Genomic DNA, 48,875 nt, shown 5'->3' on the forward strand with positions numbered 1-48,875 from the left:
ATAAGAAGAAGTAAAACCAGTATATTTTTTTAATTGATTCGATAAATGTGCTGGGTTGTTATACCCTAAAGAACTAGTAATTTCTGTCATCGATTGATCGGTATAAACTAAAAGCTCTTTTACTTTTTCTATCTTTTTTGAAATGATAAATTTTTCTAAGGTGTATCCTTCAGAAGTTGAAAAGAGAAAACTCAATGAATCGTAGTCTTTGTGTAATTCGTTGCTAATAAGCGTTGAAAACTTAACTGGCTCCGCTGTATCTAATTGTTCTTGAATCCCTTTTTCGACAATGTTTTTAATTAGATTGATGATTTTTTGATTCTTGCTATATAATAGTTCGAATCCGTTTTTTTTCAACATTGCTCTGATAACTTGTTCTTCAATTTTTTTACCAGTTTCTTTTAGAATTACTTCACCTAGGCTAATTTCGGAAACTTCAAGACCAAGTTTTGCAAATTCTTCTGACAGAACATAAATGCACCTGTTGCATACCATTCCTTTGATTAGTAGTTTTAAGGTTTTTTCCATCGCATCCAACTGTTTAGTTCTAAAGTCGTATTGCTTGCTTTTAATTGAAAATGAGTATGCTGTATATTGAGGTTATTGGTTGTTAGATTTTTCATTTTGTTAGATTTTTGATGATACAAATAAGAGTTTTAAACAGCTTTGGATTGTTGTGTTATTTTTTCCACTTCAAACGCAAACTATTACTAACCACACTTACGCTACTCAAAGCCATTGCAGCACCAGCTATCATTGGGTTCAATAAAAATCCATTAATTGGATATAATATACCAGCTGCAAGAGGAATACCGATAAGATTATAGATAAAAGCCCAGAACAGATTTTGCTTGATTGTTGCTACAGTTTGTTTAGATAGGCGTATAGCTTGCGGTATTTTTGTCAGGTCAGATGAAATAATGGTCATTTTAGCTACGTCCATAGCAATATCACTTCCTTTGCCCATTGCAATACTTACGTCTGCTGTTGCTAGTGCGGTACTATCATTAATACCATCGCCTACCATCGCCACTGTTTTACCCTGCTTTTGCAATTCTTTTACAAAATCGGCTTTATGCTGCGGCAATACTTCCGCCTTATAATGCTTAATTCCAGTTTGCCCCGCGATAGCTTTTGCAGTCGCTTCGTTGTCTCCAGTAAGCATATAGAGTTCAATACCCATATCTTGCATTTGTTTGATAGCTTCAACAGATGTTTCTTTGATCTTATCAGAAATTGCAATAACAGATAGCGCCTGTTTACTATCGGTAAACCATATTACGGTTTTTGATTCTTTGCCCCATTCATCTGCTTGATTCAATAATTGATTGGCAATAGTAATATTATTCTCTTCTAACAATTTTTTATTACCTACAAAATAAGTTTGCCCCATGTAAACCGCTTTGGCTCCTTTACCAGTGATACTATCAAAATCAGATAAAACCACAGTATTTATACCATCAAATTTTTTGACTACAGCTTCGGCCAAAGGGTGTTCGGATTGTTTTTCAATGCTAATTAAAATTTCTTTTGTTGCATCTTTATCATCAAGCCATTTAACTCCAGTAACTTGAGGTCTGCCTTCGGTAATGGTTCCAGTTTTATCCAAGACAATAGCGGTCACTTTTCTTGCCAGTTCTAAACTTTCAGCGTCTTTAATCAAGATACCGTTTTCAGCACCTTTACCCACACCAACCATTATTGCTGTAGGTGTAGCAAGGCCCAATGCGCAAGGACACGCAATAACCAATACGGTCACGGCAGCCATTAATGCTTGTGCTACAGCATTTTCTCCTCCTAGTAATAACCAAGTAATAAAGGTTAAAATGGCGATACTAATCACAATCGGGACAAAAATTCCTGCAATCTTATCTACTAATTTTTGAACAGGTGCTTTACTTCCCTGAGCATCTTGTACCATCTTTATAATCTGAGCAAGCATGGTTTCTTTACCTACTTTAACTGCTTTAAATTGAAAGCTTCCTTTTTGATTTATAGTTCCGGCAAACACTTTTTCATGCTCTTTTTTCAATACGGGAACAGGTTCACCGCTCAACATACTTTCATCAACATATGAATTGCCAGAAGTAACCATTCCATCTACGGCAATTTTTTCACCTGGTTTTACCAAAATAATAGCTCCAACACTCACATCTTCAATAGCTATTTGTTTTTCAGTTCCGTCGGCTTGTATAACTATTACAGTTTTTGGCTGTAAGCCCATAAGCTTTTTAATAGCTGATGAGGTATTACCTTTAGCTTTTTCTTCTAACAATTTTCCTAATAGAATGAATGTGATAACTACGGCTGCTGCTTCAAAATAAACGTGGGCGTGTAATCCGCGCTGATGCCAGAAATCCATAAACAGCATATTAAATACGCTAAATAGATAAGCAATTCCTGTACTCAAAGCTACTAACGTATCCATATTGGCAGAGCGGTGTTTTGTTTGCTTCCATGCGTTTATGAAAAAGTCTTTACCCAGCCAAAGAACGACAGGAGTTGAAAAGAACCACATGATTTCGTTGCCATAAGGCATATCCATAAAGAACATACCAATTACCACAACAGGTAGCGACAGTATTACTGCCCAAATGGTTTTGTTTTTTAGCTTTTTGAATTTTTCTGCATGGATGACTTCTAAAGATTCCTGTTGCTTGGTTTCGTCTACAATGAGTAAATCGTAACCAACAGCCTGAACTGCTTTTTGTAGCTTAGAAGAATCGGTTATATTAGGAAGGTACTCTACAGTTAGATTTCCTGTTGCAAAATTTACAGAAGCATCAACAACTCCAGATTCAAATTTCACGATATTTTCTGCGCTGCCTGCGCAAGACGCACAGGTCATTCCAAGAACGGGAAAAGTATTTTTAACTGTTGGTACACCATAACCGAGGTCTTTAATAGCTTTAACTGCATTACCAACAGTTTCATTGTTAGTAACAGTAATGGCTGCTCTACGGTTATTTATTTCTATTTCATAGGTTTCGACACCTTTAACCTGTGCCAAACCCTTTTTTATGATTAATGCACAGTGCTCACTTTCTACATCTGCTAAAGGAATATAAATTGTTTCCTTATTTTTATTTGTCGTCATATTTTGCTTGTTGTATTTTAATTGCAAAGTTGGCGACAATAGCTAAGGATTCTATTGCGGAATTATGGGTTTGATTTGTAATATTTACTTATACCTTATCCAATGGTTTTCTTCTGTCTTCACGAATCTGTTTAAAATGGCTAGGAGTTAATCCAGTAACTTTTTTAAATTGATTACTAAGATAAGCAACGCTCGAATAGTTCAAACGATCTGCGATTTCACTTAAGGATAATTCATCATAAACTAAAAGCTCTTTTATTTTCTCAATCTTTTGAGCAATAAAATATTTTTCTATTGTAGTGCCTTCTACTTCAGAAAATAGGTTAGAAAGATAATTGTAATCATGGTTGAGTTCTTTACTCAATATATCAGATAAATTGTTTTTTGAATCATTGTCCTGATGGTGTACCAAATCGATGATAGTATTTTTTATTTTTTCGATGATTCTACTTTTTTTATCATCAATTACTTCAAAGCCCAAAGGAACCAGCACACTTTCCAGTGAATTTCTTTCGTCGGAGGTTAGTTCCTTTGTAAGAGTAACTTCTCCCAACTTAATATTGGTAAACTCCAAACCAAGCTTTTCAAGTTCATCTTGAACTACCATTATACAGCGGTTACAAACCATGTTTTTGACGAATAATGTATTCATATTCCTTATTTGATAAAATTTTATATTGTAAATATATAGGCAAACTTACTATTAAAATTCAATTTACTATTCATTATAAATGACTAACTGGGTAAAATGTTTAAGACTGTAAATATATATTGACTTATAAATAATAATCTAAATTAGAGAGTTGATAAATGATGAATTAGTTTTTTTCGCACTATTTACAGCCACAATCAATCAGTAAATGTTATAAATCAAACAAGGAATAACACTATAGTGCAGCCCGATGCTATACTTAAGTTTGTACAAAAAAAAACAGGAAAATGGATTTGATATATTATTTGACAAACCCATCAAACTACATGAAAAGATAAAGGAGTTAGTGGGAATTAAATATCTAAATAAAATTAGATTACTGAAACCTAACCAAATTTTATCTATTAATCAGGAATAAATATGATACAAGAACATGCTGCTCAATATGAAAAAGGAATTGTCATAATCCCTGATATATCTGGTTTTACAAACTTTGTTATAAATACCAATATGTTTATCGGAAAATATATAACTGAAAATCTTCTGAAGTCAATAATAAATAGTAATAATCTTAACCTAGAAGTTTCTGAAATTGAAGGAGATGCTATATTGTTTTATAAATACCGCAAAATACCTTCCTTTGATGATACAATAACTCAGATAGAAGTAATGTACGATAACTTTAAAAAAGAAGTAGCCAAGCTTTCCTTACAGCTTGATATAAAAATTCCTTTATCATTGAAAATTATTGTGCACTATGGAGCTTTTACCAAATATAAAATTGGAAGGTTTGAAAAACTATATGGAGCGCCAGTTGTAGAAGCTCACAAAATGCTCAAAAATCATATTGCCAAATTTCCGCCGTATGCTTTATTCTCAGATGCATTTTTAAAAGCCAATTTTGAACAACCAGCTCAATCAACTTTAGAATATGATAATTGTGAGAACTGTATGTACCTGCCAGAAATCGGTTATATTCATTATTTGTGATTGGCTAGATTGCCTAATTTCGTATTTATGATATAATGAATAATTGTAGCATTCTGAATTCAAAATAGAATACAAAAACTTTTACTTCTGTTTTATAAAAATGTTTAAGACATTGATAATAGTGATTTTTTGTGTTTGTTTTTTTCTAAGTTTGTTATAGAAGTGTAAGTAAAGTATAAAAGATGAAAGACTTAGAAAAAAAGTTATTGAACAGGAATATAAAACCAACATCAGTACGGTTATTAATATTCAAGACGATGACTGAATTTAAAAAAGCGTTTAGCCTAACTGATCTTGAAACGGAATTAGAAACCGTTAATAAATCAACCATTTTCAGAACTTTGAGTTTGTTTCATGAAAATTTGCTTATCCATACTATTGATGATGGCTCTGGTTCTATGAAATATTCAATTTGCATGGAATCCTGTATGTGTACGCTTGGAGAGTTGCATGTTCATTTTAATTGCAACCATTGTCATAATACTTATTGTCTTGAAAGCATTTCTATACCACCAATTCAACTTCCTGAAAAATTCTTATTAGAGAGTGTCAATTTTGTAATGAAAGGAATTTGTGAAAATTGTTCCAAAAAAAGCCATCCTGCATTTGCAACCAGGTTCCCAAAATAGAGTGATAATTTTGACATAGAATTAAAAAATAATTAGATATGTCAAAGCAATGTTGTAGTACTGATGTTTATTTAAAACCTCAAAAAAAAGAGGAACATCAGCATAAGTATGATAGTCAGGGGAGCCAATTGTGTTGTTTAAGAACTGAGGGGATTTATGATGGAGCAGAAGGAGAACTACTCTTGAAGGACAAAAAAAAGCAGGAAGAGAAACACAAGCATAATCATAAGCACGATCATAATCATAGTCACGACCATAGTCACGGACATGATCATGACCACAGTCACGATCTCGAAGGTAAAACGGCATTTCAGTTATTCTTACCATCTGCCATTTCATTAGTTTTATTGCTCACTGGTATAGGATTAGATAATTATTTTCCACAAGATTGGTTTACTAACTGGGTAAGAGTAGTGTGGTATGTAGTGGCTTATATTCCGGTTGGATTACCAGTAATAAAAGAAGCTATAGAAAGTATTCGTTATAAAGATTTCTTTTCAGAGTTTTTTCTTATGGTTATCGCTACGATGGGGGCTTTTGCTATAGGCGAATATCCCGAAGCTGTTGCTGTTATGTTATTTTATGCAGTAGGAGAGGTATTTCAAACACTTGCAGTATCACGTGCTAAAGGAAATATCAAAGCTTTACTGGATCAACGTCCAGATGAGGTTACCATACTAGAAAGAGGTAAGCTCGTGGTTATAAAAGCAGAAGATGCAAAAATAGGAGATATTATTCAGTTAAAACCTGGAGAAAAATTAGGACTCGACGGAGAACTCATTTCAGAAACTGCGTCATACAACACCGCAGCACTTACTGGAGAAAGTAAACCTGATACGAAAGCAAAAGGAGAAATGGTATTGGCAGGTATGATTAATCTCAATACGGTAAGTCAGGTAAAGGTAACCGTTGCTTATTCGGATAGTAAGTTAAGTAAAATATTAGAGTTGGTACAGGATGCAACTACTCAAAAAGCACCTACAGAATTATTCATTCGTAAGTTTGCCAAGGTATATACGCCAATTATAGTGTTACTTTCAATAGCCATTACGTTGTTACCTGCTCTTTTTGTTGACAATTATGTGTTTAGTGAGTGGTTGTATAGAGCATTGGTATTTTTAGTTATTTCTTGTCCGTGTGCGTTAGTAATCTCTATTCCTTTGGGATATTTTGGAGGAATTGGGGCAGCAAGTTATAATGGTATCTTGTTTAAAGGTTCTAATTTCTTGGATATTCTTGCCAATGTTCAAAATGTGGTAATTGATAAAACAGGAACAATGACAGAGGGTGTTTTTAAAGTTCAGGAAGTGATAATAAAACCTGAATTTGACAAAGATCAAATCCTTAAAATGGTTAATGCACTAGAAAGTCAGAGTACGCATCCAGTAGCTTCTGCTATTCATAATTATGTGGGAGAAGTTGACAGTACCATTAGTTTATCAGAAACTGAGGAAATAGCTGGATATGGACTAAAATCATCAGTAAATGGAAAGGAATTACTAGTTGGTAATTTTAAATTGCTTGATAAATTTAATATTAGCTATGATGTTGATACAGCCAATATTGTATATACAGTAATTGCTATTTCTTACGATAAAAAATTTGCTGGTTATCTTACAATCTCAGATAGTATTAAAGCAGATGCGAAAATTGCTATAGATAAATTACACAGTATGAATATAAAAGTCACAATGCTGAGTGGCGATAAAAGTGCCGTTGTAAATTATGTCGCAAAACAATTAGGAATAGATAATGCTTACGGAGATTTGCTTCCTGAAGACAAAGTTAATAAGGTAAAAGAAATAAAGACGCGTAACGGTAGTGTAGCATTTGTAGGTGATGGAGTAAATGATGCTCCAGTTATTGCTTTAAGTGATGCCGGTATTGCAATGGGAGGTCTGGGAAGTGATGCCGCTATTGAAACTGCCGATGTAGTAATACAAGACGATATGCCGTCAAAAATACCGATGGCAATAAATATAGGTAAGCAAACCAAAAAAATAGTTTGGCAAAATATCATATTAGCATTTTCTATAAAAGCAGTTGTACTAGTACTTGGAGCAGGCGGACTTGCTACTATGTGGGAAGCTGTATTTGCCGATGTAGGTGTTGCATTATTGGCTATTTTGAATGCTGTTCGAATACAAAGAATGAAGTTTTAAAGGAAGCTTAATCAGTAAATATCACAAATCAAACAAGGAATATTGTAAACGAATTGAAAGGAGATCAACATAAATTTGCGATATCAAATAATAATAAAAACAGCAATAAATATGGAAAAGAAAAATATTCAATTCAAAACGACCCTAAATTGTGGTGGATGTGTAGCGAAAGTAAAATCTGATTTGGATAATACTCAAGGTATCGGCCAATGGAATGTGGACACTAATAGCAACGAAAAAATACTTACAGTTGAGTCAGAAGGCATTACAGAAGACGAAATAGTTGCTATCATCAAAAGTAAAGGCTTTAATGCAGAACCTATAAGATAATAGAAGATTATATGAATAAGTTTAAAAAAACACTGCTCACAGGAATTGCATCAATTACAATGTTATCAGCTTGTAATAATTCTGGGAACAAACAAAAATCAACAGATATGAGTACACATCAGAACGAAAAAGGAGAAAGTAATTATACTTGTCCGATGCATCCTGAGGTAACGGGAAAAAAAGGCGAAAAATGCTCAAAATGTGGAATGGAATTGGAACCGATAGCAACAGAGAAAGCAAAGGATTTTGAAGTTAAGTTATCTAGTAATCCTGAGGTAATTGAGGCAGGGAAACCTGCAAAACTTTCTATTTCAATTACAGAGGGAGGTAAAAATGTAGCAATGGATGTGGTGCACGAAATGAAACTACACCTGTTAATTATGAATGAAGAATTAACATGGTTTAATCATATTCATCCAGAAGAACAAACAGATGGAACATTTACTATTTCGGAAACATTTCCAGCAGGAGGAAAATATCTTCTATTTGTAGATTATAAACCAAATGGTACTTCGGGTAAAGTAAAAATGCTAGAAGCTGATGTAAAAGGAACTCCTTTAAAAGTATCAAAAACGGCAGCCGAAAAGCTTGTTTCTAAAGTTGATAATTATACTGTTACGCTTACAAATGGAAACGATTTGAAGACTGAGATAGGGCAACTATTAAAGTTTACAGTTGAAAGAGATGGTAAGAAACTAGAAGAGAAAGATATTCAGCCGTATCTAGGAGCAAGTGCACATATTGTAATGATTGCCAAAGAGACAAAAGACTTTCTTCATATCCATCCAATATCAGATAAAAATTTCCCTATTTATGCTGAGACACAAGTTAAAAAAGCAGGTTTGTATAGAATGTGGGTACAGTTTAAAATAGATGGTATAGTTCATACAGCTGATTTTACTGTGAATGTGTTAGAAGGAACGAAGTCAGCAAGTGATAACCATCATAATCATGACAACCATTAGTAATGATATGATTAATTACTATCTTGATATTTAGTGAGTTATGTTTAATGTCGTTTGTAAACGGAGATTTAATTATTAGAATTCGGATTACAAAGAAGTTTTATTTAACTACAAAAGGTCTGAATAAAACATACAAAGAGGTTATTTCACGTTGTGATTTAGCCTCTTTTTATGTTTTATGGAGTGATTTGCTATCTTTTTACAATAAAAACAGTACGATTGTTTTTTTTATTTACAATCTAAAAGGGTAGTATTATCTAGAGTTTATGGACTTATTTTAAGCTAAAATTCACTTTCAGTTATATAAATGGTATTAGATTATTAAAATGTAATATTAGTTTTAAAAAGCTTAATTATTAGCTATTTATGATCTAATTTAAGAGTAGTAAGAGCATCAAAAAATGATAGATAATATTCTGGTTTTTGATTCTTTGGAGGTAAAATCAGAAATGAAAATGGAATTAAAATTCTATCTAAATAATGAGTTGTAAGAATTCTTTATGAAAAAATTAAAAAGAGTATAGTTTTTAGATGGTATCTTGCATTACGATAACGAACTATTTTTTTGTATTAGATGCAAAAGAATTCGTAATAATTAAATTTGATTAGAATGAAAATGAGATTGAGAAGAAAGCCAAAAATGACCTTAAAGAGCTATTTTGAAGAAAACTTTAAAGATCAAACGTTATGGGAATATAACAAAGGAAGTGTAGAGTTACTGGTAGGATTAGTGAATCTGGTTCGTCCAAAAAAAATAAAAAAAACAACCGTTGTAGATTTATCGGAACTTATTGATTTACTTAAAGAAAATCAAAATTATCGTGATGGGCTGATGGACTGTGTTAGTGCCCATTTAGAAAAGAAAAAATTTAATAAAATCCTTTCTGATGCAGGTATTTTACAGAATGCCAATTTCTTTTATGAAGTGCGTAGAAGACTATTTGCTAAATTAATTCCTGAACAACCTGAAAAAGATACACTGCAATTTATACTAAATCAGGTATTCTTTGTCAAGACTGATCCGTTATGGATAAAAAAAATACCTGAGGAGCAAATATGGGAGTTGTACTCTTTATTAGAATTTCGTTCTATCTATGAATCGAGTGATGACAAGTCATCGCTTACCGAATTAGTTTTTGCGATGGAGGTTATTACCTATCGCATATGTGGATGTGCTATGGAAACCGATGTAATCCAGATGGTACCTGAATATGAAAACTACGAAAGCCCATTTCTTGGCTTTCAGCGAGAGTTGTTGCTAATAAGTGAGAAGCTGATTGAATCTAGCGAGAACTTTATGCATCCGGATGATCTTGGTTATAAACAATTGATTATCCTACACAAACAATGTACAGATTATATAGAAACTGCCTTTAAAAATAGTAGCAAATTTGGGATTTCATTACGAGTAAATCAAAGTTTGTTGCGAATCCGTCAGCAGCTTTATCGTCTGAAATCATTATTACCACTTTTAATACAGGGAGAAGAGAAAGATGCTGATAAGAATACAATTTACCTTTCTTATATACTGATTAAATACAATTGTGATAAAAACAATATCGATAAACTAATCAGTGAGAGTACTCAGCTTTTATCCTATGAAATAACACAACATACAGCCAATACTGGGGAACATTATATTACAAACAGCCGTAAGGAATATTATAATATGTTTTATTCTGCGGCTGGCGGTGGTTTTATCGTAGGTTTACTGTGTATTATTAAGCTGTTATTAGGAAAAGTAGAAGCTAGTGGGTTTGGGCATATTTTGTTATACAGTATGAATTATTCGATAGGATTTATTATAATTTATATCCTTGGATTTACGTTGGCAACGAAGCAACCTGCAATGACGGCTTCAGCTTTGGTAAGAGCTTTACAAGAAGGCTTTAAACATAAAGAGCAAGAAAAGAATGAATATAAATATAAAGAGTTTGCCATCTTTTTTGCACGAGTATTCCGCTCACAGTTTATTGCATTTGTAGGGAACGTTGCTATAGCTTTTCCAGTTTCATTACTTGGAGTGTGGCTTATTGACAAAGTATTTCATTATAATATTGCTAAAGAAAAATGGCCAGTTTTAATCCAAGATTTGAATCCAATTTATTCTGCAGCGATTTTTCATGCAGCTATAGCTGGAGTTTTTCTATTTTTATCTGGAATTATTGCCGGAAGTATTGCTAATCGGGACAAGCATAACCATATTTATTACCGTATTCAGGAGCATCCATTGCTTAAATTAAGTTTAGGAAAAAGAATGACTAAAAAATTGGCTTCACTCTATGAAAAAAAATGGGCAGGAATTATTTCTAATTTTTGGTTTGGTGTTTTTATGGGAAGTACAGTTTTTATTGGAATATTCTTTGGATTGAATATTGATATCAGACACATTACTTTTGCTAGCGGGAACTTTGCCATGGGGTTATATGGAGCAGATTTTTATATTACTCAAGGGATGTTTTTCTGGTCAGTTTTAGGTATCGGGATTATCGGTTTGGTCAATTTTCTTGTTAGTTTCAGTTTGTCACTAGGGCTTGCGTTTCGTTCCAGAGACATTCCGATTTCTGAATTAAAACAAGTAACAGGGGCAATCTTCAGGTATTTTCTAAGTAAGCCTTCACATTTCTTTTTCCCGCCAAAGAACCATACGATACAATAGGATTTATAATTATTAAGCAAACGGTATGTATATGAAGTTTTATCTCTGTATAATTCTATTAATAACACTTTCACTAAAAGCACAAAATAAGATAGATTGTTCGAAATGTTTAGTAGAGCTTATTGATGAAAGTAAACTACAAAATGAAGATCTCAATTCTTTGAAATTATTGAAGAATGAAATTTATGCCCGAAAAGGTTATATTTTTTCAAATCAGGAATATGCCAATTTTTTTAAGAAGTATAGTTGGTATAAGCCAGTAAATGATAACAGTAGTATAGTTTATTCGGATATAGAAATTAAAAATATTGGAATCCTAACACAGCGAATTAGTGAGATCTCGGAGTTTCTTGTGAATGAAAATAATAGTAAGTACAAAATAATTTCAAAAGAAAAGACAGATGAAATTTTCACAGACGAGAAAAGAAAGGAATTAGAGATAAAATTTGATATCTGGAAAGTTTACAATTATAAGGATAAGACAGGTGAGTATTATTTAGTCTTGACAGAAAATAAATTTAAAGAGTCAGTAGATGGAAATTTTTTAAATAATTCTATTAAGGCATTCAACTTTAAAAAAGAAAACAACCGCTTGGTAAAAACTTTTGAAATTAATGATGCTAAAGGTAAGGATGAAGAAAGTATTTGGTTTTGGACACGATATATTTATGTAGAAGATTTTGATAACGATGGTATTATAGAGCCAATAGTGATTTATGGAACCAGTGGTAATAATGGGTATGATGATGGAAGAATAAAAATTCTGCTGTATTACAAAGGCAAAAAGATTGGAATTCGAATTCAGAATGGAGTTTTGGATAACGAAAGAAATTTTAATGTAGATGCTGATTTTTATACTGTACCAAAGATAATACAAGATAAAATTTTAGAACAAATGAATTCAATGGTTAAAAACAATCATTCTATTCTGCCTCACGGATGGCAAAAGAAAGTGGCAAAAAAAATGACCTTCATTCAGGAATAAAAAAAAGAAATTCAACCGATTTTGCAAAACTAAGAATTACTATATTTAAATATCAAGTTTTGAAACTAGTTGATTTTATTTTATGAATGTGGTGAATCAAAAATGACAAATAGAATATTCTTTAAAAAATATAAAAGATTAAAAAATAAAAATGGAACTTAATACTTTAGAAACAGTTGGAATTGATAGTATAGTTGATGTGTTAAACCTATCATTTTCAGATTATATTGTACCACTACAACTTAATTCAGAACAGTTAGAGGCTAAGATTGTTGCTGAAAATATAAAATTAGATTTATCAATTGGTGTTTTTTCATCTGGTAAACTAGTCGGTTTTATGCTTCATGCCGTAAATAAATTAGATGGGCAGTTGGTTGCTTATAATGCTGCAACAGGAGTTATTCCTGATTATCGAGGACAGGGTTTGGTTGCTAAAATGTATGATTATTTATTACCTAAATTAAAAGCATTAGGCGTAACCGAAATGGTATTAGAAGTAATTGTAGGTAATAATGCAGCGATTAGAGCTTATGAGAAAATGAATTATAAAATTCATAGAACAGTTAATTGCTATAGCGGGCCTATTGAAATAACCAATAAAAAGAATGTTGTTGAAATTAAAGAATTGGAAGATTTTAAATGGGATGCTTTTACCTCTTTGTGGTCTATAGAGCCTACTTGGCAAAATACAATTCAAAGTTTAGATAACAGTAAGGAACGTTGCCGAATTTTGGAAGCTTATATTAAGAATGAACCTGTTGGTTATATGGTTTATAATCCTACATCACGACGAATTTTACAAATTGCTGTTGCTGGTAGCCATAGGCGTAAAGGAGTGGGGTCAGAATTAGTAAATAAGATGCTAGAAGCTTTAGATCCTAAAGAACTATCGATGAATAATGTTGATGATAATTCATTAGAAACAAATGCTTTTTTAAAGAATTTGGGGCTTTTAAATAAAGTGTCACAGTTTGAAATGAAAAGAAAAATTTAATTTCTTTTAGTGCAACTTGTATTCAATCTTAAATTAATAGTAGAATGAGAATGATTAATATATAGTTATCGTTTTTAGTAATATCTGTTGAGATTTAAATAGAGGATGTTTGCATGTAAATCATAAACTGAATTGAAATTACTTTTGTTAATTAGAATACAATACATTTTGGTATATTATATCCAATCAAGTTTATCTAAACGGAATTGGATATTTTTTTATAATTATTTTGCATAATATTGCAAATTTGCATAATATTGCAAAATGAAAATAGTGAATTTTAAAGAGATAATCTCCAAATCGATTGGAGGTATTAGAAGTGTTTATTTTGTATGTGGGTTTGGTCTTTCCAGTTGGGCTCCTTTAGTACCTTTTGCAAAAGAGCGTCTTGCACTCGATGAAGCAGGCTTAGGCCTTTTATTATTGCTATTAGGTGCTGGTGCCATCATAATGATGCCTATTTCTGGTATTTTGGGACAACGATATGGCAATAGAATAGTTATAGCACTTTCATCTTTATTACTTGCTATTGCCCTGCCTTTTTTAGCATTTTTAGATTCCCGAATTCTTATGGGGCTAAGTCTTTTTTTGTTTGGTGCGGGAGTAGGTACTGTAGATGTAGCGATGAATTCTGTGGGAGTGCATATACAAAATTTGCATAGTAAACCAATCATGTCGTCGTTCCACGGGCTCTTTAGTTTAGGAGGATTGTTTGGTTCTATTGGAGTAGGGATTCTCTTGAAAATGGGATTAGAGCCGTTGGTTGCTGCAATATGCATTTCTATATTAGTAATCGCTACGGTAGGATTTCAGTATAATAAGCTTTTTGATAAGGCAACTGAAAAAGCAACAGCAATCAAAAACGATGATTCAGAAATACCCAAACAAGCTATTCGTTTTTCATGGCTGCACCCTGGGGTATTATTTTTCGGGATATTATGTTTTATTGTATTTATGGTTGAGGGTGCCGTGCTAGACTGGAGTGCATTATACTTGCGTGAAAACCGTGGTATGAATGAAGTTTGGGCTGGATTAGGATTTGCTACATTTTCTGTTGCAATGGCGATTATGAGACTTTTAGGAGACCGAATAGTCGAAAAGCTAAGCAGTGTAGCTGTGGTGACAGGTGGTTCATTAATAGCAGCTTTGGGACTAATTCTTGTTATTATGGCACCTACTTTGCCTGTTTCGATAGCTGGATTTTTTATTTTGGGTTGTGGAGCTGCTAACATTGTTCCTGTATTTTTTAACGAAGCAGGTAGGTTAAAAGGTATTTCAACATCTATGGCTGTTAGTGCAATTAGTACTTTGGGATATTCGGGTATGTTGCTTGGGCCAGTTGGAGTAGGTTTAGTAGCGCAAATTTCGTCACTAGCAACAGCATTTGCATTTGCTGCCACATTGCTTGCTGGCGTAGGAGTTCTATATTTATTTTATATTTCGGCAAAGAAGAATAAAAAAACAAATAACTTGTGATTTTAGATACTAAAATAGTAAGTATTGATTTCGCTATGAAGTTAATACTTACTAACCCGTTGGGTGTAATTATTTTTAACACATAGAAACATAGTTTTTTTAGCTAAAAATAAGGCGTTTGACTTATTTAAAGCACCATAGCTAGTTGTATTCTTTTTTACACATAAAATCTATGTTTCTATGTGTTTAATTAAGTTTTTATTACCCAAGCAAAACGAATAGATTGAAAGAGTATATGAGTGTACTAAAGAAGATTGGGTTACACCAGTTTTGTAGTTGTATTTCTGTAGGCATCTAACTTAGGATCATTGCTTGCTAGCTCAGTAATAAGTATTCCAACTTCATCCATAGGACATACTTTATAAGATTCAGCTAAATCTAGTTTTTCAAGGAGGGCAAGTGCAATAACATTTTTTGAAGATCTATACATTGCATTTTTCACGTCTCCATCATTTTTGTAAGTTGCAGTTACCCCAAATTTACTATCAACCGCACAGGTTCCAAGAAAATAGTTGTCTACAATATAATTTTTAATTTCTTCACATGTTTTGGCACCCTCTGTAGTTTGCGTTTGCGGATTGTAGCTGCCTCCTAAAAGAATTAGGTTTATGTTTTTGTGATTGGCAAGTATTGGAACAATAGAGATATTATTTGTAATAATGGTTAGGTTGGCAGTAATAGGTATTTTTGTAGCAATGCTGCAGTTAGTCGTACCGCCGTCCATGAATAGAGTTTGTCCATCATTTATGAATTGTTGAGCTTTTAAGGCAATGATTTCCTTTTTATCAGTAAGGTAAGACGCCCGATCAACAAAACTCAACGGATTTTTTTCGACAAGAATAGCACCACCTCTTACTTTAGATAAGAGCCCGTTTTTGTGTAAGGCCTCAATATCTCTACGAACAGTATCTTCAGAAACTTTAAGCGTTAGCGAAAGAGATTCATAAGACACCTTACCTTTAGCAGCAAGGGAACTGAGTATTTTTTCAAAACGTTCTTCTTTAAGCATAATTGTGCATTGAGATTACAAATATAACATTCTTTACCCTATTTGTACAAACTCGTATAACTCATTGATGTCATGATAAAATAAGATGTTATTGTTATTTTCAAGGCTAGGCAGATGACATATACCAGCAACAATAAAACCATATTTCTTCATGTCCTGATAATCATCAGGCCTGTCCTTAATTACTAGAGTCTGACAAGGAGTAAAGCCGTTTATAGCAGCAATCTGAAGTACAGAATTACTATAGGAGTCTGCAATATTGTTTGTTATCTGATGTTCCTTAAAATAGGGGGTTAGCCCAGATAGGGAAAGCTTTCGGTTGAGCACATCATTTGTTAGTTTTGTAGCTAGACAATAAGGAACTTTAAGATTATTGATGAATTTTTCTACACCAAGAGCGGGTTCAAGTCCAGATATCATTTCTGTGTCCAGGCATTTAGTAAGATGTGATTCATCAAATTGTGTTTGGCATATTTTTTCAAGAATTGGAATGCATTTTTCAAGAGACTTTCCTCCAAAAAGTGCTATTGCTTTGTCTAGATTTAGTTTTTTTCCGTGATCCTCAATCATGTCAAGCATTACTGAGATAATTAAGGTGTCGGAATTGATTAAAATGTTATCGCAGTCGAAAATGACAAACTCAATCGATTTTAATTTCTTTGATATTAAAGACATAGTTCCAATGGGGGATTAGTTTAAGGTTCTATTTAAGGATACAGTATATTTTAAATATTTGGATAAAATATTAATGCAAAAATAAGCAAATTTGCATAAAAACTCAATAATATTTAAATTAACGTATCTGTTATCGAATAAATAATTACAATTTGAAATGCTTTTTAGGGTGTATTTCTTCAAAAAATATATTTCTTAAAGGGCATTAATATCAAATTTCTTGAAACAACGTAACTAGTTACATATTTTTTTATACATTTGCGTAACTAGTTACGTAATTTATGATACAGAACGATTTTTTAATTGAAATACAATTGGTAGGGCTTACTAGCCGATTAAAGAGACTTACAGATAATATACTTTATAGTACTAAGGATTTTTATAAAGCTGTAGGTGTTGATATTGAGCCAAACTGGCATCTTATATTCTTGCTTTTAAAAAAACATAGGGAACTCACTGTAACTGAAATTTCGGAACGCTTGCAAATGTCACATCCTGCAATTGTTAAGATTATCAGGAATATGAAGCTGAAAGATTATATAGGGACAAAAACGGATACTACTGATTCACGGAAACAACTACTGTATTTAACAACTAAAGCAGAGTTGGCATTGCCACAATTAGAAAAATGCTGGGAAGCCTGTATTCTTACCATGGAGGAATTACTAGAAGGAAATGAGTTTTTCTTAAAAAATCTAGAGTTGATTGAGGAGAAAATTGGTAAGAAAAGCTATAAAGAGAGAACTTTAAAAAATTTAAATAGACTCTAATAGTATTTGTAACAGAATCAGTAAGTTGGATTGGTTCATAACTAAGTAAAGGGAATTTTAAGAGACAATATAATGATTAGATATGTTTTGATGGTGCTTGTAGGAGCTGCAAGTTTTGGTATTCTTTCTTCATTTGTAAAACTTGCCTATAGACAAGGCTATACAACTCCCGAAGTCGCTTTTATTCAAGCACTTTTAGGAGCAATTGTATTATGGAGTATCGTTTTTTTTACAAATAAAGAAAGTCGTAAATCTAAAGGAAGCCGTAAACCTAAAGAAATAGGATGGCTACTAGTAACAGGTGCAACAATAGGAATTACAACTTTTCTGTATTATTTATCAGTAAAGTATATTCCGGCATCTATTGCTATTGTATTACTTATGCAGTTTTCATGGATTGGTATTTTGCTAGAATGGCTTTTGTACGGTAAAAAGCCGCTTAAAATGGAATTAATCGTAACTGCAGTTGTTATTTTTGGGACACTTATGGCAAGTGGTATCGATTTAAACCAAAGTAATTCTTTATCCTTAAAAGGAGTTGGATTTGTATTATTGGCATCTCTAATTTATTCTATTTATATTATACTTAATAGTAAGACAGGAAAAGAAGGTAACTGGCAAAACAGAAGCGCATGGATTATGACTGGCTCAGCGCTTTCTATTTTAATTCTAAACTTTCAGCCTATAGTTTTCTCTAATCACTTAGACCTTCATTTATTAAAGTGGGGGCTTTTCCTCTCGGTTTTTGGAACCATTTTGCCTCCAGCTTTGTTCGCTGTAGGTATTCCTAAAGTTGGTGTAACAACAAGTGGACTTTTAATGACTGTTGAATTGCCAGTAGCTGTTCTTACCGCTAACTTGGTATTGGGAGAAAATATAACTTTTGTTCAAATTATTGGAATTCTAATTATGATTGCAGCAATTATAGCCATGAATCTTAAAAAAGAGAAACCACTTAATGAAAATAAAGAAGAACTCGATTCTTATGTTTGATGATTCTTATAAAAAGAACACAGAAGATTAAATCGCTGTAAAATAGTTAGTTTTATTATCGTTAAGAACGTCGTTTAGGTAAATTTCTGTCGTACATAATAATACTTCCAGCCACAGCTACATTTAAACTTTTTTCTGATTTAAATTTTATTAAATTATGGCATTTATCCATTGCTTTTCTGGATAGACCATGATCTTCTGCTCCCAATAAATAAACACAACGTCTTGGATGTTCAAAGGTTTCTAAATCCGAAGCTTTTTCATCTAATTCAACACCAACTAATCGCGCTCCTTTAGGCAAGTTATCAAAAAAAGCTTCAAAGGTATCATAATGAAAGTAAGGAATTGCTTTTACGGCATCATGAGTATCACAAGCTTGTTTGGCATATCGATTACCTATGGTAAAAATAAAAGTGGCGCCTAAGTTTTGAGCAGTTCGCCACAAAACACCTAAATTTTCAGGGGTTTTACCATTTTGTATTCCTATCCCAAAATATTCATTTATAAAGTTATCATTCATAAGTGCAAAAGTACAAACTGTTAGGACATAAGTCAATTTTTAGATCCATATACTTGAATTCACCAATCGAATAGTAGGTAATTATAAAATTATTATTAGTTTGATTAATCTTTGCTAAAATTTTTATTCAGCAAGTTTTTTTTTTTAAGCTGTTCTATTAATTCCTTTTGATCAACTCGACTCTACGATTTTTAGATTTATTTCCTTCTGAATACCCAATATCTCCTTTGTAATCTCACCATCAAAAACTTTAGCAGCTCCGACTGGCAAGTTAAAAAATGGGAAATTACCTAAATCAGCATTTATTTAGAATTAAATAAATTCATAGTTCGAAGTCTTTACTATTCATCATAAATTTCAAACCTTGAAAGTCATTTATTTTTAAGTTTTTTTCAATTATCCTTCGCCTCTAACTTACTAGTATATTTTCAGAAAAGTGCTTTAATTATTTGTGATAAAAATGGTTGTGATTTCTGTTGCAATTATTACATAACCAGTGTCTTAGGTTTTGCCTATACCGTCATTGTTTTTATCAGTTTGAATTTATAAATGTGTCCCTATACATTTGTCCTTTAAAACAAAAATGCTATATGAAAAAAAAATCAATTCTGTATGTTTTAGCTATGTCATCTATGTCAATAGTGGCACAACAAAAACAGATTACAACCAATACAGGTACTCCTGTTGGAGATAATCAAAATTCGAAAACAATAGGTCAGAATGGCCAGGTTTTATTAGAGGATATTCATTTAATCGAAAAACTTGCTTCATTTGATAGAGAACGCATACCCGAAAGAGTTGTACACGCCAGAGGAACGGGTGCTTATGGAGAATTTGTAGCATCGGGAGATTTCTCAAGCTATACAAGAGCGTCTTTATTTGAAAAAGGGAAGAAGACACCAGTTTTTGTACGTTTTTCTACTGTTGTGCACGGTGTAGGTTCTCCAGAAACATTGAGAGATCCAAGAGGATTTGCTACTAAATTTTATACAGATCAGGGAAATTATGATTTGGTAGGTAATAATCTACCAGTATTTTTTATTCGTGATGCGATTAAATTCCCAGACATGGTACATGCTTTCAAGCCTTCTCCTGTGACTAATAAACAGGATGCAAATAGAGTTTTTGACTTTTTTAGTAACATTCCCGAAGGGACACATATGCTTACGCGTGTTTATTCAGATTACGGAATACCTGCTAATTACAGACAAATGGATGGTTCTGGAGTGCATGCTTTTAAATGGATTAATAATGCGGGTGAAGTAACCTATGTAAAATATACTTGGAAATCATTGCAAGGTGTAAAGAATCTAACAGCAACTGAAGCTATTGAAATGCAAGGTAAAGACTTTCAGCATGCTACAGTTGACTTATATGAAAACATAAAAATGGAGAAGTATCCATCATGGGAACTTTATGTACAATTGTTAAAACCAAGTGATTTTCACAAACTGGATATCAATCCGTTAGATCCTACAAAAGTATGGGCAGAAAGTATAATTCCTTTACAGTTGGTTGGAAAAATGACATTGAATAAAACTCCTGATAATTTCTTTCAAGAAGTAGAACAGTCTGCATTTTCACCAGGGACATTGGTACCAGGAATAGAACCATCAGAAGACAAACTATTGCAGGGGCGTTTATTTTCATATTCTGATACGCAACGATACAGAATCGGAACAAATTTTCAACAGTTACCAATAAACGCGTCTAAAGTAGCAGTAGTCACTAATAATCAGGACGGTGCTTTTTCTACAAGGAAAGGAAATGGAGATATTAATTACCAGCCTAGTGCTTCTAAAAATGGATTTACTGATAATGAAAATTATAAATATTCAAAATCAAACTTTTCGAATACCACTACTGTTCAACAAAAAATCAGTAAGCCAAACGATTTTAAACAAGCTGGTGAATTTTATCGTTCCCTAAATGAAACAGAAAAGCAAAATCTGATAAGTAATCTATCAGGTGATTTAAAAGGTGTAACCAATAAAGATGTCGTTAAAAAAATGGTCGGTTATTTTTACATGGCAGACAGTGATTATGGAAAACGTTTAGCAAAAGAACTGGGTTTGTCGAGAGAAGATGTAGAAAAAATATTTTTGAAATAACAATACAGCTAAGCTTTAAGAAGTAATAGTATTCTAAAAAAAAGAGTTCATTTTTAATTAAAAGGACTCTTTTTTTTATTTAGTTAATAACTAAACTGATTGCTTTAATAGCTACACTATTTATAATACATCAAGAAAATGAAGAAAAAACTCAATATACTTATTTTGCTTTTAATGCTATTTGCAACTTTTGCAATTTCTGCTCAAGAGGATATTTTTTCAGCCGCACGTACCAATAATATCAAACTATTGAATGATTTATTAGTTGAAAATAATGACATTAATAGTGTGGATGAAAGAGGTAGTACAGCATTAATAGTAGCATGCTATAATAACAGTTACGAAGTGGCAGAATTGTTATTAAAAAAAGGAGCGAATCCCAACATTCAGGATAAAATGGGAAATACGGCGCTCATGGGAGTATGTTTTAAACGATTGGACAAAATGGTTCTACTATTATTGAGTCATAATGCAGCCATTAACCAAAGAAATTATAATGGAGCAACGGCATTAATTTTTGCAGCAACCTTTGGTGCTGATTCCATAATAAAAATTTTATTTGATAGGGGAGCGGATAAAACGATACGGGACAGATTTAATAAAACAGCTCTTGATCATGCCATTCTTCAAGAAAATGAAATAGCAGTACAATTGTTAAAATAGATAAATAAATGCTTATTCTTTCTCTTCAAAATTTAAAAAGTTTCTTATTAAGATGTCATCTTAATTGCAATTCAGATTACAGATCTTTTCGTATAAAGTCCTTATTTTCTTTTTGGAATGCTAAAATACCAAATCTCATTATACTTTGTTGTTTCTAGGCTTGTAAAACATTAAGTATCTGTTTTATAGGTGTATGAGTATCTATGTGGTATGTGTTTTTTAGGATAATACCTAGTTTATATAATATGTTTGCCCAACGTTTTTGTGTAGTGTGATTATTATCCCCAAATCAATTTCATACTATAAATTATTTACTTAACCTCAAGAGTTATTGATAATGTTATTTAGTTTTTTTCTTGTTAAACAAAAACTGCAAGATAGACTCTAAATTATATTTTCGACTAAAGAATTACTAAGTTATTAATACAAACTAAGATTTAAGATATTCTTACTTGACAAAAAAACCGCTAAGGATTTAATCTTCCACAACGTTTTTTATGCAGGAAACAATATGACATATTTCAATACCAGATTAAATCTGAAATCTATAGTTAATAACAGTAATCACTTATTACGCTTATAATTTTAAACGACTTATATATTATGAATCATTCTATTTTTTTGAGGCATTTTGTGTCTTGGGCTAAATTGTTTTATAAAATCTTTAAACCAATTGGCATTCGACAAGGATTTAAAATCCAGAATCATCAAGTAGCTGTTTGTGGTAATAATAGTATTTATAGTACTCCACAGTTATTCTTGAGAGCACAAATCAGTTATTAACATTAAGCCCACTTTTAATCAATTTAAAAACTTTATAACTGCAAAACATGAAAAAAATTACTTTAATTAAAAAATCCTGCTTGGCAAAGGTTTTTTACCGTAGATCGGTTTTATTGCTATTCCTACTGGTGAATTTTGTAGTGCAAGCACAAGCAACCTTGCCTACATTTACACTCAGTGTAACACCAACAGCAGAGAGTTGTAGGAATAATGGTGTATTAGCATTTAGTACTTCGGGAACTGATCCTGGTGCTACTGTGACTTATGCTATTTACAAAGCTCCAAATTTTAGCACTGCGCTTGTTACAACAACAGGCAATTCTCAAACAGGACTAAGCGGAGGTGCTTATCGTATCGTTGCTACCCAAAGTATGGCAGGACACACAAGTAACTCTAAAACTTGGGATGGTAATATTAGTGGAGATGTGAGTCCGCTAAGTTTTACCGTTACTAAAACAGATGTGACTTGCCCAAATTCAGGAGCAATTAATGTCACAATTAATGCAGGAACACCAGCTGCCGTTAACGCGTATACAATTAATAATACTAGCACTTCTACTGTAGTAGGCCCTCAATCTGGCGGATCTTTTACAGGGCTTAGCGGAGGTTCTTACATAGTATCTGTTAAAGATAATTGTGGAGAAATTGTAACTCAAACAGTAACTCTTACTGTATTTACTCCTAATGTTATATTTGAGCCAGGGACTAATTATAATACAGAAAGAAGTACTTGTGGTTTTGGTGATTTTCGACAATTTTTAAAAGCAGGAGCAGATAGTAACGTAATGGTTTATCCGCTTAAGTTTGACTATATTGTTCATCCGCCGGGTGGAGGAGCAGACATAATAACGACTAAGACTATTACAGGTCCTAATCGTTTTGGTAGTAATACTGATGATATAACTACTTCTATTCCTTTTTATAATACACCTTTTGTATTAGATTTAATGATAACTGATGCTTGCGGAAATGAATTTAATTCAACAAGAAATATTAATGATCCGGCAGAAGTGTTTTCTCAGATTTTACCTGCTAATTGTTCGGGATCTTATATTTCTTTAGGTACTCAATATATGGCAAAACCTTTGTTGTACGAAGTGTTATCTGCACCTTCAGGCTATACTATTGGAGCGCCATCTAACTCTAACCTTGTAGGAAGTATTGGGAATCCAATACCTGATGGACCTTATGTAATTCGTGTAACGGATGCCTGTGGTAATAATATTAATGAAAATGTTACAGTATCTACTCCAACGCCTAGCGTATGGGTATTTCAGGGAACAGGTTGTGGAGCTGGAAATGGTACATTTTCGGTATCACAGAATACTGCAACTTATACTTTTGTAAGTGCAAAAATTACGGCAGGACCTTCTGGTTTCTCCAGTTCTTATCCTGTTGACGCGACATCTCATATTATGGCAGATGGATATAATGTTGTTTTTGATGATGTTGCTGGAGGAACATACACTGTTGAAACAACTGATAATTGTGGACATATCATTACTACAAATGTAAATGTTATTGGTTATGACCAAGGAACTGTAGTAGCCTCTAAAGTTCAAAAGTGCGGTAGTTTTGATGTTAATTTGAATGTTACAGGAGATAATCTTGTTCCAGCTTATCAGAATGTGCTTTATTGGTTACAAATAAAAGATCCATCAAGTAATAATTGGGGGCATCCTACAGCAGGAGGTTTTTCTAGCGATGCACCTAACTCAACAAATGCTCAATCATTAACAAATGGTCAGCAACAAGGTTCATGGACAGCTCCTGGAACTTACAGAATAGTAAAAACTTTTACAACGCTTGAATTATCTCCGGGTGTAGCAGTTTATGGTTATGGAAGAAAATGTTATGATGTTCTTTCTACTTTTGATTATGCTACAAAAGGGTTAAAAGCGAAAGATTTATATTCGTTTCAATGTGCTGATGGCGTACATTATAATGCTTCTATAACGGGTTATGATGGTGTAGAACCTTATACGTACGGTATTACTACTAAAGACGGTAGCTCTTTTATAGTAAATAATGGTAACAGTAGTCTTTTTACTAGCTTAACTGGTGGTATCTATAATTTTACTATTGCGGATGCCTGTGGTAATGTTGTTAATTCATTATTAGATATTGCAAAACTTGGATTACCGAAACTAACAGCTGTAAATATATGTAATGGTTCTACAACAGGAAAACTTTCTGTAGATGGAGTTCCATATCTTAATTTTAGCTGGACTAAAGACGCTGATCCTACTGTTTTGAGTACAAGTTCAACTTTATCTTTTCCAACATTTAATACAGCTACCGATACTGGTACTTATCATGTAAGACTTACTTCATCTCCTCCAAGTTCATGTGTAGATGTTGTTTTAGATTATCAAATAACATCAAATTTAGATAATCCAAATTCGGGAGCAAATAGTTCAACTCCTGTTTGCAGGTCGGTTACTAACTTAGATTTAAATACATTGCTTCCCGCTACAGCAGATCCTTATGGTACGTGGGTAGAAACAACTAACCCGTCTAGTGGGAATTTAAATGGTCATCTTTGGTCACCATCTGTATCTGCGATAGGATCATTTACTTTTACTTATACTGTGAATGGTTTATGTTCGGGAACTTCTGTATCAACTTATACTATTGTGAATACAGCTGCTCCAGCAGTACCAACAGCCGATGTAACGCAACCTACATGTGCACTAAATACAGGTACTATTACAGTTACAGTTCCTGTAGCAGCACCAGATATTACTTATACTCTTACTGGAACAAATCCTGTAACTGCAGCTGTTATTAATACCACTGGTGTATTCTCAGGATTAGCTTCAGGTACTTACGATGTAACTGCATCTGCTGGAGCATGTGTATCAGCAGCAGCAAGCTTTACCGTGAATGCACAACCAGTAACTCCTGCAATAGCATTATTTAGTGGCGTAACTCAGCCAACGTGTTCTACTGAAACAGGTAGTTTTACAATTACCAATTATGATGCTACAAAAACATATACGTTTACACCATCTACAGGAGTAAGTGTATCGGCAACAGGAGTTGTAACAGCACCTGCAGAAACATATACAGCAACAGTTACAGATTTAATTTCAGGATGTACGTCAGTAGCTTCGGCTAGTTTAATAATAAATGCTCAGCCAATTACACCGGTTACTCCAATATTAGGTACAGTAACACAACCTACTTGTGCAGTAATAACAGGAAGTTTCACAATTACCAATTATGATGCAACTTACACGTATGCAGTTACACCAACTACTGGAGTAAGTATATCAGCTACAGGAGTCGTAACTGCACCAAAAGGGGACTATACAGTAACGGCAACATTAGGAGGTTGTACTTCACCATCAGCTAGTACAACTGTTAATGCACAACCAGTAACTCCTGTACAACCAGTATTGAGTATTGTAATACAACCAACAACTTGTGCAATGCCAAACGGTAGCTTCACAATTACCAATTATGATGCAACTTATACGTATGCAGTTACACCAACTACAGGCGTAAGTGTATCAGCTACAGGAGTTGTAACAGCACCGAAAGGGGATTATACAGTAACAGCAACATTGGGAGCTTGTACTTCACCTTCGGCTAGTACAACAGTCAACGCTGCTCCATTGGCACCAGCTACTGCATTATTTAGTGCTGTAACTCAGCCAACGTGTTCTGCTGTAACTGGTAGTTTTACAATTACCAATTACGATGCTACAAAAACATATACGTTTACACCAACTACAGGGGTAAGTGTATCGGGAACAGGAGTTGTAACAGCGCCTGCAGGAGCATCATATACAGCAATAGTTACAGATGCAACTTCAGGATGTGTATCATCGGTATCTAATACTATAGCAATACAATCTGTAATTTGTGCTAAAGTTGATGATTATACTTTAACTCCTATTATAGGAAGAGTTGGAGGTACAACGCTAAATGTATTAATAAATGATACTTTCAACGGATTACCTATTATAACATCAGAAGTAAACTTAACAGGAGTAAATGTACCAACGGGGTTGACCTTAAATAATAACGGAACGATCACTGTAGCTCCTAGCACACCAGCTGGTAATTATGTTGTTACTTATAGCATCTGTGAGAAGTTAAATCCATTAAATTGTGATACAACAACTGCTACTGTGGTTGTAGCTTCAGCAGTAATCCATGCAAATGTTGATGATTATACTACAACACCAATTAATGAAAAAGATGGAGGTACAACACCAAATGTATTAGAAAATGATACCCTGAATGGATTCCCTGTTATAGCGTCTGAAATAAACTTAACAGGAGTAACAGTTCCAACAGGATTTACATTAAATACAGATGGTACAATAACGGTAGCTCCAAATACACCAGCAGGAAACTATACCATTATTTACAGTATTTGCGAAAAATCAAATCCAACAAATTGTGATACTGCTACAGTTACAGTAGCTATAAATTCATCTTGTATTATAGAAGTTTTTAATGCTGTTTCACCAAATGGAGATGGAGAAAATGATGTATTTAGAATTGATGGATTAGAATGTTTCCCTGATAACACAGTTGAAATTTATAACCGTTGGGGAGTTTTAGTCTACGATCTTGATCATTATAACAATTCAGACAGAGCCTTTAAGGGGATATCTGAAGGACGTGTAACAGTTAATCAAAGTGCTGAATTACCTGTGGGAACTTACTATTACATCCTAAAATATAGAGACAACGATTCAAATGGACATTCGAAAGCAGGGTACTTGTATTTAAACAGATAAATTTAAATTAATCCCTGAGAGTTGGAGAACTTTTACTCTCAGGGATTTAAATAAAAAAACAGATGAAAAAAACTATATTAAGATTTGTTTTGCTACTGGCAACAATCGCAAGTTATGGACAACAAGACGCACAGTTTACACAGTATATGTATAATACTATAAACGTCAATCCGGCCTATGCGGGATCTCGAGGAACAATGAGTGTTTTTGCTTTGCATCGTTCGCAATGGGTAGGACTTGATGGTGCACCAGTAACTAATGCAGCATCGGTAAATACCCCAATAAATGGAACTAATTTAGGAATAGGAGTTTCAGTTGTCAATGACAGAATTGGCCCATCAGACGAAAATAATATTGCTTTAGATGTATCGTATACAATTCATACATCAGAGCGTTATAAATTATCTTTTGGAATAAAAGGAACAGCTAATTTATTGAATATTGATTTCAGTAAGTTGAATCAATACGACAAGAATGACTATGTTTTTGAAACCAATATTGATAATAAATTTTCTCCTAATATTGGAGCAGGAGTGTATTTGCATTCAGATAATACATATGTTGGTTTATCGGCTCCACATTTGCTAGAGACCAAACATTTTGACAGATATGCAGGTGCAGGATCTAATAGTCATGTGGCTAAAGAAAACATCAATTTGTATTTAATTGCTGGTCATGTATTTGATTTAAGCTATAATGTAAAATTCAAACCTTCTTTGCTGACCAAATACGTACAAGGAGCTCCTTTGCAAGTAGATGTATCAGGGAATTTTTTAATCAATGAAAAATTTGTTGCAGGTATTGCTTATAGATGGAGTGCTGCATTAAGCGCCATGGTAGGATTTCAAGCAAGCGATTCTTGGTTTATCGGTTATGGATATGACTTAGATACCACCCGATTAGGAAATTACAATTCAGGATCACATGAAATCTTCTTGCGATATGAATTGTTCAATAAATATGACAAAATGATATCTCCGAGATTCTTCTAAACCATTACTATTATGAAAATAACAACTCTACTTTATAGCACCATTTTTAGTGTTCTGGCATTACATAGCTATGGACAAAAAGCGGGGATAGCTGCGGCCGACAAGAAATATGAAAGATATGCCTATGTCGATGCTATCACTACTTATGAGCGTGTAGCCGAGAAAGGTTACAAAAATGAAAAAATGTTTCAAAAGCTTGGTAATGCTTATTACTTCAATGCTCAATTGCCTCTGGCTGAAAAATGGTATGGAGAACTTTTTGCAATGAACCAAAACCAGGAACCTGAATATTATTATCGGTATTCCCAAGCACTCAAGTCTGTAGGTAATTATACCAAAGCAAACATGATGTTAGAGGAATTCAATAAGAAATCAGGTAATGATCTAAGAGCTAAATTATATGATAATAATAAAAATTATCTGGAAATAATTAAAGCCAATTCAGGTCGCTTTGACATAGCCGATGCCAGTATTAATTCAATTTATTCTGATTATGGGAGTTCTTTTTTAGACAACAAATTAGTTTTTGCTTCAGCGAGAGATACTGGAGGAGTTTCTAAGAAAGTGTTTAGCTGGACCAATCAATATTTTACAGATTTATATACTTCAGAAATAAAAGCGGGTGGAGAAATGGGGAAACCAGTACTCTTTAGCAAAAAAATCAATTCAAAGTTTCATGAATCAACGCCAGTATTTACCAAAGATGGTCAAACGATGTATTTTACTCGAAACAATTATTTAGATCATAAAAAAGGGAAAGACAGTAAGCAGGTAACTTTATTGAAGTTGTACAAAGCAACTTTAACAGACAAGGAATGGAGTAATGTAACCGAATTGCCTTTTAATAGTAATAACTATAGCGTTGCACATCCTGCATTAAGCTTAGATGAGAAAACATTATATTTTGCCTCTGATATGCCAGGAACATTAGGGCAATCAGATTTGTTTAGTGTAAAAATAAACAGTGATGGCAGTTATGGTGTTCCAATGAATTTAGGAAAGACTATTAATACTGAAGGAAGAGAAAGCTTCCCATTTATATCAGGAGATAATGAGCTTTATTTTGCAAGCGATGGACATCCTGGACTTGGAGGTTTAGATGTATTTGTATCTAAGATAGGAAATGACAACAGTTTTGGCGAAGTACAAAATGTAGGTGCTCCAATAAACAGTTCTCAGGATGATTTTGCTCTTTTGATAGATAGCAAAAACCGAAATGGATTTTTCACCTCAAATAGAACAGGTGGTAAAGGTTACGATGATATTTACCGTTTCTTAGAAAGACGTAAACTAACTTGTGAGCAATTATTATCTGGAATTATAACAGATCGTGAAACTGATGCTATCCTTGCAGACTCTAAAGTAAGTTTATACAATGAGCAAATGGAGTTGATAGCTACAGTAACAACCAATTTTAACGGAAAATATGAGTTTGATGTAGTGTGCGGAAAAACATATTCTGTACGTGCAGAGAAAAAAGACTATGAAACTAAGGAAGAAAGAATTGCAATAAATAATGCAACTGGGAAAACGAATCTACCATTGCAGTTAGAGCAACAAATCAAACCTATAGATGTAGGTACAGATTTAGCAAAAACCTTAAATATACCAATCATCTATTTTGATTTAGATAAATCATTTATTCGCAAAGAAGCAGCCTTTGAATTAGAGAAAATACTTGCTGTAATGCAACAATATCCAAAGATGAAAGTCGATGTTCGTTCACATACAGATAGTCGAGCAACATTTAAATACAATGAAGCATTATCCAACAGAAGAGCCAAATCTACTATCGCATGGTTAGTAAAAAATGGAATTTCTTCTGATAGGCTTACTGGAAAAGGATATGGCGAAACGCAATTGGTAAATCATTGTTCTGATGGTGTAAAATGTACCGAAGAAGAACATCAGGCTAATAGACGTAGTGAGTTTATAATTGTTTCGATACAATAGAGAGGTATGTTACACTATTAAAATTGCATTATATTTTAATAAAAATTTAGAAGGGATAGGGAATTTAGGATAACTATTTTAGTTATTACTATAGCCGAATCCCTTCTTATTTAATTAGATACATGATTGTTATATCAATTTTAGTAGTAATTCAAATCTTTAAAGTAAAAATACAAATAGAGTACTGACTCTCTTTTTTGTAACCCCACACGAATAATAGCCTCAATCATAACATATACTAAAACCAATACATTTGAATATACAGCAATTAGAATACATCGTTTCATTAGATAAGCACCGTCATTTTTTAAAGGCTTCAGAAGCATGTTTTATTACGCAGGCGACCTTAAGCGGAATGATAAAAAAATTGGAAGAAGAACTCAATGTCATCTTATTCGACAGGAGTAAGCAACCAGTTCGACCTACAGATATTGGGATGAAAATAATCGAGCAGGCTAAAATTGCCTTGCAGGAAACAAATAAGATAAAAGAGATTATAAGTGAAGAAACAGGAGAGGTGAGAGGAGACCTACGAATAGGAATTATACCCTCTTTGGCACCCTATTTATTACCTCTTTTTATAAAAGATTTTATGACAAACTATAATGAAGTTAAGTTGGTCATTAATGAATTAACTACCGAAAAGATTCAGGAGAAATTGAAGGATGGTTCAATAGATGTAGCCATATTAGCAATTCCATTATTAGATAAAGGGCTAAAAGAAGAAACTTTATTTTACGAAGAATTCTATCATTATGGTGACTTAAATTCTGCAGCAGCAAAGAAAAAATACATCGTCCCAGAAGATATAAATACGGATAAATTGTTGTTGTTAGAAGAAGGGCATTGCCTTCGAAACCAGATTGTAAACTTATGTGAATTAAGAACTAAAAGTGCTTCTGACCTTAAGATAGATTATCAGTCGGGTAGTATAGAAACTCTTAAACAAATGGTTGATTTAAATATGGGTACAACAATCCTCCCGGAATTAACTGTTCTGGCACTAAATATGGAACAAAAAAGCAAAACAAGCCGTTTTGTATCTCCATACCCAGTTAGAGAAATTGGACTGGTTTATTACAATCTTTTTGTAAAAAAGAGATTAGTTGAGGCCTTAAAAAAATCGATTCTTGGTGCTATTCCAGAGACAATGTTGTCGAAGAAAAATATAGCTATTATTCCGGTAAAACAATAGCATTATCAACCCGATAACTCTAATGATTTACTTCATTAATCAGCTTTCGTATGATCCAAATAACGCAAAATAATAAATAAATTAAATAAAATAGAACATGAAACGTAACGGAAAATTTTTAGTGGCAATTGCTTCATTAGCCCTAATAACAGCTTGTAATAAAGCCGAAAAGAAACAAATTCAGGAAAACAGTAATGAACCAAAAAAAGCGGTAGAATCTAACCAGTTTTCAAAAGAACAACTAGTCGGAAACTGGGTGCAACCCAATCCGATTAATAGTAAAGAAGTTCAGGGGTTTAGTCTGCTGGAAAACGGAACAGCCAAGTCTATAAACATGGCAACACTACTATATGAAAAATGGTGGTTAGATAATAATGAATTATTTCTAGTAACAACAAGCATTGGAAACCATACAAAATCAACAGACACCTTACCATACAAAATCATCAAATTAGATAGTAGCAACTTATCAATACAATATAAGTCTGATAGTGATCAAATGGTAGAAGAATATACCAAGAAATAAGTATAACGTTTAAATTAATGAATGATGGAATTAAAACAGGTATTAGTATATGATAATCAACATGGTTTTTCCCGATTCTTAAAAAAAGAGTTTGGGAAAAAAAATGATTTTAAAGTTTACAAGAAATTCAATCTCATTAATGATTTTGATACCACTAAAATTGACTATTCATTTGTTTTTTTTATAATGTATACCGAGAATGATTTATCAGATTTTATTACAATAGACAAAAAACAACTTCCTATTGTTGTTTGTAGTCTCAAAAGGATATTCAATAAGATTGATACTAATAGTGAACTACGTTTTATTGATATTTCTAAACCTAAAAAAGAACTGATACATGACTTTCAATTTTTTCTTTATGAATAACAATGCTACATGGAGGAGGGGCAATGTCTCATTTTGAGGTTATTGACAAACTATTAGTTTTTAACTATAATATCATAGAAAATTTCAGTTTGATTTACACACACTTGTTTTATAAATTTGCAAAGAAATTGCTTACTGGGGGGGAGTAAGTTTATATATTAGTAATTGCGTAAAGCAAGTATTCTTATATTATAACTTACTTAGAATGTATAAGAAATGAAAACAGCCCTTGGGCTGTTCTTTTTTTATTAATATAATATTTATTGAAAAAGAATTGAATTACAACAGGTTAGGTGCTGTTTTTTTTTAGCCTGCCTAAAGATTACAATTAAAAATAATATTTAAATGATGTCAGAATCTTGTAGTACAAAGTCGACAATGGTGTCGTTCAAAGTGCTACAAATTACTAAATTTATTGATGCTACTTTTGTAACCTGATAAAATGATAGTTTTAAAAGCCCTGAAGCTACTGAATCGAAAAAGAGAATTTTAGAATAAACAAAAAAACTTAACCCAATACATTATCCCTATCATATTTATTAGAATTAATAAATGTGTTTTTTGATACCAATACCTGGTAATATTCAAAGATTAGGAGTTAGATGTAAAAGCCCATAAAAATTGAATAAACAAGATGTTCCAAATTAAGTTTTTATTAGTCAAACACATACGGTTATATTTGACTATTTTTTATGTTGTTTTTGGGTTATGGAATAGTTATGGTCAAAGAAAAAATTTGACTATAAAGGAAATTGACAGCACTTTAAATTCGGTAAATCAGTATTTGAAAAATTCACCCAACGAAGGGTATAAAATTTCAAAAAATATATATCATATTGCATTAAAGCAAGATTATCAATTAGGTTCCTGTTTCGCTTTATTAAACATGGGTAATTGCAAAGGGAAACTTCGAGACTTTGATAAGGCATTAAATTATTTAGAAGAATCCAAAGCGATAGCGCAAGAAATAAGGAATGATTCTCTTTTGCTTTATGCAGATTTTGTTATTGCAATCCAACATGGAAGAATGCATCTCAATAAATTAGCACTGTCTCAATTAGACAATTGCTTAACAAGGGTTAATTGTTTACAAGGAAAATCAAAATACTGTTTTTTAGGTAGAGCCTATAGTTTTAAAGCTTGTTTTTCGGCTGGTCTCGACAATAAACCGACTGTTGAAGAATTTATAAAGCTACATAAAAAAGCAGCCTATTATTTTAGCAAGAATCCACGAGTTCCTAATTTTGCTTTGGTGAATATTGGAGATACGTATATGTCAGCGGGTAGACTTGATTCTGCCGAATATTACTTTAAAGTAGCATTATTAGATTATAAAAAAAAGAATATAAACTGTACAGAAATAATACTAAGTAATCTAGCTGAAATTTATTATAAAAAGAAAGATTATGCAGAGGCAATTGCCTATTTAGACAAGTCAACTGTAGTCGCAAAACGCGAAAAAACCTATTATATTCTAGAATACAATTATGGATTATATAAAAAGATAGCTGAAGAAAAAGGTTTAAATCAGGCCGTATTTGACTATCAAAAACTAGAATTAATTTATAAAGATAGTACTCAAATAGCGGAACAAAAAAGCATGATTGCGGCAACTAATTATGTTGTTTCTAAAGCAGAAGCCGAAAAGAAAGTATTAGTAGATAGAAGTATGGTTTTACTACTAATTGCTAGTTTACTAATAATTAGTTTATTGATATATTCTTATTGGCAATTTTGTTTTAAAAATAAATTAAAATTAGAGACCCAACAAAAGAAGAAGGAAATTGAACAAAAAGCGACCCAAATTGTATCCTTAAAACAGAAAGTAACCACATCTTACGATGAGGTAATAGAGATGGCTAAAAAGAATGATCCCTTGTTTGTGGTTGTATTTAAAGAGTTGTATCCCGATTTTTATTTAAAATTAATTGCTGTGCAACCCGATTTAACTATTACCGAGCAAAAAATTTGTTTTTATCTTAAACTTAAATTTTCAACTAAAGAAATTGCAGATTACACTTTTGTTACTGCTAAAGCGATACAGAATAGAAAAAATCGTTTGCGGAAACGATTTTTTATAAAGGAAGGCGAAGATATTTACAAATACTTCGACTAGTGATAACAATGACCTTTCGTATCCATTAATTTAAGGATTTTAAAAGATAAAGTTTAATTTTAAATAAGTCATAGATTACTAAAAAAATACCAGTTTGTAGGTAATATACTAAAATGTTATATTTGTCTTATAATTTGTAACAATAAAAAAATGAAAGCATTTATTTTAAACGAAGCAGGAAGTATAGATAAATTACAATTAACAGAAGTAAAGAAACCTATTGTAAAAGAAGGAGAAGTGCTAGTAAAAGTAATATCAATTAGCATTAATCCAGTGGATGTTAAATCAAGAGGGTATGAAGGAATCTTAAATTGGATTTATGCAGATGAGCGACCTGTTATTTTAGGTTGGGATATATCGGGAGAGATAGTGGAAATAGGGAAAGATGTAACTGATTTTAAAATTGGTGATGAAGTGTTCGGAATGGTCAATTTTTTTGGTAATGGAAAAGGGTATGCAGAATATGTTTCATCTCCAGCTAGCCATTTAGCCTTAAAACCTGCAAATGTAACACATCAAGAAGCGGCGGCAGCTACGATGGTTGCTAGCACAGCTTATCAGGGTTTGGTTGATGTTGCCAAAATTAAAAAAGGAGATAAGGTTTTAATTCATGGAGCTTCTGGAGGAGTTGGACATTTAGCGGTACAAATTGCCAAACATTTTGGAGCTTATGTTATAGGTACCTCTTCTGCTAAAAACAAGGATTTTGTTTTATCATTAGGAGCTGACGAACATATTGATTATGAGAAAGAAAGTTTCTCAGAAAAACTTCAGAATATCGATATCGTTTTAGATACTATTCAAGGTGAGACGTTATTAAATTCGGTTGCTGTTGTTCGCCCAAATGGAATAATTGTTACTATTTCTTCACCAGAAATCCCACAAGCTGCTAAAGAAAATGCAGAAAAGCGACAGGTAGAAATAGCATTTTTTATGGTAGCTTCTAAAAACGAGACAATAAAAGCTATTGCAGATTTATTAGAAAACGGATCTATAAAACCGCATATACACAAAATGTTTTCATTTGAAGAAATGGGTAAAGCACATTTGGAAGTGGAAACAAACAGAGTGGCTGGTAAAGTAATAGTTAATATGTAAAATAATTACCAACTGATATTTAAAATAAGATTAAAACAGATAAAACGATTTATGTTACTAACATTCTTATCGTTTTGTCTGTTTTATTTAACCAGTTAAACACTGAACTATCTGAAACGTTCAGCGTTCAATTTCTTTATTTCCTCTCAATAAACACTTATCAATGTGTTTTCTTTTACTTACCAGAATTAGAAATAATAACTTTTTGGATAGTTTTTAAAGCATCAACAGTCAATAATTCAACTATATATATTCCAGAACTTAACCCGCTGGTCGAAAAATAATAATACTGGTTGTTTCCGAGTATTTCCTTTGACAGAATTATCCTTCCCAACATATCATATACTACTACCGACTTAATTTCAATTTGGTCCGTATTAGAAATTGTTAGCTTCTCGTCTGTATTATTTTGGATAATAGTAAATTTTGACTTCGTTAAATCTTTTGTATTTAATTTTTTCTCATCTATAAAAGTAATATTAAACCTGTCGTTATATGTTCCTTTCAGAACAGCTACTTCATATACATTATTTTTTATATCATGATAAGAATCATCAAGGGCGTCATGGATGTAAATTGACTGAGAAAGATCAAAGTTTATTACCTCAGGGACATAGAATTTTATGGTGGTATTATTTGTAGCTTTTACTGCTAAAGGTATTTTTTTGGTTTCTTCAAAATTTACTCCTTGAATTACATAATTCTTATTGTCTAATAAAAAACAAACATCATTAGGAAGTGAGGCATCCATATTTAGTGCATCAATTCCGTAATCAATCCCGTCTGTCGCTTCGGGTAAGAAAGCCAATGCCAGTTGTCTGGTAAATTGATTATTAAGTATCGCGTTTAACTTAAAATAGGAGGTATCGTGTATAGAATCACTAACTTTTGAAGCTTTATTTTTAGCAGGACGCTCAAACTGGGTTAACGGATTTCCTTCTTTATAATAGGCTCTGTGAGAATTTTTTAATGTAACTGTTCCTGTTATTCTACCATTTAAAATAAATCCTTGACCAATAGGTGAATATTTTCGGGCAATTATCAATCCCGAAGATGTACCGGTAGTATTTAAGGAACCATCATCATTATAGGAATTAAAAGTAGCAGGTACATATACCCCATTACTAACCAGACTTATAGGCGAATAACTTCCGTATCCTGCTCTATAATCGGCAATGAAATGAGAATTTGTAGCTTTATTTTGCTCCCAAAAATAAGCAATTCCAGTCCCGGCACTATTGTCTGAATCCAAAAGGAAGGCATTAAGATGCAAAGCTGATGGATATGGATTTCCTGATAAGGTTGCATTATTAAGCCCCAAACTTACCGTGATATTACCATCATTTGGTTTTCCCCTAAAGTCGTATCGTTGCGCACCAATTCCACCTGGATTGTTCTGAATACCATTGCTTTCAGCATCTAAATTGTCAGTTCCACTAGTTCCTTTCATTGTAAATCCTTCCCCCGCAGCTAAAGTACTGGCACCTCCGATGTAAATCCATTGCGAATAACTATTAGCATTAATTAATTTATAAATCCATCGTGCTGCTATCGAAAGCGGGTTGGAAATTCCATCCTTAGTAGCTAGTGGCAATACTATAGCTACTGTAGCTGTTGTGGCTGTTAAAGGTCTGTTTAGCATTGTAATGCCAAAATTGCCATTTCCTGTAACAGCAGTACTCCCAATAGGAGAGCACCAGTAATTATAATCAAAATTATCTGAAGTTCCTTCTTGATATACAGATACTATTCCTGTTCCTGTATTTAGAGATGTACTAGTTGTTCCTTGAACTAATTGTGAACGGTTTCTTAAATAAAGAATTGAATTTGCCTGTAAATTAATGTCCTGTTTAACATAAAGTAATTCATTCTTTACATACATAGATGCATTCGTTCCGAAATAAATTTGAGAAAAAGAGTTTAAAGAAAACAACAGGAGTAATACTATCATTATTTTTTTCATAATCTTGTCTTTGTGTTATTTATATGAAATTCCTTAGCTACTTTTTTTAGTCTATCTTCTAGAGGTAATGAAGGTATTTTGGATGGTATTGGTGTCTTTTTTTTCTTTCTAATAACATAAATAGCTAATAAAAGACCCGAAATCATTAAGAATGGTATACCATTATCAATAGGTAATTCTGGTTGTGGATCACCAGGTGCCGGAGGAGCTTGCGCAGAAACAACAGCATGTACTAAAAGTAATGTAGCAATTATAAAGAATAATCTAATATTTATAAGTTCCATAAGTTTGATTTTATTATACAGACATTTGTATGTCCATTTTGAGATTAAATACAGCAACACATTCAGAAATTACAAAAAGTAAATTCTGAGTTGCAAAATGGTTTTGATAAAAAAACTTATACTATTTTATTGTCATGTTAAATGAACGTACCGTTACACTTTGTGTATTGGCATTGTTACGTTTTATCCATAACTCTACAGAATCACCTGTACTAAGAAAGACCGATCCCTGAATTGGAAACGATTGAACATAACCAGCATTGGTGTCAATAAATGCCTCAGAAGATACTTGAGGATCTGTGCCTCCTGCGGCAGGGATTCGTACAAAATAAAATATATACTCCGTATTTCCAACCCCCAACGTACTCACAAAAGACAAAGCACAATTTACTTGGAATATCCTTCCTTTTTTGCCCATATAGGCAATGTTATTGTTTGTAGTTGCCGTGGCTCTATAGAGATTAGACGACAATCCCGCAGTAATTGCCAGTTTTGCACCTGTGCCAGTTGTACCGATAGGAGTTGTAACTTGAGATGTACCAGCACGGTTTAGATATACTAATCCTGTAGCTTGAGCATCACCCTCAGTTGGAATCCCGGTACATTTTACAGTCCAGTTATTATTAAAATTAAATCCTGTGTAGGTAGCAGGATTATATCCGTTTACATATTTTCCAGTGGTTAGAGTACCAGTAAAAACTACTGTTTCTAATACCGCATCACCTTGAATTACGGGATTAGTAGAAACATCAAATCCTATACTGGCTCCAATGACTTCACTAAATCCTCCTTGTTTGGCTACTAGTCCAAAAGTACCTTGTAATTTTTCATAAGTTCCCACATTGTTACCAAACCATCCCGCATTACTAAGCAGTAACTTACTAATATCTTGATACACTATTCCTGCTCCATTACCGATATATTGAACAATACTCACAAAAACAAAAGCAAAATTTTGAAGTTTACCTACAGTTGCTGAGCCCGCAACGATGCAGTCTCTAATAATAATATTTTGGGTTAACGTACCTGAACCAGTAATATTAAAAACATTTCCTCCTGTAGCCGTCAATGTCAATACCCTTATTGATCCTCCAGTGGTACCCGAAAAAAGATCACCAGAAGCTTTAACCAGTTTATCCTCTGTAGAATCTTGTCCAATCACATAACAACCATTTAATTCAATAGGCAAATCAACATTGATAGTACCATTAATCTCATAAAGTGTAGTCGAATCCATAAGGTATTTTGTACCGCCTCCAGCAGTTTTTTCAGTAGCCAAAACTGTAGCTAATACATCAGTTGATTTTATTAGCTTGTATTTTAATCTTCCTTGTTTGTCCCCACTTAACTGAATCCAAACTAATGTAGGTGTATCATAATAATAAAAATTCCCAACTGTTGTGTCAAAAACCAATAAACCATTGGCAGGAGATGCAATTGCGATTCTTTGCGCCGAAGTCATTCTTGGGGTAATCAGTCCCTGAGTAGTAGATTCGATATGCAGTATCGAAGAAGCATGCGGAGTAACTGTTCCGATTCCAATTTGGGCATTTGTCAGTTGCATGACAAAAAATAAAAACAAATAGATTTTTTTCATAAGTAGATTTAGTTTAAAATATAGACTGGGGTCTTTAGTAAACGTAATCTTTAATTAAGGAATTATTAGTTTTAAATAATAATATTTGAAAATTATATAATATTTATTGCTTTTTATTAGAAATAATTTATTTCAGCAGACAAAACTTACTACAATTTATTTATTGTCTTTAACAATGAGAGTCACTGCTAGCAACTATTTGAATAACAGAATTTTGAATTTAAAAAGATGATTTTTAACTGCAATATGAAATAGAAATAAAAATAATAATAGTAGTGTATTTCTCATAAAATTTTTAGTAGAGTGATTTATAATGAAAGAGTTATAAAAAACTATAAGGTTGATGTATTTTTATTAACCTGCATTTTATTATTAAATGTTCGTTTTTTAAAATAGCAATCTAACAATGTAAGCATGTCAACAATATTGTTGAACAGGACAATCGATTTTTAATAAAACAAATGCGATAGAACCCCTTATCTTAAATCGTATCTATAATCTTGAGTTTTTTGTACTAAGGTATCGCAGAAAATTTCCCGTTTTTGAATGTGTGTCTGAGACCTGCAAAATAAATTATAACATAAATCTTACGCTTCCTCAGTATTATTTTTGCAAACAGCTACTTCTTACAATTGTAATCAGCAGTTGTCGCAGCCCTCTCTGCTTAAGGTATAAATGGCATAAACCTAATGAGAGTAACTACAATTACAAAAACAAACAGGTCACTAATACGTTCAAATAAAATTTGCAATTATTTTTTTTTAAATAAACTGAATCGTTATGATAATTATCATCCTTTTACCATCATAGCAAGCGCACATTTACATCAGAATAATGATTACTCCTCAGTAAATATGCTTGCAAGCTTTGCAGAATTTAGTAATAATCCTTTCGAAAAAGTATTTAGAAATACTTATAACAATTTATTAGATAATTAGAAATTAATTTTATTATGAAAACTACAAGAAAAGAACATGATTTTTTAGGTGAATTAGAAATCCCGAATCATTTATATTACGGTATACAGACTTTTAGAGCTGTAGAAAATTTTAATATTACAGGTATCTCAATTTCAAAAGAGCCCTTATTTATAAAAGCTTTAGGATATGTAAAAAAAGCTGCTGCATTAGCAAATAAAGATTGTGGAGTTTTAGACGCAAAAATTACCGAAGCAATTTGTTATGGAAGTGACCAGCTTATTGCAGGTAAATTTGATCAGGAATTTGTCAGTGATTTGATTCAAGGTGGAGCTGGAACTTCAGTAAACATGAATGCAAATGAAGTAATCGCAAACATTGGTCTGGAATATTTAGGTCATAAAAAAGGAGAGTATGATTTCCTACACCCAAACAATCATGTAAACTGTTCTCAGTCAACGAACGATGCTTATCCATCAGCATTTAGAATTGCACTTTATCTAAAAATGGATCACTTTATTGCTATTTTAAGCGGTTTAGAAGTTGCTTTTTCTGAAAAAGGAGTAGAGTTTAAAAATGTATTAAAAATGGGACGTACACAATTGCAAGATGCAGTCCCTATGACTTTAGGGCAAGAGTTTCATGCCTATGCAACTACAATTGGAGAAGATATTAAGAGATTAAAAGAGGCGCAAAGTTTATTGTTAGAAATTAATATGGGAGCTACTGCTATTGGAACTAAAGTAAATGCTCCAGAAGGTTATCCAGAAATTTGTGTGGATTATTTAGTGAAAGAAGTAGGTATTCCTCTAACATTGTCTCCAGATTTAATTGAAGCGACAGTTGATACAGGTGCGTATGTTCAAATTATGGGTACTCTAAAAAGAACAGCAGTTAAAATCACTAAAATTTGTAATGATTTACGTTTGTTAAGTTCAGGTCCAAGAACAGGATTTAATGAAATTAATTTACCAGCACGTCAACCGGGATCTTCAATTATGCCAGGAAAAGTAAATCCTGTAATTCCAGAAGTAGTAAACCAGACTTGTTTTTATGTTATTGGTCAAGATTTAACAGTGACGTTGGCAGCTTCAGCAGGTCAGTTACAATTAAATGTTATGGAACCTGTTATTGCTTTTGCGATGTTTACGTCATTAGACTATTTGGGTAATGCAATCGAAACATTAGTTGATAAATGTATTGTTGGAATTACAGCAAATACGGATCATTGTTTTAATATGGTAATGAATAGTATTGGAATTGTTACACAATTGAATCCAATTCTTGGATATGAAGTATGTGCAGGCATTGCTGGAGAAGCACTTAAAACAAACAAAAGTATACATCAGATTGTAGTAGAAGAACGTAAGGAAATCACTCAAGAGAAATGGGATGAAATTTATTCTTTAGAAAACTTAATAAACCCAAAATTCATAAATTCATAAATAGCTATGAATGTTCAGATTCCTGCCATGTTATCGTTAACGTTTTAAGCAAACGAAAATGTTAAATGAATAGTTTGTAATGGCTTGATAATCTGTTATATTAATGCTTCTGTAAGTAATTCACTTGGAACAAATCCAGAAAAGATATTGTTGTATAATACTCTAATACAGCTGATTCAAGTGGTTTACTTTACTTAATGAAGATAACACTACACTTTTTTTATTGTTGGGGATAATCTTAATCCTCAAATGATAGCGTTTTATTGCTGTTTCCTTTTTGAAAATAGATGATAGAACAAAGATTCAAAAAACATTTTTAGAATAGTATTCAATTATAATTGGAAGGAGTCCTGCTTTTAGGTACCTCCTAGTATAATTGTGACTAAATCAAATCAATTTAAAACAATTATTATGTTCTGGATAGAATTTTCAATCCTTTTAATCGCGATTCTTATCGGATCACGAATGAAAGGTATAGGTCTCGGTGTAATGGGGATTTTCGGATTAGTGATTTTCGTACTAGGGTTTCATATGAAACCAACGGAGCCGCCTATGGACGTTATGTTAATTATTATTGCTATTGTAACCACAGCAGCAACCCTTCAAGCGTCAGGAGGTTTAGATTACTTGGTAAGTTTAGCCGAAAAAGTAATTCGAAATAACCCTTCAAATGTTACTTTTATTGCCCCTTTTGCAACTTATTTTTTGTGTTTATTTGCTGGGACTTCTCACATAGTGTATTCTATATTGCCCATCATTTCAGAAGTTGCTACAAAGAAAAGAATACGCCCTGAACGCCCTCTTAGTATATCGGTAATTGCTTCACACTTAGCTTTAACAGGAAGTCCAATTAGTGCATGTACAGCTGCGCTGGTAGTATTATTAGGTTACCCGGGAGCTCTTTTTGATGTTATGATGATTGCTATTCCCGCAGGTCTTGTTGGGACATTAGTTGCTTGTTTTGTTATTAGAAAAAAAGGACTAGAATTAAATCAGGATCCCATTTTTATTGAGAAAATGAAAGATTTAGAGTTTGCTAAAAGTATTGATTCTAATACAGAAGGCAATGGAACAAAAGTAAGAACTGGAGCTAAAACGGCGGTTATGATTTTTAGTGTTGCAATTTTACTAATTGTAATTGCTGGAGCCTTTCCAGATTTACTGCCCAATTTTGGACCTGGAACAAAAAATTTAGTTCTAAAAGATGATGGTACTGTTTCAATGGTAACAGTTATTTGTTTAATCACTTTGTCTGCTTCAGCTGCTATGATGTTAATTACAAAAACTAGCGCAGTTGCTGTTACCCAAGTTAGTTTATTCGGTTCTATGGCTTCGGCAGTTATATCCGTTTTTGGAGTAGTCTGGATGGCTTCTACTTTCATGGAAAATAATTCGGTTATCATCAAAGAGTCTTTGGGTAGTGTTGTTACTGCTTATCCTTGGACATTTGCTATAGCTTTATTTCTTTTAGGAATCATAATGTTTAGCCAAGCAGCAGCTGTTAAAACTATGATACCATTGGGTATTGCTTTAGGGCTTTCTCCTTTAGTTTTGATAGCTTCCTTTCCTACAGTAAATAGCTTCTTCGTATTACCCGGTTATCCAACATTATTAGCAGCTATCAGTTTTGACAGAACGGGAAGTACAAAAATCGGTAAATATGTTATCAATCACAGTTTTAATCTACCCGGTATTGTTGCTACTGTTGTTGCTGTTGCAGTTGGTTTTTTAATAGGTTCAATTATTTTATAAAATGATTATGAAAACTATAAGTAATATAAAAAGGGGGTTGTTGTGTTTCATTGTATTATTGATCCCAATTAGTATTCTTGCGCAAGAACAAAGCGAGAATCTTGAGTTGTATCAGTCGATAATCCCTACGTCCAAACAATCTTTATTGAAAGATATTGATGTTATTTTTAATACTCGTTTTGGGTTTAATTCTGAATTTAAAAATGGAGATTATTCAAAATCAGTATTTTCAGTTAGTCAATTCAGACTTGAAATAAAAGGAAAGATTCATGAAAAAGTGGGTTTTAGATTTCGTGACAGATACACCAGAACACCTAAAATAGGGAGTCAGGATAACATAAATAGAACTACTGATATTGCCGCCTTGTTTATTGATTTTGCACCTAGAACCAAATTTTCTATGGGAAAATTGTTGGCAGATTTGGGTGGGTATGAATTTGATATGAATGCAATTTATATTTTGGAGTATAATGATATTTTAGATAACTCTGATCACAATTTAACAGGTGTGGGTATATCCCATAAGTTAAAGGATGGTAAGAACACATTAAAGTTTCAGATATTAGATTCAAGAACAAACATTTTAAAAGAACAATATGATAATAATATACCAGATGGAACAGTAGAATCGAAAACGGCTTTGGCATTTGTAAGTAATTGGCAAGGAAGCTTTTTTGGAGGGAAATTTGAAACGTCTTATAGCTATGGATTCTTTAATGAGGCCAAAAATACAAGCATGAATTATATTGCTCTTGGGAATAAGTTTAAAAGCAATAAATTATTGTTGTATTATGATTTTAAGTATAGCGCAGAAGATTTAGATCGTAGAGGTATTGTTCAAAAATTGGTTAAGGGTGAGGATGCATCAAAAGATGTAGTATACGTCGAAAACTGGTTAAGAGCAGAGTATAGAGTTAAACCAAAAGTAAACATAGTCTTAACTCTTATGACTCACAATTCTTATTGGAATGGTAATCCCGATGTTAATGCATGCAACAAATTGTTTACTAGCTATGGTCTGATTCCGACTGTTGAATACTATCCTTTCAAAGATTTGAACCTGAAATTTTATTTAGGTTATATAGCCAGAAGATATGATTACTCTTCTTATGCTGAAAAAACGTATGGATTGAAAGACGCAAATACAGGGAGATTAAGCTTTGGAATTATTGCTCCAATACTGGTTTTGTAACCAAATTTAGATTTCTCTAAGTAACCACTCAATTTGGGTGGTTTTTATGTATCCTGTATCAAACAGGTTTATAATATCTATATTTTCTGATTTTTCGCATTTCAGATCCTAATACTAAATAAAAAATGAATTCAAATACCATCATAATCGATAAAGAGAATGAAATAAATGTAGAAAAAGCACTTAGTTTTTTGCATCGTGACCACATACAATCATTAGAGTTATGTTCGATAATTCGTAAGGGTATTAAACGAAATATTGATCCAAATAGAATTAAAAATTATGCAGATTGGCATTATACCAATCAATTAGTACCACATTTTAAAATAGAAAAGGAGCATATTTTTCCAAATTTAGGAATTGAAAATGTATTTGTACACAAAGTATTAATACAGCATCGCAGATTAGCAAAACATTTTATTAAAAAAAATGAAGTCGAAAAATCATTAAGTCGAATTGAAGATGACCTTGAAACATTAATACGCTTTGAAGAGAAAAATATATTTAATGCAATTAGAAATAATTTTCCGTCCTATCAAATTTTATTAAAAGAAGAAGTGCTTTCCCATGAATTTAATAATCAGGAATGGGATGACATATTTTGGCAATAAAGAATTCGCGAATTACAAAGGTCATTCTCTAAAATAGCAATTTAATAATGTAAATACCTAAATAACATTTGTGGAATTAGATTATCGTTTTATAAAATAGAGGATCGTTAATGTTTTGGGATTTAAAAATGTTTAATCTGCTAGAAGAACATTAAATAAAATTTAAACTGTACAGATGTTAAGAGAGAAACGTCAGACAACTATGTTTAAAATGGGTATGGGAATTAACAAGCTACTGTTCATTGTAGTTCACAGGTTTTTGAGGATATAATATGATAATAATATTGTAAATTGTTTCTCTTTTTTGTATTTGTAATATATTTACTTTCAGGTGTTTATGTTGTTTTTTTTAAGAAAAATCATCAAGTTTAAAAAAATAAGTCTACCTTTAATAAATAGAAATGTACAAAAAACGATATTACTATGAATCGGATTTTAACATTAGAAGATCAGGACAAACTTACTGAGCTAGAGATTTATTTAGAAGACAGATCTGCTCATATTTTGGGGTATCCTTGTTCACATTATTTTGATTATACCCCTCTTTATAAATTCCTTAAATATCCGATAAACAATATCGGTGATTCCTTTTATTCCGGTGGTACTTTCGAGGTGAACACGCATCTCTTCGAAAGAGATGTAATTGATTTTTTTGCACAAATGTTGAAAGCTCAAGAGAATAATTATTGGGGTTATATAACCAACGGAGGTTCAGAAGGCAATCTCTATGGATTATATTTAGCAAAAAGGATGTACCCTTCAGGAATAGTTTATTTTTCTGAAGATGCTCATTACAGTATTGAAAAATATATAGATTTATTAGGATTAAAACCTCAAAAGATTAATTCTCAGAAAAGTGGAGAAATAGATTATGAAGATCTTGAAGAAAAAGTAAAATTTAATCTCGGTTTCCCTGCCATTCTTGTAGCAAATATAGGTACAACTATGAAGGAGGCAAAAGATGATATTCAACAAATGAAACAAATTCTGGATAAGCATAATATAAAAAATCACTACATTCATTGTGATGCTGCTTTCTGTGGCAGTTATGCACAGTTTTTATCACCAAAACCTCATTTTGATTTTAGTGAAGGTGCAGATTCTATTACTATAAGTGGACATAAATTTATTGGATCGCCTATTCCATGCGGAATAGTTATTGTTCTTAAGCATAATAAAGAACGGGTTTCAAATTATATAAATGTGATAGATAGTTTAGATGATACTATTATGGGCTCCCGGAATGCTATTACGCCTTTAATAATGTGGTACGCCATCAAAACATTAGGAACATCAGGTCTGAGTAACCGACTTCATGAATGTCTCGACGTGGCAGATTATGCTTTTGAAAAGTTAAAAACAGCCAAGATTAATGCTTGGCGAAATCCTAATGCATTAACCATCTTAATTATATCTTCCGTAAGTAAAGAATTGCGACAAAAATGGCAGTTGGCTATGCACAACGGGATTAGTCATATTATTGTCAAACCTGGTATTACAAAGGAAATAATAGATGCTTTTGTTTTGGATGTTGAAAAAGAATTTGATTTTCTGAAACCAGAAGTTAGCAAGCCAGTCGTCTTTACTATGGTTCCAGATTTTGAGGCACAAAATCAGCATAAAATAACACGAGATAACAACAAATAAACCTTTATCTATAATTTTAAAAGATGAAAGATATTTGATAAAATGTAATACTATTTCCAAGAACACATTAGCCCACTAGTTGAAGCAAACGTGATAAATTGTAATTGATAGAAAACGAAAGCTTATTTATACTTTAAGACAACAGAGCAGGACTTGTACCTTAAGTATGGAATCCTCATCTAAGCTGTATTTTTAAATATTTAGAAACTACTATACCACGTGCTACAATGTTACCACAAAATAAAAGCCAATTTTTTAAAGTAAATGAAAACTTTTTGTAATGGTTTAACTTGTTTAAAATGAATGTTGTAATTCTTATTGTTATGAAATAAAAGAGTAACAATTCGTATTCATAAAAATAATAGACCTTCAAAATTGTATGATTCTGAAGGTTTTCTATAATTAAGGAAGTTTATAATAATTTAATCAATTACTATGCTATTAATTGCTTTATTCATAGCATCTTCTTTTAATCCAGGTATCTTTAATCCTTCTGCTCGAAATGCCGTAAGGTCTGTCATTCCCAAGAATCCTAGAAAAGCCTGTAAATAAGGAACAACAAAGTCGTTAACTTGACCAGGACCTTCAGAGTATATACCGCCTGAGGACATAGCAACATAGACCTTTTTTCCAGTAACTAAACCAATAGGCCGCCCATCTTGACCATATCCAAAAGTTATTCCGGGTCTTGTTATATAATCAATCCATGTTTTTAATACTGAATGGATGGTAAAGTTGTAGAGTGGGGCACCAATGACAATTATATCTGCTGCTAGTAATTGTTCAAGTAAGTTATTAGAAAATGCAATCGATTTTTTTTCTTCTTCATTGAGAAGATCAGCAGGAGTGAAAAGTTTGCGAAGTAATTCTGGATTAAGATGTGGCATGTCAAGATCAACCAGATTTAATTCATCAAGCGTACTATTGGGATATTTTTCTTTAATTTTTGCGATAATTATCTTGCCCAGCTGAATGCTATATGATTCTCTAGGTTGAATACTAGACATTAAATGAAGAATGTGTTTCATAACTAATATGGTTTTTAAAGTTTATTTTTTATAACCTATATAATTGAGTAATTGAAAATAATTAGATTTATAGGTTTTATTTAAGGCAAAGTTACCGTTGTGGAGTATGCAAAAGATAGCAGTTTCCTAAAGGAAACCAGTTACTTTTGGGAAAGTTTGTATCTTTACTTCCATGAAAACAATTGAAGAACAAGAACTTCCAACAAAGGACGAATGTGCAGGATCTCTTAGGAATATTATAGATGCGCTTTATGTCTTAAATGGAAAATGGAAGATTGCTTTAATTCTTAGTCTTATTCAATCTCCGAAACGTTTTAATGAAATAAAAAAAGAAATCGATGGAATATCACCAAAAATTTTAGCAAAAGAACTCAAAGATTTAGAATTGAATGATTTTATTAAACGTACTGTATATCCAACGATTCCTGTTAGTATTATCTATGAATCAACTGACTATAGTCGAACCTTAAAAAATGTAATAGCCGAGCTTAGTAATTGGGGAGAGTTACATAGAGAAAAAGTCAAAGAGAGTATGAGAAAAGAATAGAGCGATTTGAATTTTAAGATTTTGATTGTCTAATAAAATTTGCTGTTTTGTGAATGAGTGTAGATGCTGTCAATAAACAGATTCTCTAATATTTGTATTTATGCCTTTAACTTATCTAAATTCGTATATCTAATGCCCAATTTTGCAATAAACTGGATATGACAACTTTTAAGTATTCTATATAATGTATTAAGTAGGCATGAATCTATATAATATAAGGAGAGAATTCGTAAAAAATCAGTTTTTTAAATAACAAAATTATGGAAAGAGAAACACTAATAAGAAAATCCCTTAAAAATAAAAACAAAGACAAAGTCTAAATTGGTTATTATCAAGTTATTGAAAAAAATTTTCGAAAAAGATTTAAAAAAGTCTCGAAAAAGCCTTGTAGATTTAAATAAAGGGAGTACTTTTGCACCCCGC

38 protein-coding genes and 1 pseudogene (1 of these 39 only partly in view) are annotated in these 48,875 nt (G+C 32.4%); 29 read left to right on the plus strand and 10 right to left on the minus strand.

Annotated features, from left to right (window positions below; translation table 11 throughout):
* The 3 genes from OIU80_RS17630 to OIU80_RS17640 form a co-directional block, all read right to left on the minus strand.
* Positions 1-528: the 5' portion of a helix-turn-helix domain-containing protein gene (locus OIU80_RS17630; RefSeq protein WP_264288296.1), read on the minus strand. 69 nt of this gene lie to the left of the window's left edge; 528 of the gene's 597 nt are visible here — the first part of the coding sequence; its start codon is at positions 526-528; its stop codon lies off the left edge, out of view.
* Between the two features lie 151 nt (positions 529-679).
* Positions 680-3,097: a heavy metal translocating P-type ATPase gene (locus OIU80_RS17635; RefSeq protein WP_264288297.1), complete on the minus strand. Its 2,418-nt coding sequence runs from the start codon at positions 3,095-3,097 to the stop codon at positions 680-682.
* An 88-nt stretch (positions 3,098-3,185) separates the two neighbouring features.
* Positions 3,186-3,749: a helix-turn-helix domain-containing protein gene (locus OIU80_RS17640; RefSeq protein WP_264288298.1), complete on the minus strand. Its 564-nt coding sequence runs from the start codon at positions 3,747-3,749 to the stop codon at positions 3,186-3,188.
* 420 nt (positions 3,750-4,169) lie between these two features.
* On the opposite strand from OIU80_RS17640, the gene OIU80_RS17645 reads away from it, so the two are divergent.
* The 9 genes from OIU80_RS17645 (at position 4,170) to OIU80_RS17685 (ending at position 14,939) form a co-directional block, all read left to right on the plus strand.
* Entirely contained in the window at positions 4,170-4,739 is a 570-nt protein-coding gene (locus OIU80_RS17645) for a DUF2652 domain-containing protein (RefSeq protein WP_264288299.1), read from the plus strand.
* A 182-nt stretch (positions 4,740-4,921) separates the two neighbouring features.
* Positions 4,922-5,368 (plus strand): Fur family transcriptional regulator, encoded by a 447-nt coding sequence (locus tag OIU80_RS17650; RefSeq protein WP_264288300.1) that lies wholly within the window; start codon positions 4,922-4,924, stop codon positions 5,366-5,368.
* A 38-nt stretch (positions 5,369-5,406) separates the two neighbouring features.
* On the plus strand, positions 5,407-7,530 hold the full coding sequence (locus OIU80_RS17655) for a heavy metal translocating P-type ATPase (RefSeq protein WP_264288301.1): 2,124 nt from the start codon (positions 5,407-5,409) through the stop codon (positions 7,528-7,530).
* A gap of 111 nt (positions 7,531-7,641) precedes the next feature.
* A complete protein-coding gene (locus tag OIU80_RS17660) occupies positions 7,642-7,860 on the plus strand; it encodes a heavy-metal-associated domain-containing protein (protein WP_264288302.1) in 219 nt (72 codons plus the stop codon).
* A gap of 11 nt (positions 7,861-7,871) precedes the next feature.
* Positions 7,872-8,825 (plus strand): heavy metal-binding domain-containing protein, encoded by a 954-nt coding sequence (locus tag OIU80_RS17665; RefSeq protein WP_264288303.1) that lies wholly within the window; start codon positions 7,872-7,874, stop codon positions 8,823-8,825.
* Between the two features lie 610 nt (positions 8,826-9,435).
* Positions 9,436-11,484 carry a site-specific recombinase gene (locus OIU80_RS17670; RefSeq protein WP_264288304.1) on the plus strand — a complete coding sequence of 683 codons (2,049 nt, stop codon included), beginning with the start codon at positions 9,436-9,438 and terminating at the stop codon, positions 11,482-11,484.
* Between the two features lie 31 nt (positions 11,485-11,515).
* A complete protein-coding gene (locus tag OIU80_RS17675; protein WP_264288305.1) occupies positions 11,516-12,469 on the plus strand; it encodes a YARHG domain-containing protein in 954 nt (317 codons plus the stop codon).
* 151 nt (positions 12,470-12,620) lie between these two features.
* Positions 12,621-13,463 carry a GNAT family N-acetyltransferase gene (locus tag OIU80_RS17680; RefSeq protein WP_264288306.1) on the plus strand — a complete coding sequence of 281 codons (843 nt, stop codon included), beginning with the start codon at positions 12,621-12,623 and terminating at the stop codon, positions 13,461-13,463.
* Positions 13,464-13,727: 264 nt separating this feature from the next.
* Positions 13,728-14,939: an MFS transporter gene (locus OIU80_RS17685; RefSeq protein ID WP_264288307.1), complete on the plus strand. Its 1,212-nt coding sequence runs from the start codon at positions 13,728-13,730 to the stop codon at positions 14,937-14,939.
* Positions 14,940-15,198: 259 nt separating this feature from the next.
* Here OIU80_RS17685 and OIU80_RS17690 read toward each other — a convergent pair whose 3' ends face one another.
* Both OIU80_RS17690 and OIU80_RS17695 read right to left on the minus strand, forming a co-directional pair.
* The gene (locus OIU80_RS17690) at positions 15,199-15,948 is read right to left on the minus strand and encodes a DeoR/GlpR family DNA-binding transcription regulator (RefSeq protein ID WP_264288308.1); all 750 of its coding nucleotides are present in this window, start codon (positions 15,946-15,948) and stop codon (positions 15,199-15,201) included.
* Between the two features lie 33 nt (positions 15,949-15,981).
* Positions 15,982-16,623: an HAD hydrolase-like protein gene (locus tag OIU80_RS17695; protein ID WP_264288309.1), complete on the minus strand. Its 642-nt coding sequence runs from the start codon at positions 16,621-16,623 to the stop codon at positions 15,982-15,984.
* Between the two features lie 281 nt (positions 16,624-16,904).
* Here OIU80_RS17695 and OIU80_RS17700 point away from each other — a divergent pair, with 281 nt between their 5' ends.
* Positions 16,905-17,393 (plus strand): MarR family winged helix-turn-helix transcriptional regulator, encoded by a 489-nt coding sequence (locus OIU80_RS17700; RefSeq protein WP_264288310.1) that lies wholly within the window; start codon positions 16,905-16,907, stop codon positions 17,391-17,393.
* 72 nt (positions 17,394-17,465) lie between these two features.
* Complete coding sequence (locus OIU80_RS17705) at positions 17,466-18,386, plus strand: EamA family transporter (RefSeq protein WP_264288311.1); 921 nt, start codon at positions 17,466-17,468, stop codon at positions 18,384-18,386.
* Between the two features lie 61 nt (positions 18,387-18,447).
* Here the strand turns inward: OIU80_RS17705 and OIU80_RS17710 are convergent, their stop codons facing one another.
* Positions 18,448-18,906 carry an RNA methyltransferase gene (locus OIU80_RS17710; protein WP_264288312.1) on the minus strand — a complete coding sequence of 153 codons (459 nt, stop codon included), beginning with the start codon at positions 18,904-18,906 and terminating at the stop codon, positions 18,448-18,450.
* 632 nt (positions 18,907-19,538) lie between these two features.
* On the opposite strand from OIU80_RS17710, the pseudogene OIU80_RS17715 reads away from it, so the two are divergent.
* The 12 genes and pseudogenes from OIU80_RS17715 to OIU80_RS17765 all read left to right on the plus strand — a co-directional run.
* Positions 19,539-20,693, plus strand: a pseudogene (locus OIU80_RS17715) (catalase); the annotation flags it as partial.
* A gap of 90 nt (positions 20,694-20,783) precedes the next feature.
* Positions 20,784-21,017: a catalase-related domain-containing protein gene (locus OIU80_RS20920; RefSeq protein WP_404827383.1), complete on the plus strand. Its 234-nt coding sequence runs from the start codon at positions 20,784-20,786 to the stop codon at positions 21,015-21,017.
* Positions 21,018-21,155: 138 nt separating this feature from the next.
* Positions 21,156-21,680: an ankyrin repeat domain-containing protein gene (locus tag OIU80_RS17720; RefSeq protein ID WP_264288313.1), complete on the plus strand. Its 525-nt coding sequence runs from the start codon at positions 21,156-21,158 to the stop codon at positions 21,678-21,680.
* 603 nt (positions 21,681-22,283) lie between these two features.
* Positions 22,284-22,463, plus strand: coding sequence for a hypothetical protein (locus OIU80_RS17725; protein ID WP_264288314.1), 180 nt, complete (start codon positions 22,284-22,286; stop codon positions 22,461-22,463).
* Positions 22,464-22,510: 47 nt separating this feature from the next.
* Positions 22,511-27,220 (plus strand): T9SS type B sorting domain-containing protein, encoded by a 4,710-nt coding sequence (locus OIU80_RS17730; protein ID WP_264288315.1) that lies wholly within the window; start codon positions 22,511-22,513, stop codon positions 27,218-27,220.
* Between the two features lie 62 nt (positions 27,221-27,282).
* Positions 27,283-28,212 carry a PorP/SprF family type IX secretion system membrane protein gene (locus OIU80_RS17735; RefSeq protein WP_264288316.1) on the plus strand — a complete coding sequence of 310 codons (930 nt, stop codon included), beginning with the start codon at positions 27,283-27,285 and terminating at the stop codon, positions 28,210-28,212.
* A gap of 12 nt (positions 28,213-28,224) precedes the next feature.
* Positions 28,225-30,165, plus strand: coding sequence for an OmpA family protein (locus OIU80_RS17740; protein ID WP_264288317.1), 1,941 nt, complete (start codon positions 28,225-28,227; stop codon positions 30,163-30,165).
* Between the two features lie 253 nt (positions 30,166-30,418).
* Positions 30,419-31,360, plus strand: coding sequence for a hydrogen peroxide-inducible genes activator (locus OIU80_RS17745; RefSeq protein WP_264288318.1), 942 nt, complete (start codon positions 30,419-30,421; stop codon positions 31,358-31,360).
* Positions 31,361-31,457: 97 nt separating this feature from the next.
* Entirely contained in the window at positions 31,458-31,886 is a 429-nt protein-coding gene (locus OIU80_RS17750; protein ID WP_264288319.1) for a lipocalin-like domain-containing protein, read from the plus strand.
* 21 nt (positions 31,887-31,907) lie between these two features.
* Positions 31,908-32,255 (plus strand): hypothetical protein, encoded by a 348-nt coding sequence (locus tag OIU80_RS17755; RefSeq protein ID WP_264288320.1) that lies wholly within the window; start codon positions 31,908-31,910, stop codon positions 32,253-32,255.
* Between the two features lie 679 nt (positions 32,256-32,934).
* Positions 32,935-34,371, plus strand: a complete 1,437-nt coding sequence (locus tag OIU80_RS17760; protein ID WP_264288321.1) for a tetratricopeptide repeat protein — start codon at positions 32,935-32,937, stop codon at positions 34,369-34,371.
* A gap of 150 nt (positions 34,372-34,521) precedes the next feature.
* The gene (locus OIU80_RS17765) at positions 34,522-35,469 is read left to right on the plus strand and encodes an NADP-dependent oxidoreductase (protein WP_264288322.1); all 948 of its coding nucleotides are present in this window, start codon (positions 34,522-34,524) and stop codon (positions 35,467-35,469) included.
* Positions 35,470-35,644: 175 nt separating this feature from the next.
* Here the strand turns inward: OIU80_RS17765 and OIU80_RS17770 are convergent, their stop codons facing one another.
* The 3 genes from OIU80_RS17770 to OIU80_RS17780 form a co-directional block, all read right to left on the minus strand.
* A complete protein-coding gene (locus tag OIU80_RS17770) occupies positions 35,645-37,432 on the minus strand; it encodes a T9SS type A sorting domain-containing protein (RefSeq protein WP_264288323.1) in 1,788 nt (595 codons plus the stop codon).
* Positions 37,429-37,716 (minus strand): hypothetical protein, encoded by a 288-nt coding sequence (locus OIU80_RS17775; protein WP_264288324.1) that lies wholly within the window; start codon positions 37,714-37,716, stop codon positions 37,429-37,431. The genes OIU80_RS17770 and OIU80_RS17775 overlap by 4 nt, the downstream gene beginning before the upstream one ends.
* A 121-nt stretch (positions 37,717-37,837) precedes the next feature.
* On the minus strand, positions 37,838-39,313 hold the full coding sequence (locus OIU80_RS17780) for a hypothetical protein (protein ID WP_264288325.1): 1,476 nt from the start codon (positions 39,311-39,313) through the stop codon (positions 37,838-37,840).
* Between the two features lie 952 nt (positions 39,314-40,265).
* Between OIU80_RS17780 and OIU80_RS17785 the strand changes: the two genes are divergently transcribed.
* The 5 genes from OIU80_RS17785 (at position 40,266) to OIU80_RS17805 (ending at position 46,877) form a co-directional block, all read left to right on the plus strand.
* Complete coding sequence (locus tag OIU80_RS17785; RefSeq protein ID WP_264288326.1) at positions 40,266-41,675, plus strand: aspartate ammonia-lyase; 1,410 nt, start codon at positions 40,266-40,268, stop codon at positions 41,673-41,675.
* Between the two features lie 411 nt (positions 41,676-42,086).
* Positions 42,087-43,427, plus strand: a complete 1,341-nt coding sequence (locus tag OIU80_RS17790) for an anaerobic C4-dicarboxylate transporter family protein (protein ID WP_264288327.1) — start codon at positions 42,087-42,089, stop codon at positions 43,425-43,427.
* A 7-nt stretch (positions 43,428-43,434) separates the two neighbouring features.
* Positions 43,435-44,619, plus strand: coding sequence for an OprO/OprP family phosphate-selective porin (locus OIU80_RS17795; protein ID WP_264288328.1), 1,185 nt, complete (start codon positions 43,435-43,437; stop codon positions 44,617-44,619).
* Between the two features lie 125 nt (positions 44,620-44,744).
* A complete protein-coding gene (locus tag OIU80_RS17800) occupies positions 44,745-45,230 on the plus strand; it encodes a hemerythrin domain-containing protein (protein WP_264288329.1) in 486 nt (161 codons plus the stop codon).
* Between the two features lie 423 nt (positions 45,231-45,653).
* On the plus strand, positions 45,654-46,877 hold the full coding sequence (locus OIU80_RS17805; RefSeq protein ID WP_264288330.1) for a histidine decarboxylase: 1,224 nt from the start codon (positions 45,654-45,656) through the stop codon (positions 46,875-46,877).
* A 422-nt stretch (positions 46,878-47,299) separates the two neighbouring features.
* Here the strand turns inward: OIU80_RS17805 and OIU80_RS17810 are convergent, their stop codons facing one another.
* Entirely contained in the window at positions 47,300-47,905 is a 606-nt protein-coding gene (locus OIU80_RS17810) for an FMN-dependent NADH-azoreductase (RefSeq protein WP_264288331.1), read from the minus strand.
* Between the two features lie 172 nt (positions 47,906-48,077).
* Between OIU80_RS17810 and OIU80_RS17815 the strand changes: the two genes are divergently transcribed.
* On the plus strand, positions 48,078-48,452 hold the full coding sequence (locus tag OIU80_RS17815; protein ID WP_264288332.1) for a winged helix-turn-helix transcriptional regulator: 375 nt from the start codon (positions 48,078-48,080) through the stop codon (positions 48,450-48,452).
* The last annotated feature ends 423 nt before the right edge of the window (positions 48,453-48,875 follow it).

Origin of the sequence: Flavobacterium frigoritolerans (assembly GCF_025847275.1) — a bacterium.
Taxonomy (GTDB): Bacteria; Bacteroidota; Bacteroidia; order Flavobacteriales; family Flavobacteriaceae; genus Flavobacterium; species Flavobacterium frigoritolerans.

Excerpts from the sequence above, each read along its gene's own strand:
- OIU80_RS17635 (WP_264288297.1), bottom strand. The coding sequence starts at position 3,097 with ATGACGACAAATAAAAATAAGGAAACAATTTATATTCCTTTAGCAGAT.
- OIU80_RS17640 (WP_264288298.1), bottom strand. The coding sequence starts at position 3,749 with ATGAATACATTATTCGTCAAAAACATGGTTTGTAACCGCTGTATAATG.
- OIU80_RS17645 (WP_264288299.1), top strand. The coding sequence starts at position 4,170 with ATGATACAAGAACATGCTGCTCAATATGAAAAAGGAATTGTCATAATC.
- OIU80_RS17650 (WP_264288300.1), top strand. The coding sequence starts at position 4,922 with ATGAAAGACTTAGAAAAAAAGTTATTGAACAGGAATATAAAACCAACA.
- OIU80_RS17655 (WP_264288301.1), top strand. The coding sequence starts at position 5,407 with ATGTCAAAGCAATGTTGTAGTACTGATGTTTATTTAAAACCTCAAAAA.
- OIU80_RS17660 (WP_264288302.1), top strand. The coding sequence starts at position 7,642 with ATGGAAAAGAAAAATATTCAATTCAAAACGACCCTAAATTGTGGTGGA.
- OIU80_RS17665 (WP_264288303.1), top strand. The coding sequence starts at position 7,872 with ATGAATAAGTTTAAAAAAACACTGCTCACAGGAATTGCATCAATTACA.
- OIU80_RS17670 (WP_264288304.1), top strand. The coding sequence starts at position 9,436 with ATGAAAATGAGATTGAGAAGAAAGCCAAAAATGACCTTAAAGAGCTAT.
- OIU80_RS17675 (WP_264288305.1), top strand. The coding sequence starts at position 11,516 with ATGAAGTTTTATCTCTGTATAATTCTATTAATAACACTTTCACTAAAA.
- OIU80_RS17680 (WP_264288306.1), top strand. The coding sequence starts at position 12,621 with ATGGAACTTAATACTTTAGAAACAGTTGGAATTGATAGTATAGTTGAT.
- OIU80_RS17685 (WP_264288307.1), top strand. The coding sequence starts at position 13,728 with ATGAAAATAGTGAATTTTAAAGAGATAATCTCCAAATCGATTGGAGGT.
- OIU80_RS17690 (WP_264288308.1), bottom strand. The coding sequence starts at position 15,948 with ATGCTTAAAGAAGAACGTTTTGAAAAAATACTCAGTTCCCTTGCTGCT.
- OIU80_RS17695 (WP_264288309.1), bottom strand. The coding sequence starts at position 16,623 with ATGTCTTTAATATCAAAGAAATTAAAATCGATTGAGTTTGTCATTTTC.
- OIU80_RS17700 (WP_264288310.1), top strand. The coding sequence starts at position 16,905 with ATGATACAGAACGATTTTTTAATTGAAATACAATTGGTAGGGCTTACT.
- OIU80_RS17705 (WP_264288311.1), top strand. The coding sequence starts at position 17,466 with ATGATTAGATATGTTTTGATGGTGCTTGTAGGAGCTGCAAGTTTTGGT.
- OIU80_RS17710 (WP_264288312.1), bottom strand. The coding sequence starts at position 18,906 with ATGAATGATAACTTTATAAATGAATATTTTGGGATAGGAATACAAAAT.
- OIU80_RS17720 (WP_264288313.1), top strand. The coding sequence starts at position 21,156 with ATGAAGAAAAAACTCAATATACTTATTTTGCTTTTAATGCTATTTGCA.
- OIU80_RS17725 (WP_264288314.1), top strand. The coding sequence starts at position 22,284 with ATGAATCATTCTATTTTTTTGAGGCATTTTGTGTCTTGGGCTAAATTG.
- OIU80_RS17730 (WP_264288315.1), top strand. The coding sequence starts at position 22,511 with ATGAAAAAAATTACTTTAATTAAAAAATCCTGCTTGGCAAAGGTTTTT.
- OIU80_RS17735 (WP_264288316.1), top strand. The coding sequence starts at position 27,283 with ATGAAAAAAACTATATTAAGATTTGTTTTGCTACTGGCAACAATCGCA.
- OIU80_RS17740 (WP_264288317.1), top strand. The coding sequence starts at position 28,225 with ATGAAAATAACAACTCTACTTTATAGCACCATTTTTAGTGTTCTGGCA.
- OIU80_RS17750 (WP_264288319.1), top strand. The coding sequence starts at position 31,458 with ATGAAACGTAACGGAAAATTTTTAGTGGCAATTGCTTCATTAGCCCTA.
- OIU80_RS17755 (WP_264288320.1), top strand. The coding sequence starts at position 31,908 with ATGATGGAATTAAAACAGGTATTAGTATATGATAATCAACATGGTTTT.
- OIU80_RS17765 (WP_264288322.1), top strand. The coding sequence starts at position 34,522 with ATGAAAGCATTTATTTTAAACGAAGCAGGAAGTATAGATAAATTACAA.
- OIU80_RS17770 (WP_264288323.1), bottom strand. The coding sequence starts at position 37,432 with ATGAAAAAAATAATGATAGTATTACTCCTGTTGTTTTCTTTAAACTCT.
- OIU80_RS17775 (WP_264288324.1), bottom strand. The coding sequence starts at position 37,716 with ATGGAACTTATAAATATTAGATTATTCTTTATAATTGCTACATTACTT.
- OIU80_RS17780 (WP_264288325.1), bottom strand. The coding sequence starts at position 39,313 with ATGAAAAAAATCTATTTGTTTTTATTTTTTGTCATGCAACTGACAAAT.
- OIU80_RS17785 (WP_264288326.1), top strand. The coding sequence starts at position 40,266 with ATGAAAACTACAAGAAAAGAACATGATTTTTTAGGTGAATTAGAAATC.
- OIU80_RS17790 (WP_264288327.1), top strand. The coding sequence starts at position 42,087 with ATGTTCTGGATAGAATTTTCAATCCTTTTAATCGCGATTCTTATCGGA.
- OIU80_RS17795 (WP_264288328.1), top strand. The coding sequence starts at position 43,435 with ATGAAAACTATAAGTAATATAAAAAGGGGGTTGTTGTGTTTCATTGTA.
- OIU80_RS17800 (WP_264288329.1), top strand. The coding sequence starts at position 44,745 with ATGAATTCAAATACCATCATAATCGATAAAGAGAATGAAATAAATGTA.
- OIU80_RS17805 (WP_264288330.1), top strand. The coding sequence starts at position 45,654 with ATGAATCGGATTTTAACATTAGAAGATCAGGACAAACTTACTGAGCTA.
- OIU80_RS17810 (WP_264288331.1), bottom strand. The coding sequence starts at position 47,905 with ATGAAACACATTCTTCATTTAATGTCTAGTATTCAACCTAGAGAATCA.
- OIU80_RS17815 (WP_264288332.1), top strand. The coding sequence starts at position 48,078 with ATGAAAACAATTGAAGAACAAGAACTTCCAACAAAGGACGAATGTGCA.